The 57,671-nt window shown below is 34.7% G+C and carries 53 protein-coding genes (2 of these 53 running past the window's edge); 25 read left to right on the top strand and 28 right to left on the bottom strand.

All coding sequences use genetic code 11. The features are described from left to right. The 9 genes from DFQ05_RS03805 to DFQ05_RS03765 form a co-directional block, all read right to left on the bottom strand. On the bottom strand, nucleotides 1-2,544 hold the 5' portion of the coding sequence (locus tag DFQ05_RS03805; RefSeq protein ID WP_132703718.1) for a serine hydrolase domain-containing protein. The gene continues 414 nt to the left of window position 1, outside the view; 2,544 of the gene's 2,958 nt are visible here — the first part of the coding sequence; it begins with the start codon at nucleotides 2,542-2,544; the stop codon falls past the left edge of the window. A gap of 123 nt (nucleotides 2,545-2,667) precedes the next feature. Then, nucleotides 2,668-3,891, bottom strand: coding sequence for a phosphoserine phosphatase SerB (gene serB / locus DFQ05_RS03800; protein ID WP_132703716.1), 1,224 nt, complete (start codon nucleotides 3,889-3,891; stop codon nucleotides 2,668-2,670). Between the two features lie 118 nt (nucleotides 3,892-4,009). Continuing rightward, nucleotides 4,010-4,492 carry an ABC transporter ATPase gene (locus DFQ05_RS03795; RefSeq protein WP_132703714.1) on the bottom strand — a complete coding sequence of 161 codons (483 nt, stop codon included), beginning with the start codon at nucleotides 4,490-4,492 and terminating at the stop codon, nucleotides 4,010-4,012. 7 nt (nucleotides 4,493-4,499) lie between these two features. After that, nucleotides 4,500-4,691 (bottom strand): hypothetical protein, encoded by a 192-nt coding sequence (locus DFQ05_RS03790; RefSeq protein WP_132703712.1) that lies wholly within the window; start codon nucleotides 4,689-4,691, stop codon nucleotides 4,500-4,502. A gap of 48 nt (nucleotides 4,692-4,739) precedes the next feature. Continuing rightward, nucleotides 4,740-5,525 (bottom strand): (Fe-S)-binding protein, encoded by a 786-nt coding sequence (locus tag DFQ05_RS03785; RefSeq protein WP_132703710.1) that lies wholly within the window; start codon nucleotides 5,523-5,525, stop codon nucleotides 4,740-4,742. Nucleotides 5,526-5,528: 3 nt separating this feature from the next. Then, on the bottom strand, nucleotides 5,529-6,164 hold the full coding sequence (locus DFQ05_RS03780) for a hypothetical protein (RefSeq protein ID WP_132703708.1): 636 nt from the start codon (nucleotides 6,162-6,164) through the stop codon (nucleotides 5,529-5,531). A 3-nt stretch (nucleotides 6,165-6,167) separates the two neighbouring features. Then, nucleotides 6,168-7,472, bottom strand: a complete 1,305-nt coding sequence (locus tag DFQ05_RS03775) for a 4Fe-4S dicluster domain-containing protein (RefSeq protein WP_132704160.1) — start codon at nucleotides 7,470-7,472, stop codon at nucleotides 6,168-6,170. A gap of 9 nt (nucleotides 7,473-7,481) precedes the next feature. Further along, nucleotides 7,482-8,429: an MlaD family protein gene (locus DFQ05_RS03770; RefSeq protein WP_132703706.1), complete on the bottom strand. Its 948-nt coding sequence runs from the start codon at nucleotides 8,427-8,429 to the stop codon at nucleotides 7,482-7,484. Between the two features lie 59 nt (nucleotides 8,430-8,488). Next, nucleotides 8,489-9,595, bottom strand: a complete 1,107-nt coding sequence (locus DFQ05_RS03765) for an N-acetylmuramoyl-L-alanine amidase (RefSeq protein WP_132703704.1) — start codon at nucleotides 9,593-9,595, stop codon at nucleotides 8,489-8,491. Nucleotides 9,596-9,708: 113 nt separating this feature from the next. Between DFQ05_RS03765 and DFQ05_RS03760 the strand changes: the two genes are divergently transcribed. Together DFQ05_RS03760 and DFQ05_RS03755 are read left to right on the top strand one after the other, a co-directional pair. Continuing rightward, a complete protein-coding gene (locus DFQ05_RS03760) occupies nucleotides 9,709-12,498 on the top strand; it encodes a putative LPS assembly protein LptD (protein ID WP_132703702.1) in 2,790 nt (929 codons plus the stop codon). A 167-nt stretch (nucleotides 12,499-12,665) separates the two neighbouring features. After that, nucleotides 12,666-13,046: a RidA family protein gene (locus DFQ05_RS03755; protein ID WP_132703700.1), complete on the top strand. Its 381-nt coding sequence runs from the start codon at nucleotides 12,666-12,668 to the stop codon at nucleotides 13,044-13,046. 197 nt (nucleotides 13,047-13,243) lie between these two features. Here DFQ05_RS03755 and DFQ05_RS03750 read toward each other — a convergent pair whose 3' ends face one another. Together DFQ05_RS03750 and DFQ05_RS03745 are read right to left on the bottom strand one after the other, a co-directional pair. Further along, nucleotides 13,244-13,783 carry a hypothetical protein gene (locus tag DFQ05_RS03750; RefSeq protein ID WP_132703698.1) on the bottom strand — a complete coding sequence of 180 codons (540 nt, stop codon included), beginning with the start codon at nucleotides 13,781-13,783 and terminating at the stop codon, nucleotides 13,244-13,246. A 179-nt stretch (nucleotides 13,784-13,962) separates the two neighbouring features. Next, complete coding sequence (locus tag DFQ05_RS03745) at nucleotides 13,963-14,538, bottom strand: hypothetical protein (protein WP_132703696.1); 576 nt, start codon at nucleotides 14,536-14,538, stop codon at nucleotides 13,963-13,965. Between the two features lie 155 nt (nucleotides 14,539-14,693). Between DFQ05_RS03745 and DFQ05_RS03740 the strand changes: the two genes are divergently transcribed. Both DFQ05_RS03740 and DFQ05_RS03735 read left to right on the top strand, forming a co-directional pair. Next, nucleotides 14,694-15,464, top strand: a complete 771-nt coding sequence (locus DFQ05_RS03740) for a TIGR02757 family protein (protein WP_132703694.1) — start codon at nucleotides 14,694-14,696, stop codon at nucleotides 15,462-15,464. 32 nt (nucleotides 15,465-15,496) lie between these two features. Further along, nucleotides 15,497-16,984, top strand: a complete 1,488-nt coding sequence (locus DFQ05_RS03735; protein WP_132703692.1) for a S10 family peptidase — start codon at nucleotides 15,497-15,499, stop codon at nucleotides 16,982-16,984. A 161-nt stretch (nucleotides 16,985-17,145) separates the two neighbouring features. On the opposite strand, the gene DFQ05_RS03730 is transcribed toward DFQ05_RS03735, so the two are convergent. Continuing rightward, entirely contained in the window at nucleotides 17,146-19,035 is a 1,890-nt protein-coding gene (locus DFQ05_RS03730) for a M61 family metallopeptidase (RefSeq protein WP_132703690.1), read from the bottom strand. 95 nt (nucleotides 19,036-19,130) lie between these two features. On the opposite strand from DFQ05_RS03730, the gene DFQ05_RS03725 reads away from it, so the two are divergent. The 5 genes from DFQ05_RS03725 (at nucleotide 19,131) to DFQ05_RS03705 (ending at nucleotide 24,364) form a co-directional block, all read left to right on the top strand. Further along, nucleotides 19,131-20,138 (top strand): glycosyltransferase family 2 protein, encoded by a 1,008-nt coding sequence (locus DFQ05_RS03725; RefSeq protein WP_132703688.1) that lies wholly within the window; start codon nucleotides 19,131-19,133, stop codon nucleotides 20,136-20,138. 77 nt (nucleotides 20,139-20,215) lie between these two features. Continuing rightward, nucleotides 20,216-22,138, top strand: a complete 1,923-nt coding sequence (locus DFQ05_RS03720) for a BatA domain-containing protein (RefSeq protein WP_132703686.1) — start codon at nucleotides 20,216-20,218, stop codon at nucleotides 22,136-22,138. Continuing rightward, a complete protein-coding gene (locus DFQ05_RS03715) occupies nucleotides 22,135-23,388 on the top strand; it encodes a dihydroorotase (protein WP_132703684.1) in 1,254 nt (417 codons plus the stop codon). Before DFQ05_RS03720 ends, DFQ05_RS03715 begins: the two co-directional genes overlap by 4 nt. Beyond that, nucleotides 23,388-23,717: a magnetosome magnetite crystal formation protein family gene (locus tag DFQ05_RS03710; RefSeq protein WP_132703682.1), complete on the top strand. Its 330-nt coding sequence runs from the start codon at nucleotides 23,388-23,390 to the stop codon at nucleotides 23,715-23,717. The genes DFQ05_RS03715 and DFQ05_RS03710 overlap by 1 nt, the downstream gene beginning before the upstream one ends. Continuing rightward, nucleotides 23,717-24,364: an alpha/beta hydrolase gene (locus DFQ05_RS03705; RefSeq protein WP_132703680.1), complete on the top strand. Its 648-nt coding sequence runs from the start codon at nucleotides 23,717-23,719 to the stop codon at nucleotides 24,362-24,364. The genes DFQ05_RS03710 and DFQ05_RS03705 overlap by 1 nt, the downstream gene beginning before the upstream one ends. On the opposite strand, the gene DFQ05_RS03700 is transcribed toward DFQ05_RS03705, so the two are convergent. Both DFQ05_RS03700 and DFQ05_RS03695 read right to left on the bottom strand, forming a co-directional pair. Beyond that, nucleotides 24,361-24,864, bottom strand: a complete 504-nt coding sequence (locus tag DFQ05_RS03700) for a hydrolase (RefSeq protein WP_241974203.1) — start codon at nucleotides 24,862-24,864, stop codon at nucleotides 24,361-24,363. The genes DFQ05_RS03705 and DFQ05_RS03700 overlap by 4 nt on opposite strands. Before the next feature lie 2 nt (nucleotides 24,865-24,866). Then, the gene (locus DFQ05_RS03695) at nucleotides 24,867-25,628 is read right to left on the bottom strand and encodes an MBL fold metallo-hydrolase (RefSeq protein ID WP_132703678.1); all 762 of its coding nucleotides are present in this window, start codon (nucleotides 25,626-25,628) and stop codon (nucleotides 24,867-24,869) included. 89 nt (nucleotides 25,629-25,717) lie between these two features. On the opposite strand from DFQ05_RS03695, the gene DFQ05_RS03690 reads away from it, so the two are divergent. Further along, nucleotides 25,718-27,169, top strand: coding sequence for a TonB-dependent receptor (locus DFQ05_RS03690; protein ID WP_132703676.1), 1,452 nt, complete (start codon nucleotides 25,718-25,720; stop codon nucleotides 27,167-27,169). Nucleotides 27,170-27,235: 66 nt separating this feature from the next. Here DFQ05_RS03690 and bcp read toward each other — a convergent pair whose 3' ends face one another. Further along, nucleotides 27,236-27,691 carry a thioredoxin-dependent thiol peroxidase gene (bcp, locus tag DFQ05_RS03685; RefSeq protein WP_132703674.1) on the bottom strand — a complete coding sequence of 152 codons (456 nt, stop codon included), beginning with the start codon at nucleotides 27,689-27,691 and terminating at the stop codon, nucleotides 27,236-27,238. A 35-nt stretch (nucleotides 27,692-27,726) separates the two neighbouring features. Here bcp and DFQ05_RS03680 point away from each other — a divergent pair, with 35 nt between their 5' ends. Next, the gene (locus tag DFQ05_RS03680; RefSeq protein WP_132703672.1) at nucleotides 27,727-28,383 is read left to right on the top strand and encodes an endonuclease III domain-containing protein; all 657 of its coding nucleotides are present in this window, start codon (nucleotides 27,727-27,729) and stop codon (nucleotides 28,381-28,383) included. A gap of 76 nt (nucleotides 28,384-28,459) precedes the next feature. Here the strand turns inward: DFQ05_RS03680 and DFQ05_RS13640 are convergent, their stop codons facing one another. Further along, on the bottom strand, nucleotides 28,460-28,603 hold the full coding sequence (locus tag DFQ05_RS13640) for a hypothetical protein (RefSeq protein WP_199221954.1): 144 nt from the start codon (nucleotides 28,601-28,603) through the stop codon (nucleotides 28,460-28,462). Nucleotides 28,604-28,660: 57 nt separating this feature from the next. After that, nucleotides 28,661-29,245 (bottom strand): RNA polymerase sigma factor, encoded by a 585-nt coding sequence (locus DFQ05_RS03675; protein ID WP_132703670.1) that lies wholly within the window; start codon nucleotides 29,243-29,245, stop codon nucleotides 28,661-28,663. Nucleotides 29,246-29,475: 230 nt separating this feature from the next. Here DFQ05_RS03675 and uvrA point away from each other — a divergent pair, with 230 nt between their 5' ends. Further along, complete coding sequence (uvrA, locus tag DFQ05_RS03670) at nucleotides 29,476-32,265, top strand: excinuclease ABC subunit UvrA (protein ID WP_132703668.1); 2,790 nt, start codon at nucleotides 29,476-29,478, stop codon at nucleotides 32,263-32,265. Here the strand turns inward: uvrA and DFQ05_RS03665 are convergent. From DFQ05_RS03665 to DFQ05_RS03655, 3 genes are all read right to left on the bottom strand, one after another. After that, nucleotides 32,260-32,766, bottom strand: a complete 507-nt coding sequence (locus DFQ05_RS03665) for a DinB family protein (RefSeq protein ID WP_132703666.1) — start codon at nucleotides 32,764-32,766, stop codon at nucleotides 32,260-32,262. The genes uvrA and DFQ05_RS03665 overlap by 6 nt on opposite strands. Nucleotides 32,767-32,846: 80 nt before the next feature. Beyond that, on the bottom strand, nucleotides 32,847-33,326 hold the full coding sequence (locus DFQ05_RS03660; protein ID WP_132703664.1) for an Lrp/AsnC family transcriptional regulator: 480 nt from the start codon (nucleotides 33,324-33,326) through the stop codon (nucleotides 32,847-32,849). Nucleotides 33,327-33,399: 73 nt separating this feature from the next. Then, nucleotides 33,400-34,548, bottom strand: coding sequence for a M14 family metallopeptidase (locus tag DFQ05_RS03655; protein ID WP_132703662.1), 1,149 nt, complete (start codon nucleotides 34,546-34,548; stop codon nucleotides 33,400-33,402). A 302-nt stretch (nucleotides 34,549-34,850) separates the two neighbouring features. On the opposite strand from DFQ05_RS03655, the gene DFQ05_RS03650 reads away from it, so the two are divergent. From DFQ05_RS03650 to DFQ05_RS03640, 3 genes are read left to right on the top strand one after another with little or no spacing between them, the layout of a single operon-like run. Then, a complete protein-coding gene (locus DFQ05_RS03650) occupies nucleotides 34,851-35,228 on the top strand; it encodes a helix-turn-helix domain-containing protein (protein WP_132703660.1) in 378 nt (125 codons plus the stop codon). Nucleotides 35,229-35,271: 43 nt separating this feature from the next. Next, nucleotides 35,272-35,685 (top strand): hypothetical protein, encoded by a 414-nt coding sequence (locus tag DFQ05_RS03645; RefSeq protein WP_132703658.1) that lies wholly within the window; start codon nucleotides 35,272-35,274, stop codon nucleotides 35,683-35,685. Next, nucleotides 35,686-36,471: a TerC family protein gene (locus tag DFQ05_RS03640; RefSeq protein ID WP_132703656.1), complete on the top strand. Its 786-nt coding sequence runs from the start codon at nucleotides 35,686-35,688 to the stop codon at nucleotides 36,469-36,471. 14 nt (nucleotides 36,472-36,485) lie between these two features. On the opposite strand, the gene DFQ05_RS03635 is transcribed toward DFQ05_RS03640, so the two are convergent. From DFQ05_RS03635 to ychF, 5 genes are all read right to left on the bottom strand, one after another. Continuing rightward, complete coding sequence (locus DFQ05_RS03635; RefSeq protein ID WP_132703654.1) at nucleotides 36,486-37,367, bottom strand: pirin family protein; 882 nt, start codon at nucleotides 37,365-37,367, stop codon at nucleotides 36,486-36,488. A gap of 7 nt (nucleotides 37,368-37,374) precedes the next feature. Then, nucleotides 37,375-40,095, bottom strand: a complete 2,721-nt coding sequence (locus DFQ05_RS03630) for a DNA gyrase/topoisomerase IV subunit A (RefSeq protein ID WP_132703652.1) — start codon at nucleotides 40,093-40,095, stop codon at nucleotides 37,375-37,377. 132 nt (nucleotides 40,096-40,227) lie between these two features. After that, complete coding sequence (locus DFQ05_RS03625) at nucleotides 40,228-42,081, bottom strand: DNA topoisomerase IV subunit B (protein WP_132703650.1); 1,854 nt, start codon at nucleotides 42,079-42,081, stop codon at nucleotides 40,228-40,230. A 215-nt stretch (nucleotides 42,082-42,296) separates the two neighbouring features. Continuing rightward, complete coding sequence (locus tag DFQ05_RS03620; protein ID WP_132703648.1) at nucleotides 42,297-43,055, bottom strand: DUF481 domain-containing protein; 759 nt, start codon at nucleotides 43,053-43,055, stop codon at nucleotides 42,297-42,299. Nucleotides 43,056-43,092: 37 nt separating this feature from the next. Beyond that, complete coding sequence (gene ychF, locus DFQ05_RS03615) at nucleotides 43,093-44,187, bottom strand: redox-regulated ATPase YchF (protein ID WP_132703646.1); 1,095 nt, start codon at nucleotides 44,185-44,187, stop codon at nucleotides 43,093-43,095. A gap of 255 nt (nucleotides 44,188-44,442) precedes the next feature. On the opposite strand from ychF, the gene DFQ05_RS03610 reads away from it, so the two are divergent. Together DFQ05_RS03610 and DFQ05_RS03605 are read left to right on the top strand one after the other, a co-directional pair. After that, nucleotides 44,443-45,615, top strand: coding sequence for a vWA domain-containing protein (locus tag DFQ05_RS03610; RefSeq protein WP_132703644.1), 1,173 nt, complete (start codon nucleotides 44,443-44,445; stop codon nucleotides 45,613-45,615). A gap of 301 nt (nucleotides 45,616-45,916) precedes the next feature. Continuing rightward, a complete protein-coding gene (locus DFQ05_RS03605; RefSeq protein ID WP_132703642.1) occupies nucleotides 45,917-47,458 on the top strand; it encodes a hypothetical protein in 1,542 nt (513 codons plus the stop codon). Between the two features lie 46 nt (nucleotides 47,459-47,504). On the opposite strand, the gene DFQ05_RS03600 is transcribed toward DFQ05_RS03605, so the two are convergent. The 3 genes from DFQ05_RS03600 to DFQ05_RS03590 form a co-directional block, all read right to left on the bottom strand. Then, a complete protein-coding gene (locus DFQ05_RS03600; RefSeq protein ID WP_132703640.1) occupies nucleotides 47,505-48,572 on the bottom strand; it encodes a DUF262 domain-containing protein in 1,068 nt (355 codons plus the stop codon). Continuing rightward, on the bottom strand, nucleotides 48,559-49,149 hold the full coding sequence (locus DFQ05_RS03595; protein WP_132703638.1) for a hypothetical protein: 591 nt from the start codon (nucleotides 49,147-49,149) through the stop codon (nucleotides 48,559-48,561). Before DFQ05_RS03595 ends, DFQ05_RS03600 begins: the two co-directional genes overlap by 14 nt. 200 nt (nucleotides 49,150-49,349) lie before the next feature. Continuing rightward, nucleotides 49,350-49,703 carry a 4Fe-4S dicluster domain-containing protein gene (locus DFQ05_RS03590; protein WP_132703636.1) on the bottom strand — a complete coding sequence of 118 codons (354 nt, stop codon included), beginning with the start codon at nucleotides 49,701-49,703 and terminating at the stop codon, nucleotides 49,350-49,352. A gap of 72 nt (nucleotides 49,704-49,775) precedes the next feature. Between DFQ05_RS03590 and DFQ05_RS03585 the strand changes: the two genes are divergently transcribed. The 8 genes from DFQ05_RS03585 to DFQ05_RS03550 all read left to right on the top strand — a co-directional run. Beyond that, nucleotides 49,776-50,822: an acyl-CoA reductase gene (locus DFQ05_RS03585; protein WP_132703634.1), complete on the top strand. Its 1,047-nt coding sequence runs from the start codon at nucleotides 49,776-49,778 to the stop codon at nucleotides 50,820-50,822. 85 nt (nucleotides 50,823-50,907) lie between these two features. Next, nucleotides 50,908-51,969, top strand: coding sequence for a 3-phosphoserine/phosphohydroxythreonine transaminase (gene serC, locus DFQ05_RS03580; protein WP_132704156.1), 1,062 nt, complete (start codon nucleotides 50,908-50,910; stop codon nucleotides 51,967-51,969). Nucleotides 51,970-52,066: 97 nt separating this feature from the next. Then, nucleotides 52,067-53,017, top strand: coding sequence for a D-2-hydroxyacid dehydrogenase (locus DFQ05_RS03575; protein WP_132703632.1), 951 nt, complete (start codon nucleotides 52,067-52,069; stop codon nucleotides 53,015-53,017). Between the two features lie 93 nt (nucleotides 53,018-53,110). Further along, nucleotides 53,111-53,752: a DUF937 domain-containing protein gene (locus DFQ05_RS03570; RefSeq protein ID WP_132703630.1), complete on the top strand. Its 642-nt coding sequence runs from the start codon at nucleotides 53,111-53,113 to the stop codon at nucleotides 53,750-53,752. Between the two features lie 199 nt (nucleotides 53,753-53,951). Then, nucleotides 53,952-54,389 carry a DUF6146 family protein gene (locus tag DFQ05_RS03565; RefSeq protein WP_132703628.1) on the top strand — a complete coding sequence of 146 codons (438 nt, stop codon included), beginning with the start codon at nucleotides 53,952-53,954 and terminating at the stop codon, nucleotides 54,387-54,389. 28 nt (nucleotides 54,390-54,417) lie between these two features. Beyond that, a complete protein-coding gene (locus DFQ05_RS03560) occupies nucleotides 54,418-54,912 on the top strand; it encodes a DUF6787 family protein (RefSeq protein WP_132703626.1) in 495 nt (164 codons plus the stop codon). Further along, nucleotides 54,909-55,241 (top strand): hypothetical protein, encoded by a 333-nt coding sequence (locus DFQ05_RS03555; protein WP_241974202.1) that lies wholly within the window; start codon nucleotides 54,909-54,911, stop codon nucleotides 55,239-55,241. Before DFQ05_RS03560 ends, DFQ05_RS03555 begins: the two co-directional genes overlap by 4 nt. A gap of 72 nt (nucleotides 55,242-55,313) precedes the next feature. After that, nucleotides 55,314-57,671 carry the 5' portion of a TonB-dependent receptor gene (locus tag DFQ05_RS03550; protein ID WP_132703624.1) on the top strand. The gene runs 42 nt beyond the window's last position, so 2,358 of the gene's 2,400 nt are visible here — the first part of the coding sequence; its start codon is at nucleotides 55,314-55,316; its stop codon lies off the right edge, out of view.

The following is a 57,671-nucleotide window of genomic DNA, read 5'->3' as shown; positions in this document are numbered from 1 at the left end:
TGCTCCCATATCATGCACATAACCATGGACTTTTTGATATCTAAAGTACTCATCTATTTCTGTAGGGACAATGTCTTTTAGACTAAATTTCTCTCTAGGTCTATATGTTGTGTAGTTGGCTCCGATGGACTGATAGAAGTGGTCTTGTACTAATTCGTCTAAACCTTTGTTATAATATTTTTCTAAATACTGTTTAAGAATATAATATGGTAAATCGCTATATCTGTAACGTAATGTAGATAACAAATCTGTGTCTTTAATAATTTGATTTATGGAATCTTTGTAGTCATTTCGCATAAAGAGCTTATCTGTAACTTCTACATCATAAGACTTTCCTTTACTATTACGATACCACTTCTTTAAAGGTTTCCCTGTAACAGTATCTAATGTTTTTGCATAAAAGGGCACCCATGGTTTTAATCTAGCGTAGTGAGAGAGCATTTGTTTTATGGTAATATTCTCTTTGTTGGTGCCTTTATATTCTGGTAAAAGTTTTGATAGCTTAGTGTTTAGAGAAATGATATTCTTCTCTTTTAGCTCCATTATTAATGGCAGAGTAGCTAAAATCTTAGTTAAAGATGCAACATCATAGACATCATCAAAGTCAACTTTATTGGTTTTATTGTAAGTATGAAATCCAAAGTTTTTATTGTAAATCACCTTTCCTTTCCTTGCTACCAAAAGCTGTATACCTGGCGTCATCTGCTCATTAACTGCGTAATTTGCAATTGAATCTAGTTTTTTAAGTCTCTCCGAACTCATACCTACATCCTCTGGTAATCCATATGATAAGTTATTAAGTGCATTATAAGAAATACCCTGACCTACATTAAAATCAGGACCAGCCGAAACAGGCAATTTACCTTTAGCTCCAATTGCTCCAAAAATAAGTTGTGCTGATTTTTGTTGTGATATATCGCTATTCTGATAGCTCATTACAATAGACTCTATATTTTCTATAGTTTTAAAATCCATTAAGGCATATGGTCTAGCAAAAACATCTAAAACAACAGTATTAGTTCTTGCTATTTCGTAGAGCCATGTCAATTCTTTGCTAGAGAATTTGTATGATTTCCATGGATTTTCATTTGATTTATGAAAACCAACAACTACAGTATTATAATTTTTTAATTTCTCGATTAAATCTCCCAAATTATCAGCCGAAACTCTATGAATTTTTGTGTATTTCTTTAATTCAGAATAAAAAGTGGTTCCTACATCATCACCAAGACTTACATAAGCTATTTTTTTAGTTTCTAAATCTCGTAATGGTAATAAGTCGTTTTTGTTTTTTAATACTGTTATTGCTTCTTCTAGTAGCCTTCCGTATAAAACATCATCCTTAATTCTATTAATATCACTATGGACGCCACGCTCAATGAGGGGTTTGTAATTATGAAGACCAACCTTATATTTAGCCATTAAAATCTTCTTTACCGAGTGTGCCAATCGCTCTTCTGTAATTTCTCCTTTTTCAATAGCCCCAATAATCTTCTCAATGCCTTTTGGAACGTTTTCTGACATTAACATTACATCATTTCCTGCTTTAAAAGCCATGAGGTCTATTTCACCAGATGTATCAAACGATGCACTCGACGCGCCATCGACTGAAGCTTTAATGAAATCGGCAGCACCTTTCATGGTAAGCGCGTCTGTAAAAATTAAACCTTTAAATCCTAATTCATTTTTCAATATATCTGTTACCACATATTTAGATAATGACGTCGGTAATCCGTTTTGAATATTTAATCCAGGAATATTTAAATGCGCCACCATAACACTCGACAGACCGTCTTTTATAAGTTTCCTGTAAGGATATAATTCTATAGAATCTATGCGCTGTTTATTAAAGTTTACTGTTGGTAAGGTTATATGGGAGTCTGCATCTGTATCGCCATGTCCAGGGAAATGTTTTGCGTTGGCTAAAACACCAGCAGCCTGCATACCTTTCATAAATGCAGCTGCTTTTTCTGTAACATTAATCTTGTCTTCTCCGAACGAGCGATTACCGATAATTGGATTTTTTGGGTTTGTATTTATGTCTACAACTGGCGCAAAATTAAAATGAACGCCAACTCGTTTACAGTGCTCTCCTATTTGATAGCCTGTTTGTTCTATAAGTTGATTATTAGAAACTGCACCAAGCGTCATATTCCAAGGAAAAGCGTAGGTGGAATCTAGTCGCATATTTAATCCCCATTCGGCATCCATACCTATTAAAAGCGGTACTTTAGCAAGTGATTGTAAATTGTTATCCATCCGTATTTGTCGGCTAGGGCCACCTTTAGAATAAATAATACCGCCGATATGGTAATTGGTAATTAATGCCGAAATTTCGTTTTCGTGTTTATAGCCTTTATTAGAAAATGCTTGTACCATAAATAATTGTCCAACACGCTCTTGAATACTCATGGTATTATAAATGCTATCAACCCATTTAGCCTGAGCTTCAATATCTTCTGCTAATAAGGGGTTAGGAGTTTGGTTTTGGGCTTTACAAAAGGAAGTAAAAAGTAAAAATATAATAAAAGCAATACGCTGCATACACTTGTTTTTTTCTAAACTATTCTTATAACGAATACTATGCCAAATTAGCATAATTAAAAACAAGTAAAAAGACTTTAAGATAGATTTATAAAGGAATTAATTAACATCTATGACTTCAATTTAATCCACCAAATCAATATGTCTATCGTGATAACCTAGTAAATACAAAACGCCATCTAAGCCTATGCTAGAAATTGAACTTTGAGCATTATCTTTTACTTTAGGTTTTGCGTGAAAAGCGATACCTAAACCAGCTAAATTTAACATGGGTAAATCATTGGCACCATCGCCCACAGCTATAGTTTGACTTATATCAATGCCTTCCTTAATTGCTAATTCTTTTAGATACTCTGCTTTTTTGTTGCCATCTACTATTTCGCCAATATAACCACCGGTGAGAACGCCATCTTTAATCTCTAATTCGTTGGCATAAACATAATCTATGTCTAATTTTTCTTTCAGATAATTTCCAAAATATGTAAAGCCTCCAGAAAGTATTGCAGTTTTAAAACCATAACTATGCAGCGTATCTACAAGACGTCTGGCGCCTTTTGTAATTGGTAATCGCTCTGCAACAGATTGTAAAACGTCTTCGGATAAACCTTTTAGAAGCTTCATGCGTCTTTCAAAACTTTCATTAAAATCTATTTCGCCTTGCATGGCTGACTCCGTAATTGCTCTAACTTCGTCACCAACACCCGCTAACTCTGCCAACTCGTCTATAACTTCTGTTTGAATTAATGTCGAATCCATATCAAAACAAACCAAGCGCCTGTTCCTCCTAAAAATATTATCTTCCTGAAATGCAATATCAACATCTAAATCCTTAGAAATTTCAATGAATTTTTCAGTTAAGTCTGATTTATTTTCAATTTTTCCTCTGATTGATAATTGAATTGATGCGCGTGGATACTCTTCTTCTCTTATTAAGGATAATCGGCCTGTAAGCCGTTTTATATTATCGATATTCAAGCCTTTTTCAGAAATAACACTTGTCACCTTCGAAATTTGTTCCGCCGCCAATTTTTCCCCGAGAATAGTAACAATGTATCGGTCTTTTCCTTGAAGATTAACCCACTTCTCATAATCTTCTAAAGAGATGGGTGTAAACTTTGCTGTAATCCCCAACTCATACGCTTTAAACAATAAGTCTTTTTGAACGGCCGAGGATTGACTTCCAGATTCAATTTCGAATAGCATTCCCAAAGACAGCGTATCGTGGATGTTGGCTTGCCCTATATCTAAAATCTTTGCACCGTATTGTGCTAAAACACTAGTTAAACTCGACGTTAGCCCAGGCTTATCTTGGCCAGAAATGTTAAGTAGAAAAATATCGGTTTTCAAGTAAACTAAGGGTTTAGAATTTAGACGTTGTAAATATGCTTAATCTCTTTGAAATAGTAAAATAAAACCGACTGCTATATTGATAAAAATAAAGCCGAAATGATAAACATTTTCTAAACTAAAGAAAACGACTATGCCAACTCTCGCTGGCTGGAACCTCCCAGTTTTCTTTAAACTCAGCTATATTAGTTACTAAATTATTAAAAACTATAGTGTTTTTAGAGACTGCCTTGTCTTTAGCCATTTTTTTAAAATCAATTAGTGACTTGTGGGCAATATAATCGCCTTGCTTGTAGGACACATTCATTTTGTCCATTAAATCCACATTGTAGTCTTTTTCTAATTGTTGAATAAAATGAACAGAAGCGTCAATAGAACAACCTGTTGCTGCATTTAAATTTTGATTAAGCGCTATGACAATAAAACGCTTATAAACCACTTTAAAGCCTGCTTGCAAATCTTGTCCATGAGCTGTCCAAGCGGTAATAAAGGCTTGAAGCTTCTCCGCTATTTCTTGAATTTCTACTTCTGAGAATGAACGATTAGCTTGGTATATCCAAATGCGTGATTCTTCAGGAAGTGTATCAAAATCTACTAGCATAGGTTTCTTAATCTTTAGATTTTTTATTCATGTAATAATAACGAAGCGCACCAGTAGCTGCAAAAAATAAAAACCAAATAGGAATCCAATTGTAATAAATCATTCCGTTTTTAAAATAGCTAATAACCAAAAGGACTAACGTAAATAGTACACCATTGCGTAAAGCTATCTTAAGCATTTGCTTTTCAGAACGATTCATTTTTATTTGATACGAATTTCACTAATTAACACTAATCAAAAGAAAAATCTATAAAGAATTTGCAATCACTTCTGCCACATCTAGAACTACTATGCTATCTTCTTTTTCTTTTGCTTTAATACCATCCGTCATCATTGTATTACAATACGGACAGCCTGTTGCAATTATATCTGGCGTAGTTTCTAAAGCTTGTTCAGTCCTTAAGATATTAACATCTTTATCTCCTTTTTCTGGTTCCTTAAACATTTGTGCGCCACCAGCACCACAGCATAACGCAAAACGTTTACTTTTTTTCATCTCCACCAAATTGGCATTAGATTTAGAAAGGACATTTCGTGGCGCATCGAACTCACTATTTGCACGTCCCAAGTAACATGGGTCGTGAAACGTTATTCGTTTGCCTTTGTATGTATCTCCTTTTACAGATAATCGTCCTTTGTCTATTAACTCTTTAATGTATTGGGTATGATGGATAACATCGTAAGCGCCACCTAAACTCGGATATTCATTTTTAATACAATTAAAGGAATGTGGGTCGCAGGTTACAATTCGTTTTATTTCGTAAGCATTTAAAACCTCAATATTCATCATGGCTTGCATCTGAAAAAGAAATTCATTCCCAGCACGTTTTGCGACGTCGCCAGTATTACTTTCTTCTGCGCCTAGAACCGCAAAATCTACGCCTGCATTGTTTAGAAGCTTTACAAACGCCCTTGTGATTTTTTTTGCTCTATCATCGTAACTACCAGCAGAACCCACCCAAAATAAAATTTCTGGTTGTTTGCCTTCTGCCATATATTCTGCCATTGTTGGCACTTTTAATTGCTCACTCATAGCTTAATTCTTTTTTTTAGATTCTAACTGAAGTTTCTGATAATAGTCCATAGACTTCTCCAAAACATCTACTGGTAACAAATCTGCGAAAATTGGTGAATTTGGGTCATAGTTAAGCATTTTCCATTCATCCTTGGTATCCTCATTTTTAATGAAAATTACTAGACGGTTAGGTGCTTTTACGTTGACCTTACTATTGTTTTCGAAAGAGGCTTCCATGCCTTGGAGCTTCATCATTTTAATCATCATGTCTTTGCCTTCGTCGTCAAACTCTTGCTTTTTAAATGTCATAGACATAAACATGTCATAACTCAAAAAAGCAAAATCGGTGCTATCATTTTCGGTCTTATAAATATCTGATAAAACATATTCTGGATTTTGCTTCGGGAGATCTACAGACATCTCTTCGGTTCCTTGAAACATAGAAACAAAAACCGTTTTCATTGTCTCTTTTGGGACAAGCTCAAAAATTTTAGGATAGGTCATATCCAACAAAGCATCGAAATCACGGTCGTTAGTGTACTGAAACATTTTGTCCGACAATTCTTTAAGCTCCGAGTTATTTGTCTGAGCAAATGAGTTTGCTACTACTGAAGAAAATGCCAGTAAAAGCAATAAAATCTTAAAATTCTTTTTCATAATTTATTCGTTAACCCAATTTAAGCGGTCTTGTTGATTGTAAGGCCAAGGTGCGCCGTTGTTTTCGATATTGGTCATCATATTATTTAATTCCATTGGCGCAGCACTTTCTTCCATAACCAAATAGCGACGCATGTCCATAATAATAGATAATGGGTCTATACTAACAGGGCAAGCTTCTACACAAGCATTACAGGTTGTGCACGCCCATAATTCTTCGTGTGTGATATAATCACCTAAAAGTTGTTTTCCATCATCCTTAAACTCGCCACCATTAGCGTCGATATTTTTACCAACTTCCACCAATCGGTCGCGGGTATCCATCATAATCTTACGTGGCGATAGTTTTTTTCCTGTTTGATTTGCCGGACACTCACTTGTACAACGTCCGCACTCCGTACAGGTATACGCATTAAGTAACTGAATACGATTTAAATCCATAACATCACTAGCACCAAACTTTGCTGGCTCTTCTGCATTATCATCTTCGGCAGGTGCTGCAAAAGGGTCAGCATTTGGGTCCATCATTAGTTTAACTTCTTTTGTTACAGCTTCAAGATTATTAAACTGTCCTTTTGGTGTTAACTTACCGTAAAAAGTGTTTGGAAAAGCTAAGAGAATATGTAAATGCTTAGAGAAATATAAATAATTTAAGAAGATTAAAATTCCAATGATATGCAGCCACCAAGCCGTTCTCTCTATTATGTGCAGTGTTTCAGCATTATCACCAAACCAAGGTGCGATAAATTGCGATACAACGTTGCCTGCTCCCATTTCTTGAAACGAGACATCCGTTGCATTCATCGTCAAAAACAGACACATTAAAACGACTTCGAAATACAGGATAATGTTACCATCATTTTTTGGCCAACCTTTTAAACTTTTAAAACGTTTAAGGTTTATCACATTTCGTCTTAACCAGAAGACGACGACAGCGACTAATACCAAAACAGCCAGTATTTCAAAACTTCCTATTAAAAATCCATAAACTGATTCTGGCAATACGCTTAGTCCTACACGATGTGTTCCGAAGAGTCCATCGATAATAATTTCTAAGACTTCGATATTAATAATTATAAAACCAACATAAACTATAATATGTAATATACCGGCTATTGGTCTAACCACCATTTTACTCTGTCCAAGCGCAATTCTAGCCATATTCTTCCAGCGTTCTGGCTTATTGTCACTAGCATCGACATCTCGTCCAAGCTTTATATTACGAATTAGTTTTTTTATGTTTCTTGCAAAATAGCCTACACCAGCTGCTAGGATTATTGCAAAAGCGATATTTGGTAAATATTGCATCATATAACGTTAGTTCTTTTGTAATTGGTCTTCTGTTGGGGCTTCGTAAGGAATTTCTTTTTTAGATAAAATACGTCTATATCGTGCAGGATGTAATTTTATGTCTAAAAGGAGTAATTCCATTTCTTTGCTCGCTGCTTCTAAATTATTATATAGCTTATCGTCTTTAAGAAGTTTTCCTAAAGAGCCTTCACCTTTTTCAAAACTATCTAATAACCCATTAATACTTAACAAGGTTTTATCGAAATCGCCAATAGTCTTTGACAATTCTGCTTTCTTTAAATCCTCTGATAATATTGAAAGATTAGCACTAGCCGTTTTAAAACTCTCCAAAGTTTCGGAAATTTTTTCGTCATTCGCCTTCACAACGTTTTGAATAGAAAAAGACAAATTTTTAAACGCCTTTAATGTTGCATTTAACTCTGCTATAGTAGCTTTTAAACCAGCATCTGTTTCATCTGAAACAAAATCGTTAAGACTTACCATCAGCGTATCCGCAGAGCGTAAAGTTTTATCTAGATTAGTGCTTAATCCTGAAAAATTATCTTTTAAAGAGCTTATTAGGCCAGGTTGAATTTCGGATTTTATAAAATCTCCCTTTTTTGCTTTTTCGCCTTCATAGGAGTCGATTACAGCCAAGGCATTGCCACCCATGATTCCTGTTTCGTAAAGTCTAATTTTTGATGATTTAGAAAACGATAACCTTGGGTCTACCGAAAACTCGACACGTGTCATTCCAGATTTAAAATCGTATTTAATATCCTCTACTTTGCCTACCACATTTCCTTTTATAGTTACAGGAGAAGACATGGTTAAGGCATTGTATTCGAATTCCGTATAAAATTGAACTTCGTCAGAGAATAAATCTTGTCCTTTTAGGTAGTTAAATAAGTATATAAAAAGTAGTACGCCTGATATAACAAGTACTGCTGTTTTAATTTCTCTAGAAATCTTCAATGGTCTTTTGTTTGGTTATTAGCAAAATTAGGAATAAAAAAATTAAGAAGCCTTTTAATTTATCTCCTTTTAAGCGCCTCCGTTACTGAGATTTTCTTTCCGTTTTTATAAGCCACAATAAAGCAAGAACCGTATCCCTTAGATTTAGCTTTCTCTTGAAGTATTTGGGCTTCTGTGTAATCTGAAGTTGACCCGAAATAATACTTATACATGTTACCGTTACTTTCCCGGCTTATGTCTGTTAAGCCATTAAAATTATAAGACTTTGGTTCTAGTTTACGTGAGCTTGCGGCAATTTGCACTTTAAATGTAACGTCTTTAATTATCTGTGATGATGCGTTGTTTGTTTCTGAAGATGAATTATCTAAATCAACTGAAAGATTTTCACCAATATTAGCTTCTAATTCTTTTTTATAATCGATAACGGCATCTTTAATGGCTTTTGCCATTTTAGATTGTCCTGTTTTGGTATTCAAAAATGCGCCTTCTTTTTTATTGGTTAAAAACCCTAATTCTACTAAAACACTTGGCATGTACGTATTACGTATAACTAACAAGCTTTTTTGCTTAAGACCTCTACTCTTTCGTTTTACTTTATTTTTAAACGCATCTTCAATTTTTTGGGCTAAAAGTATACTTTGCTCTACATAAACCTCTTGCTCTATTCCTATAGCAATTGTAGACTCAGGAGAGCTTGGATCAAAACCTGCATAATTCTTTTCGTAATCCTCTTCTAGAAAAATTACCTCATTTTCACGTTTTGCAAACTCGAAATTACGTTCTGTATTTTTTTCACCTAAAACCCAGGTTTCTGTACCGTATGGTTTTGGATTTGCCACAGAATTGCAATGGATAGACACAAACAAGTCTGCATCTGCCTTATTGGCAATATCGGCTCTTTTGTATAGAGGAATAAAAACATCTTTTTTTCTTGTATAAATTACTTTTACACCATCTAGTTTTTCTAATTCCTTTCCTAATTCTAAGACAACCTTTAATGCAATTTCTTTTTCCTTATGTCCGTTACCCAAATTACCATGGTCTTTACCGCCATGACCGGCATCTAATACCACAACAAATTGATTTTCTCGTGGCTGGGCAAACGTTAAAGATGTTATAAATACTACAAGAAGTAATACTAATATGTTAGGTGTGTTCGTTTTCATTTCAGTTTTACAACGGCAATGTTATGGTGTTTATTACTCTAATTTATTTGGCGCTATGTTATTAAAAACTTTAATTGCAATATTAAATCAATCACAAAAAAATTAATGTAATTTTGAGGTTTCAAAAACCGAGCCATAATTTTACAAAAATACTATTTAAAGGTTTGCGTACAAATAGCCTAAAATTACTTTTTGCCCTTAGTTTTACAGTGTTTATTAACACTTTTGGCTATTCACAGGATATTCCGCCTAAACAAGAGCCTATTCGTCCAAAAGAAACACCAAAACCAATAATTAAGGATACAACAAAAGCTTCTATTGATTCAATAATTAAACCGCCTTTAAATATTAAAGAAGTCGATTCTGTAAAAAACGATTCTATAAAAAAGCCGAAGGAGTTTCTCGAAGATGTAGTGACTTACAGTGCCGATGGCTATGTGTCCCTAAATAACAAAGAGAAAAAAATCTATTTATACGATAATGCTGTTGTTAAATACCAAGATATGGAGATAACAGCTGGTGTCATTGTAATTGATAATAATACTGGATTAATTTATGCTGGTCGTGTTAAAGATTCTACTGGTTATTCGCAACGACCCGTATTTACCCAAGCACAAAATAAGGTAGAACCAGATTCTATAATATTTAATAAGGATAACAAAAAGGCAATTATTTACAATTCTAGGACTGAAGATTCTGGTATGAATATTTTTGCGCCAGTAACAAAGCGTGAAAATGACTCGACCTTATTTATGAAAGATGCTAGGTTTACTACGGCAGAAAATTTAGATGACCCAGAATACCAGTTTATATCAGATAAAATAAAACTTGTTCCAGGAAAAAAAATTGTTGTAGGCCCAACATATATGGAAATCTATGGTGTACCAACACCTATTGCCCTTCCTTTTGCATATTTTCCGCTTAATAAAGACCAAAAATCAGGAATCATTTTTCCAACATTTGGAGAAGATACAGGAAGCGACCGTGGTTATTTTATCCAAAATGGTGGGTATTATTTTGCCATTAGCGACTATTTAGATTTGGCTGTTTTAGGTGATTATTACACCAACGGAAGTTATGGTGTTAGAGTTGAAAGCAATTATGCAAAGCGCTACAGATATAGTGGTAATGTGGCGATACGCTACGAAAATCTATTAACCAGCGAACGCGCCTTTCCAGATTTTACGCAAAACACCATTTACAATATAAGATGGTCTCATACACAAGATGCCAAAGCCAATCCAAATTCGAGATTTTCTGCTTCTGTAAATTTAGGTAGTAGTCAGTTTTTTAGACAGTCCATCAACCAAAATAACATCGTTAACTCTCAGAATAACACCTTGGCATCTTCCGTTTCATATTCTAAAACGTTTCCAGGAGAACCTCAGGTAAACTTAAATTTAACAGCGACCCACTCGCAAAATACCCAAACCGAAACAATTAACTTAACCTTGCCAACACTACAAGCTTCAGTTGGCCGTATTTTTCCTTTCGCGCCAAAGTCTGGCGCTAAGAAAGGTATTTTTCAGAATATCAACTTTCAATACAACTCGAGGGCAGAATATAGAATTACAACCACGGATAGTTTATTTGGAAAATCCGAGATGTTTGATGATGCTTTAGCAGGCATGCAACATTCCATTCCGATTTCTACAAATTTTAAAGTCTTCGATTATTTTAGTGTAAGTGCTAGTACAAATTTTCAAGAAAATTGGACGCTTAATACCATTAATAGACGTTTTGATGAAAATACGCAATCCGTTGTAACTACAGACATAAATGGTTTTGATAGTTTTAGAACCTATAATTTTAGTGCTAATATAGGTACAACATTATACGGTATGTTTAATTTTAAAAACGACAAAAACAATCCAAAGATTCAAGCCATTCGTCATGTCATGCGGCCATCTATAAGTTATACCATTCAGCCTGCTTTTGACCAGTTTTATGAAACCTATGACGTAATTGATGCTAACGGAAATACAACAGACACCGTAGAATATACTCGTTTTGAGCGTTCTATTTTTGGTGCACCAGGAAATCGCTATTCAAGCTCTATTGGTATTGATATTGGAAATAATTTTGAAGCCAAAGTACGCTCTAAAGATTCTACAGATGCAGAACCTAAAAAAATCACCTTAATTAATAACTTAAGCGTTAGCACACGTTACGATTTAGCTGCAGACTCTCTGGCCTTAGCTCCTGTACGTTTAAACGGTGGTTTAAAATTATTTAAAGATAAAATGAGCGTTAACTTCGGAGCTACATTAGACCCATATGCTTTAGACAATAACAATAATAAAATTAACACCTTTAATATTGATAACGGTGGAAGCCTCTTTAGATTAACCTCCGCAAATGTAAATATGAGTTATGCTTTAAGTAACGAAACATTTAGCAAAAAAGGTGAACCAGAAAATGACCAAAGGCGCCAAGACGAGGCGATCAGAGCCAATGGTCGTACAGACGATTTATTTGGTCGTACAGAAGATTTTTCTACCCGAATCTACACCGACGAAGACAGAGAACGCCAAAAAGAAAAAGAAGCCAACCTAAGTAATTACAACTACAAAATTCCTTGGAATTTACGATTGGCTTACGCGGTTAATTATAATAATACAAGGCGCGAAGACAGAATAGCATCGCACTCTTTAATGTTCTCTGGAGACATAGAAATATCTCCAAAATGGACAGTTGGCGCATCATCTGGTTATGACTTTTTAAACAAAGGATTTTCGTTTACACAATTACGTTTTGAGCGCGATTTATTAAGTTGGCGAATGAATTTCTCTTGGGTGCCGTTTAGTAACTTATCCTCTTGGAATTTCTTTATTGGTATTAAATCTAACTTCTTACAAGACCTTAAGTACGAGCAGCGTCGTCAACCAGACCAACGTTTATAAAACTTGTTTTGAAGACTATTTGTCTGTCAATATTAGCTCGTCACACCAAGTGTAAGCTAAGATAAACTAACTAATATTTAATTCTTAATTTTGAATAAACTTAGCTTGTCAGGTCGAGCGCAGTCGAGACCTCTCAACGGACAAATAATTAAATAAGTTCAGTATAAATGAAAAAAATCATCAATACCACTCATGCTCCAGCACCAATAGGACCTTACAACCAAGCTGTTTTATCTGGAAATACACTCTATACATCTGGACAAATTGCCTTACATCCTGAAACTATGGAATTGGTTTTAGACGATATTAAAACCGAAACCAAACAAGTGATGGAAAACATGAAAGCCGTTTTAAAAGCAGCGGATATGACTTTTGAAAACGTTATTAAAACCTCTATATTTATTAGCGATATGAATAATTTCTCACAAATTAATGAAGTGTATGGTAGTTATTTTGACGAAGCCACTGCTCCTGCTCGAGAAACCGTAGAAGTCGCAAACCTCCCAAAGTTTGTAAATGTAGAGATTAGTATGATTGCGGTGAAGTGATTTTGGGGTTACGCTCATCGTTAAGGTATGGTTCGCTAACAATACTTCGGCTAGTTCAACAACATAACTTTATCATATAATACTGAAATCTGTCTAGTCGACAAGACTGACAGGTTCAGCGCAGGTATACGAAGTTAGCTCTTTATTTACAAAACTTCAAGAGTAGGAAATTCCTGGGGAATTTCCAGTAGTTCTCTTTATTCATTATTTAGCTTTTCAAGCTTTTCTTTTTGTTGTGCCAATGTGTCAACTCCATATTTTAACCTTTCCTTATCAGAGACTTTTGTTGTGTCGTAATTTTTCATAACCCAAGGTTTGAATTTGGTTTTGGTATATTGAGTCCCATAAATTTGTGGTTTGTCAAGACTTAAGAGGTATCTATCTGTGGCAGCAGCATACAATCTTTTATCAATTGTTGAGTCTAATTCAATTGCTTTTTTCATAAGACTTATAGCTTTGGCATAATCACTAGAATCATTACCATGCTGAAAAATATATGCTATCATTTGATGTTCTTTCGCAGAGACTACCATGCCCGAATCTATTAATTGGTTTGCTCGGTTTCTCCTTAGTTCATCTCTTTTAGAAAGTCTAGTCCATCTTAAATCAGATTTCCTGTCATTTTGGTCAGTTTCAAATAATTCTATTATATCTGCAGTCATGATTTCTTGGTCATCATTGTGGTTTTTTGAGCAACCAACTACCGCAAGTAGAATTAGTAAGTAAATTTTTTTCATATTTCTTTATTTATTACACACAATGTTAAGATAAGCTCAATCTTAGTTGGTATATCTTCTGATACTGAAATCTGTCTAGTCGACAAGACTGACAAGTTCAACACATGTAAGAGAAGTTAGTTTTTTTTCAAATAATTTCAAGAAAGGAAAACCGCACTAATCAATTGTATGTAGATGTTTTATTCTGAGCTAATTTCCAAAACATTTTTGTTTTTGTACTTTTTTTTCAGTTCCTCGCGTTCTGTTTTCAGTCTATTTTCAATTTCATCTACATCTAATTTTCCTTTTTGGAATTGTATTTCCAAATCCATTAAGACAATTAATTCCGACAAGGCTTGCTCGTATGTTTCAGCCGTTTGATAATCCGCTAGTTTTTTTAGATTTAACAATCCAGTATAAATTTGACTATGAGAATAGGTAGATATATTTTTAGAGACAATTTCGTTTGTTATCACAGTTTCTAACAAATAGGGAAAAGGAATTGGGTTATCCTTTTTCATTTGGGTAATCATCTCTATACTGCTCGTAGAATCTTTTTCGAGGTTCTTAACCGTTCTTTTTAGCCCTTGACTATATGATTTTGTATTGATTAATATTAATCTTGACGTATTAAGTAGTTTAATAGTATCTTCTTTCTCTTTCTTTCGCATCTCCGAATTAGTCAATGATATAGCGATAAAGACACCGACCAGAGTTGCAATCAGTGTTAAAATAAAAGACCTTAATTCCGTTTTTGGTATACTAAAATTTTTCAAATTTAACTTCATTTTTATTCAACTACGCATTGTTATTAAATTCAAAATAACAATCGATAAACAAAGTTAGTTTTTTTATTTACACAACTTCAAGAGCAGATAATTACATTTATTCATAAACGGATGTTAACTTCGTTTTTTAAAATGAACACAAATTGAAACTCAAAAAAGCAGAACTCAAAGACTTCTTAGACAGCAAAGTTGTAGAATACAACAACCCACAGTTTATTGAGAGTGACCCTATACAAATTCCGCATTTATTCTCTAAAAAAGAAGATATTGAGATTATTGGGTTTCTAACAGCGACCATTGCTTGGGGAAATCGAAAAAGTATTATCATCAACGCAAAGCGTATGGTTACGCTTTTAGATAATTCGCCTTACGAATTCATCATGCAACATCAGGAGCAAGATTTAAAGAAGCTTTTGCCTTTTGTGCATCGCACGTTTAATGGCTCTGATTTTATTCAGTTTGTGACTAGCTTAAAGCATATATATAATTATCACGATGGATTAGAAGCTGTTTTTGCTAAATATGCCGAAGCTAATTCGCTTCAGAATTCAATTCATCAGTTCAAAAAACACTTTTTTGAGATTACGCATTTAGAGCGTAGTAAAAAACATGTGAGTGACCCGCTTAAAAATTCAGCAGCAAAGCGTATTAATATGTTTTTACGTTGGATGGTCCGAAATGACAATACTGGTGTAGATTTCGGTATCTGGAAAAGCCTCTCTCCTGCTCAGTTAAGTTGTCCTCTCGATGTTCACTCTGGTAATGTGGCTCGTAAATTGGGGTTGCTAAAGCGTAAACAAAACGATGGGAAGGCATTAGCCGAATTAGATAAAAACCTACGAAAGCTCGATGCTACCGACCCAGTTAAATACGATTTTGCTCTTTTTGGTCTCGGTGTTTTTGAAGGGTTTTGAGTATATTTAGACTTCAAAAAAACAAACGAAACATGTCTTATAGATTTACAATCCTTTTTGCTTTAATTTCAATTTTTAGTTTTTCACAAAACCTAGAAACACCTATAGATACAGTAGTCACAACGACGCATACCACCAAAATAAAAGGGCAAACAGTCAACTACAAAGCTATGACTGGTTTTCAACCCGTTTGGAACAACGACGGTGAAGTCATGGCGTCTTTGTATTACACGTACTACAAACGCACCAATGACACCAAAGGCAATAAACGTCCTTTAATTATATCTTTTAATGGTGGACCAGGCTCTGCATCGGTTTGGATGCATATTGCCTATACTGGACCAAAAGTTTTGAATGTAGATGACGAAGGTTATCCTGTACAACCTTATGGCGTAAAGACGAATCCAAATTCCATTTTAGATGTTGCAGATATCGTATTTGTAAATCCTGTAAATACAGGTTACTCGCGCAAGGTAATGCTGAAAAATGGCAAATACGAAGACGATAAAACCTTCTTTGGTATAAACGCAGATGTAAAATATTTAGCCAGTTGGATAAATACGTTTGTTACCAGATACAATCGTTGGGAATCGCCTAAATATATTATTGGCGAAAGTTATGGCGGAACACGAGTTATGGGCTTAGCATTAGAGTTGCAAAATAGCCAATGGATGTATCTCAATGGTGTAATCATGGTATCTCCTGCAGATTACAAAGTGTTGCGCGTTGGTGGACCTGTGTCTTCAAGTTTGAATTTACCATATTACACAGCAGCAGCATGGTATCATAAGATGTTACCAACTGAGCTTCAAAATAAAGACTTATTAGACATTCTTCCTAAAGCCGAAGATTTCGCAGTTAATGAACTAATGCCTGCTATTGCCAAAGGAGGCTTTATATCTGATGATGAGCGAAATGCTATCGCAAAAAAAATGAGCTACTACTCTGGCCTATCTGAAGACGTTATTCTTAAACAAAACCTCGATGTCCCAAATCGCTTTTTCTGGAAAGAATTATTACGTGATAAAACAGGGCAGACTATCGGAAGATTAGACAGTCGTTATTTAGGTATTGATAAAGTTGAAACTGGAGATGCACCAGATTATAGTGCCGAATTAACCTCGTGGCTGCATTCGTTTACACCAGCTATAAATTACTATATCCAAAATGAATTAGGTTTTAAAACCGACCTTAAATACAACGTCTTTGGAAATGTTGGCAATTGGGACAGAAGTAATGATAACGTACGTGATAATTTACGCCAAGCTATGGCGCAAAACCCTTACTTAAAAATCTTAACACAATCAGGTTATTACGACGGTGCAACAACTTATTTTCAAGCCAAGTATAGCCAATGGCAAATTGACCCAAGTGGAAAGCTAAAAGACCGTATGTATTTTAAAGGCTATAGAAGTGGGCACATGATGTACTTACGTAATGAAGATTTAATCAAAGCTAATGATGATTTAAGGGAGTTTATTAAAAACTCATCGGCTAATGGCAAAGCGGCTAAATATTAAAAATTATTGTAAGATGAGATGCTGAAATAAATTCAGCATGACAAATTATAGTAATTATTTTTTATAAAAACGAGCGTCATTCTGAACTTGTTTCAGAATCGATTAAAGACAAAAAAGGCTTCCTAAACTAGGAAGCCTTTCTTAAACCTAAAACATTATAATTATCCTTTTAACCAAGCCTTACGCAATGCAATTTGCGCTTCAGAAGCATTAGGGTTTTCTATTAAGCCGTTAGTCACAGCCATAGGCTTTGTCAACGTTGTTTTAATATCTATCTTTTCGCCATTACGCTCAATAAGCATTTCAATCTCTTGACCTTCTTGCCAAGAGAACATACCAGTAATAACTTGTTGTGCATTTTGTAAGGTTAATTCTTCACCATTGACAGACTTAATAACATCATTAGCTTGAATGCCTTGAGATTTCCAGAACGAATTTTTTAATGCCACTTCAGTAAAGAAAATACCAACATCTGGTGCACCACTGAAAATGATATTTTGTCCACCTGCAAATATGAAATTGGTTTCTACTTCGGTTTCACCTTCTATTAATCCAACCATTTCAAAAAATTCGTTATAATTAATGGGTAAATCACCTTCTACATGTGTTTTTAGAAAATCTGCAACACTCGGATAGGTCATTTCAGATAATTCGGCAATTAAGTTATCGTCTTCAAATGGTTTATTTTTACCGTATTTGGCCGAAAGTTCCTTCATTAAAGACAACATGCTGCGCGTACCTTTACTTTCCTTTCGCATTAAAATATCAATACACATACCTATTAGCGCTCCCTTTTGGTACACATTGACATAGTTTTCTTTATAAGGCGACTTTAAAATATTCTCACTCATTACGGTAAAACTCATATCATCGGCATAACGCTTAGAAAATGCTATTTTACCTTGTATAACATTATAAAAATCCTCTGGTGTTACTAAGCCTTCATACACTTGAAAATGCTGAGCAAAGTACTCTGTTACGCCTTCGTACATCCACAGATGTTTTGAGAATGACGGCTCGTAATAATCGAAATAATGCACATCTTCGGAATGTACAGACAATGGTGTTACGATATGAAAAAACTCATGAGCAACCACATCTATCATTGATTTTGCCAATCCTTCTTTAGAAGATGCTTCTGGTAAAACAACCACTGTAGATGTATGATGCTCTAACGCACCAAATCCTTTAGGAGCATCGGCATCGCCATCAGATAAATACAAATACACATCGTAACGTGGTGTACTGTTAACATCGCCCAAATAGGTTTTTTGGGCCTTCATCATGTCGTATATGGTTTGTTTTAAACTTGCGGCACTATGAACTTTGTTTGGCGAATAAACGCTTAATACAATTTTTATATCGCCGACCATAAACTCTTCGACATCTAATTTTCCGTACATCATTGGGTTATCTGTGATGTCAAAATAACGTTGAGCAACGTATTTACTAGTAATTATCTTTCCGTCTTCAGAAGTTTCGGAACCATTATCTTGTAAAGCAGAAGTTCTTACAAAATCGGCTGGAGCCGTAACATCCAAAGTGTATTGATTGTTCTTTAAACTATCAAAATACCCAATGAATCCATGAAGATTTAAAACATAATTTTCTGGTTCTATATTAGTTCCCGCAGGCGAGAAAATATCTTCGCCTCCTATGCCGCCTTGTTTTTCGGTATCGAAGGTATCATTTACCAGATAAACGATTTTATCGAGTTGTACAGCGTTTGTTATGGTCCAAGTATTTTCGTCTACTTTGTTTACCTCTAATTCATTTCCGTCGTAATCCAAAGCTTTTAAATCATCTACGTAGCGCCCGTAGTCTGCAACAGAATATGTGCCTTGCACTACTTTTGGAAGACGATAGGTCACTGTTTCTACTGTAAATCGACCTGGGTTTATTGTAACAGGAACTCTATCATTATCGATATTTGTTAAATCTAATGCTGTAACAATTGGGTTGTTTACTGCCAAGTCATCGACTTTTGGTTTAGCAGCACCACAACCTAATAAAAGTCCTGAAAGGACCATGATTGCAATGTAATTCTTCATGTTTATATTGAAATTTTGTTAATGGACAAATCTAAACTACTTATTGATTTATTAAACCAAAGGATATGTTAAAATGAAGTTGCTATATTCGTGCTGTGGCAAATGACCTAGTTAGCATATTAACCCCATTTAAAAATGTTTCTGCTTATATCGAAGCCTGCTTGGATTCTATTCTAAATCAAACCTATGAGCATTGGGAGTTAATAATTGTTGATGACAACTCCACGGACGATTCTTATAAAAAAGTTGAAGCTTATGCTAAGAAAGACCAGCGAATTAAGCTCTTAACAAACGATGGAAATGGTATTATCGAAGCTCTAAGACTGGCCTTTAATGCAAGTTCTGGTACATTTATTACCAGAATGGACAGTGACGACATCATGGTATCAACTAAACTCGAGGTAATGGTTGACCAACTAAAACACTTTGGAAAACAGCATATTGCTACTGGATTAGTAAAATATTTTAGCAGCGATGGTATTAGTGACGGTTATGCAAAATATGAAGCTTGGTTGAATAGACTGACGTTAAAAGGTGCTAACTACTCCGAAATTTATAAAGAATGTGTTATTGCTTCGCCATGTTGGATGGTTTATAAAAGTGATTTAATTAACTGTAATGCTTTTAATCCCAACCGTTATCCAGAAGATTATGACTTAACATTTCGGTTTTACGAGCAGGGTTATCGATGCATTCCTAATAATCAAATCCTTCATTATTGGCGTGATTATAGGACGCGGACATCTAGAACGCACGAACATTACGCCCAGAATTATTTTCTAGATATAAAGCTTCATTATTTTCTTAAACTCGATTATGACGCATCTAGACCACTTACCATTTGGGGTGCAGGTTTTAAAGGTAAAACTATCGCCAAGACTTTGGTAGAAAAGGATATTCCGTTTTATTGGATATGCGATAACGAAAAAAAAATTGGTAAATCTATCTATGGTGTTAAGCTTCAACCTTTCGAGGATTTAAAAAACATAGACCACCCGCAAACCATCGTTACTGTTGCAAATTCAAAAGAACAAAACGATATTATTTCTTATTTTAAAAAGCTGAACATGTTGGCCATGACAGACTATTTCTTTTTCTGTTAAATTTCTCAAAATCGGAAGGCCTTAATCATTATCCAATTGCTATATTTGAAATCAATAAATAACAGACAAAAAAGCGAATGCAGTTTAAACATCCAGAATTACTTTGGGCTCTACTCCTACTGCTTATACCAATTATCGTTCATTTATTTCAATTACGTCGCTTCCAAAAAGTCGCCTTTACCAACGTTAAATTTCTAAAGAATGTAGAACTACAAACACGTAAAAGTTCTCAAATAAAAAAATGGTTCACCTTAATAACACGATTATTACTCCTAGCCTGTATTATACTTGCCTTTGCACAACCATTCACAACTAATTCTGATACATTTAATACTAAAAATGAAACCGTTATTTATCTGGATAATTCCTTTAGCATGGAAGCAAAAGGTAACAACGGAAGTTTGCTTAATGAAGCAATTCAAGATATTATAAAAAGTTATTCCGATGCCGAAGAATTAACCATTTTCACTAATACGGAAACCTTTAGAAACACGTCTGTCAAGGCAATTACAAACGACTTAATAAAACTAAAACATTCTACACAACAGTTATCCTATAACTCGGCATATTTAAAAGGAAAACAATACTTTTCTAAAGACAAATCTTCGACAAAAAATCTCATTTTAGTTTCCGATTTTCAGCAAAAAGAAGAGCCTTTAGAATTTGAAGGTGATAGTACGATATCATTAAAACTGGTTCAGCCAAAAGCGATTTACACCAATAACATAAGCATAGACAGTATCTATGTGCTAAAACTCAACCCTGAAACCATAGATATCGGCGTAGATTTATTAAATTCTGGAACCTCGTTAAGTAATGTCTCTGTTGCCTTAAACAATGATGATGTTTTGGTGGCTAAAACAGCTGTAGATTTAAATCAAGAGGCCTCTACAACATTTTCTATACCTAATAATACTGTATTTAATGGCTCCGTTGTTGTGGAAGACACCAGCTTACAATACGATAATGTCTTTTATTTTAATATTAATGCAAACAATAAGATAAAGGTATTAAGCATAAACGAAGCATCTGATGCTTTTCTAAAAAAACTATATACACCAGACGAATTTGTTTATGCTTCTGTAAATTATAACGCCATAGATTACAGTCAAATAGAATCACAAAATCTTATAATTTTAAACGAACTTAAGACCATTCCGAATGCACTAGTTTTAGCACTTAAAGCTTTTAAGAATGACGGCGGAAGCATTGCAATAATTCCTTCCAATGATGCTAATTTAAATGCTTATAATCAGCTTTTTACATCTATCTCTATTCCTGAATTTAATGAGAAGATAACTACTGAAAAAAGACTGACAACCATAAATTATGACCATCCTTTAATCAATGATGCTTTTTATAACCGAGTGGCTAATTTTCAATACCCAATAGTTAACACATCATTTGGTTTCAGTAGTATTTCAAATGCCGTATATCGTTTTAGTGATGGCTCACCATTTTTACTCAATTCTGGGAAGACCTACACATTTACGGCTGCTCTAAACGAAGACAATGGAAATTTTAAGAAATCTCCTTTAATTGTGCCTGTGCTATACAACATGGCTAAAAAAAGCCTGGAAATTCCTAAACTTTATTACCAAACCGAGACTGACAATATCATAGATATTAATATACAGTTGCCACCTAACGACATATTAACACTAACAAATGGCAATAGCGACATAATACCTTTACAGCAAACCTTTAGTAAAAAAGTGAGTCTGTTTACCAACGAATTTCCAAAAACAGCAGGCATTTTGGATGTCACGAATAAAAATGAAATACTAAAAAAGCTAAGCTTCAATTACCCTCGTGAGGAAAGTCAACTAGTGTATTATAACTTAAAAAATAATAGAACTTACGCCGTAGAAACATCTTTAGTTTCTGCAATAGAAACCATAAAAAGTAATGCGAGTATTAATGCGCTATGGAAATGGTTTGTTATTTTTGCACTATGCTTTCTAATTATAGAAATGCTAATTCTAAAATATCTTAAATGAATGCACTCCTAAAATCTGCAACCATAGTCGATTCTAAAAGTGATTTCCATAATCAAGTTGTAGATATTTTAATTGAAAGAGGTGTTATAACCAAGATTTCAAAACGTATTTCTAATCCTAATAATTATCAAGAAATAAAATTAGACAACCTGCATGTATCGCAAGGATGGTTTGATAGTTCTGTGTCTTTTGGAGAACCAGGATATGAAGAAAGAGAGACACTTGCAAATGGACTTAAAGTTGCTGCGATTTCAGGATTTACAAGCCTTGCGCTTAACCCAAATACAAATCCAGTACTAGACAGTAATGCTGATATTTCGTATGTGTTATCCAAGGCAAATGCAAATGCCGTAACATTAAAGCCAATCGGTGCGTTAACTAAAAGCTCAGAAGGTACAGATTTAGCAGAATTGTACGATATGTCTAGTGCTGGTGCTGTAGCGTTTTACGATTATAAAAAACCAATAGACAACCCCAATCTTTTAAAAATTGCCTTGTTATACGCTAGTAATTTTAATGGTTTGGTACTATCCTTTCCTCAAGAAAATAAAATTGCTGGTAAAGGTGTAATGAACGAAGACATAAATAGTACAAATTTAGGCTTAAAGGGTATCCCAAGTTTAGCCGAAGAATTACAAGTTGCTAGAGACCTTTTTTTACTAGAATATACTGGCGGAAAGCTTCATATACCAACAATAAGCAGTGCAAAATCGGTTGAACTTATTAGAGCTGCAAAAGCCAAAAAACTTGATATCACCTGTTCTGTTGCAATTCATAATATTTGTTTTACAGACGATAAGCTATTAGATTTTAATAGCAATTTTAAAGTGATGCCACCTCTAAGAACAGAGAACGACAGAGTTGCACTTATCGAAGGCCTAAAAGATGGTACTATAGACATGGTAACCTCTGACCATAACCCTATTGATATAGAGCATAAAAAAGTAGAATTCGACCATGCAGCATATGGTACTATTGGCTTAGAATCTGCGCTTGGAGCCTTGCAGCAATTATTTTCAACAAAAAAAGCTGTTGGATTTTTAACCAAAGGAAAAGAACGATTTGGAGTTAAATCTTATATAATTTCCGAAGGCGAAATAGCAAATCTTACGCTGTTTAATCCAGATACTAAATACAATTTCTCTATTCCTGAAATTAGGTCAACATCGAAAAACAGTTGTTTTTTAGATTCGGAATTAAAAGGAAAAGCTTACGGTATTATTGCAAACAACAAAATTGAAATTCGCTAATGACTGAAAATACTATAAAAGAAGGTAAGACTTATGCTATAGTAGCCTACATTACCATTATAGGCACCTTAGTTGCATTTTATATGACTCAAGACAAAAAAAATGCGTTTACCGCCTTTCATGTTAGACAAGGTCTAGGTTTATGGCTGCTCTATTTTATTATAGGCTATATGGTCAGTGGGTTTGACAATATTATGCTCAGCACCTCTTTTTGGGTTTTCTTTTTAGTGTTGTTTACCTACGGAATCATAGGTGCTGCAACCGGAAAACTTCATAAATTACCCTTGGTTGGCGATTTTTTTCAAAACATATTTAAAGCCTTAAACTAATGCCTTCTCCATTAGAATACATCAAAAGGCCATCGTCCTTAAAAAGCAATGCACCACTATTACTTATGTGCCATGGTTATGGTAGTGACGAAAACGATTTGTTTTCGTTCTCACAAGAGTTACCAGAAGAATTATATATCATTTCTTTAAAAGCACCATACCGTTTACAACCATACGGAAATGCATGGTATGCCATTAACTTTGATGCAGAACAAGGTAAATGGAGCGATAACGAACAGGCCAAATTATCTAGAGATTTAATTGCGGGCTTTGTAGATTACGCTATTAGTACGTATCCAGTGAATAAAGATAACGTGAGCTTGTTGGGATTCAGCCAAGGCACTATCTTAAGCTATTCTGTTGCACTTACCTACCCAAATAAGATTAAAAATGTAATTGCCCTAAGTGGCTATATTAACAAAGATATTTTACCAGAACACATAAATAAGGAAGACCTATATCATCTAGATTTTTATTGTTCTCACGGAAGTGTGGACCAAGTTATTCCTGTAGATTGGGCCAGACAATCTAAACCGTTTTTAGATAGTCTAGGTATAAAAAACACATATAGCGAATTCCCAGTTGGTCATGGTGTGGCTCCTCAAAATTTTTATGAATTTAAAGACTGGTTACGTCAACGGATTTAATTAATTGGGTACAAGAAATAGTCACTTAACTTATAAGTTATTTCGCCTTCATCAGAAACGTCATAATTTATAAAAAGCTCACCCCAATGCTTACCATCTGTAAAATTAGCCAAAATCCATTTGTGGTTTAAAATCTTAATCTGATCAATCATTATTTTAGAGTCCGTCATAGACGCATAAGAAATGATTGGATGGTCAACACCGTCGTAAACATTCATTTCTAGCAGACCATCTTTAAGCTTGGGTAGTAACTCTTCTGTATCTAAACCTTTGTCTTCAAAATAAGTTAAGGCTTCTTCATTGCCATCAACAGTGAAATATGATAAATCATAAATTTTATCATTTAATGCTTTTTTATCGTCTTCAAGTTTAGAAATTTTCTCTTTAAATGTATTGATATCCTTCTCGTACTTATCAATTATATTTTTTGAATTCGAATACTGAAAAATTATAGCCAATACAGCAAAAATAAATAAGTACATAAAGAGTCTACTTCTCATAATTATATGGTGATTTGAAGGTTATCGTAAGCTAAATAAACGTTCTGCGGAAGTTTTTGTTGTACCTCGTCATGGAATCCCATGTGGTGACTTATATGGGTTAAAAACGCTTTCTTTGGTTTTACTTTATCTATAAAATTAAGTGCTTCTTCTAAATTGAAATGCGAAATATGCGGTTCTTCTCTCAAAGCGTTAACCACCAACACATCAAGATGTTGAAGTTTTTTAATTTCTGAATCTTCGACCGTCTTCATATCTGTGAGATAGGCAAATCTATCGAAACGAAATCCATAAACCTGAAGCTGATTATGTAAACCATTGATTGGAATTACCTCCAAACCTCCAATTTTAAATGGGGAACCATCTATGTATTGCTCGTTAACACTAGGTGCGCCAGGGTATTTGTTTTCAGTTTCAAAAATATAAGAGAATGTTCGTTCAAGTGCTTGGATAACTCGCTTATGTCCATAAATATCTATATTACCCTGTCTAAAGAAAAATGGTCGGATGTCATCTAGGCCCATCACATGATCAGCATGCTCGTGAGTAAATAAAATACCATCAATCTTAGTACATTTTGCCCTAAGCATTTGTTGTCTAAAATCAGGACCACAATCAATAACATAACTGTAATTTTCCCACTCAACAAGGACGGAAACTCTTAAACGTTTATCCTTAGGATTAGAGCTTAAACAAACTGGATGTCTACTTCCTATAACAGGAATTCCTTGCGATGTTCCGGTACCAAGAAATGTTACTTTCAAAATGTGTTAAGTTTAAAACAAAAATAAGGTTATTTTTTTGTTTGCTCATACAAAACAGTACCTTTGTATTGCTTGAAAATTCAACTATAATGAACGAAATCACGTATAAGGCAGATAAGGAATTCGATAACATTCCATCACTTAGAGATAAGTGCTTGCGTATTAACTTAAACGCGGATATTTATGGGTCGTTTGCCGAAATTGGTGCAGGACAAGAAACTGTTAGACAGTTTTTTAGAGCTGGTGGCGCCTCTGGAACAATTGCAAAAACAATGTCTGCATACGACAAAGATTTTAGTGATGCCATTTACGGTATAGAAAGCGATAAACGCTATGTAACTGAGGCGCGTTTACGTAAAATGTTAGATCACGAAATGAATCTAATTGAACAAAGAATTACGCGTGATAAGCATCCCGACAAATTATTCTTTTCGTATGCAAATACAGTTGCAACAATTGACTTTGCAAAAAAATATAAAGGTCATGGATGGGTTGGCATTAAATATCAGGTAAAACCAGATGAAGATTACAACGAAATTGTACTACATATACGCTTTAAAGAAAATGACGCCCGATTACAGCAAGAAACACTTGGTGTTTTAGGAACAAATTTAATTTATGGCGCGTTTTATAAGTATAACGAACCAAAAAAGTTATTACGTTATTTATACGACCATCTAGACAAAGACCAATTAGAAATTGACACCATTAATTTTTCTGGACCTGTTTTTAGTAATATCGACAATCGATTAATGAGTTTACAACTTGTAAAAAACGGAATGACAGATGCCGTAATGTTTGCACCCGATGGTAATAACGTACTACCTGCTCGTGTTCTTTACAAGAAAAATATCTTAGCTTTAAGAGGAAGTTTTAGACCTGTTACTAAGGTAAATATGGACATGTTCGAGAAATCCTACGAAATGTTCATAAAAGAGAATAAAGTAGAAAAAGAGAAAACTCAGGTTATTTTCGAAATTACGCTATCTAACCTTAGAGCAGAAGGTGAAATAGATGAGCAAGATTTTATGGACAGAGCAAGGCTACTTTGCTCTCTTGGTCAAACTGTATTAATTTCCAATTTTAAAGAGTATTATCGTCTTGTTGAATACTTCTCGCAATATTCTAAGAACAGAATGGGACTTGCAATGGGCGTTAACAACTTGGTTGATATTTTTGATGAAAAATACTATCGCCATTTAAGCGGAGGAATTCTTGAAGCCTTTGGTAAACTATTCTACAAGGACTTACGCGTATATTTATATCCAATGGAAAATGAAGATGGAAGTATAACGACTAGCGAAAACCTAAAGGTTCACCCACGAATGAAAGAACTTTACAAGTTCTTTAAATACAATGGTAAAGTTGTAGATATTAACGATTACGACCCATCTATCCTATCGATTTTCTCTAGAAAAGTATTAGCAAAAATTGCAGCAGGAGAATCTGGCTGGGAAGAGATGCTTCCGGAAGGTGTTGCAAAACTCATTAAAGAAAAGAGTCTATTTGGTTGCGAATCTGAAGAGGTAATGCATAAATAAATGCAACTAGAATAAAAAAAGCTTCAGTTATTCTGAAGCTTTTTAATTTTATATAAAAAGAGAAAACTAAGCATCTAGTATCTGCTCTGCGTGTGCTTTAGTTTTAACCTTCGTAATAACGTTTTCTATTATTCCGTTTTCGTCAATTACAAAAGTGGTTCTGTGAATTCCGTCGTATTCTTTTCCCATAAACTTTTTTAGTCCCCAAACGCCAAACGCTTCTATTACGGTCTTGTCCTCATCTGCTAATAAAGGATAAGGAAATCCGTATTTATCTTTAAAATTAGATTGACGCTTTTGGCTATCTGCGCTTACACCTAATATAGCGTAACCTTCAGCTTCAAAACGTTTATAGTTGTCGCTAAGATTGCAAGCCTCTGCAGTACAACCTGGCGTACTTGCTTTTGGGTAAAAGAATAAAACAAGCTTCTTACCTTTATAATCAGATAATTTAATAGTATTTCCATCTTGGTCTAAGGCTTCAAAATTTGGAGCCTTATCTCCTACTTTTAAGTGCGTCATAATGATTAAATTTGTTTTTTGTAAAAATACAATGAATGACTAAGCAAGAAAAGGTTGATTTTGTTATAACTACGTTAAAACAGCTTTATCCAGAAATACCGGTTCCTCTAGACCATAAAGACCCTTACACGCTATTAATTGCGGTTTTAATGTCTGCACAAAGCACAGATGTGCGTGTTAACCAAATTACTCCGCTGTTATTCGAAAGAGCTGAGAATCCGTACGATATGATTAAACTCTCAGTTGAGGAAATTAGAGAGATTATAAAACCTGTGGGGCTATCGCCGATGAAAAGTAAAGGGATTTATGGGCTATCTCATATTTTAATAGAAAAACATAACGGAAAAGTACCCCAAACTTACGAAGAACTCGAGGCTTTGCCTGCTGTTGGTCACAAAACTGCGGCCGTTGTCTTATCCCAAGCGTTTGGTATTCCTGCCTTTCCTGTAGATACACACATCCATCGTTTAATGTATCGCTGGAATTTAACCAATGGTAAAAACGTAGTCCAGACCGAAAAAGATGCCAAACGACTGTTTCCGAAAGAATTATGGAATGATTTACATCTTCAAATTATTTGGTATGGACGTGAATACTCTCCTGCGCGTGGTTGGGATTTAGATAAAGATATTATTACCAAAACCATTGGACGCAAATCTGTTTTAGACGATTATTACAAGAAGAAAAAATAAATCTCTGGAATAAAATTCATTATCATATGTACCTTACAATAAAAAACCCTGATTTACTCAATCAGGGTTTTTTCAACTAATTCAGAAGCGCTTCAAACTTCATTTTTTTATAACAATTAACACGTAAAGCCTTTGAATAATTCAGCAGAAAATCTACTGTTTCTTTTTTTGGGTTAAGTTTAATGTGTTTTGAGGTGTCTTGAGAGTAAATTTTTGCCATTTGCGTAATTTTGTGTTCATATTACACAGAAAACGCAAAAAATATTACTTTATTATATCAATTTGTTAAAATTATATTATGCTGGTCTATAACCTTGCGTAAATTAATTAGAGCATAACGCATTCTTCCTAAGGCTGTATTAATACTTACACCTGTCCTTTCCGAAATTTCTTTAAAGCTCATATCTTGATACATACGCATTAATAACACTTGCTTTTGGTCTTCTGGTAACTCTTCAATAATACGTCTTACATCAGACTCTACTTGGTCTTTAATGATAGATTTTTCAGCATTTAAAGAAGAATCGCTTAATACAGAAAAAATACTAAACTCGCCAGAATTATCAAACTTTGGCATTCTACTATTTCGTCTAAAATGGTCTATAACTAAGTTATGAGCAATCCGCATTACCCAAGGTAAAAACTTTCCCTCTTCGTTATACTTACCTCTTTTAAGCGTTTTTATTACTTTAATAAAAGTATCTTGGAATACGTCTTCTGTGATATCTCTATCAAAGACTTTAGAATATATAAAACTATATATTTTTTGCTGATGCCTATTAATTAAAATAGATAATGCATTTTCATCACCGTTAATATAATTTTTGACAAGGACTGCGTCGTCGATAAGTTTTCTTTTCATAATAAGTACTTTAAGCAACAAAGACTGGCTTTGTTCGGGGTTTTAGCTTTTTCTTAAAGTAATATTATGCTATACGCAGTTGTTTTTGATGAATTAATGCTTCAAATAACAAGAATCATTCCGAAAAAACAAAATTTCAACCCAAATTTTAACATTTAATCTAACATATCATCACTTTTAGCTGTAAAATAGTTATGGTATCTTTGCAAAACTTTTAGCAAAATATCTGTATGAGCAACACGGTTTTAGACGTCAATCCAAAAGAAAATATCATTATTAAAGGTGCAAAACTTCATAATCTTAAGAATATTGACGTTGTTATACCAAGAAATAAACTGGTTGTTATTACAGGTCTTTCTGGCTCAGGTAAATCGAGTTTAGCATTCGACACCTTATACGCAGAAGGACAGCGCCGGTATGTCGAGAGTTTAAGTAGTTATGCGCGCCAATTTTTAGGTCGACTGAACAAACCTATGGTCGATTACATAAAAGGTATTGCTCCTGCTATTGCCATAGAACAGAAAGTAAATTCTACTAATCCACGCTCTACAGTTGGCACAACTACAGAGATTTACGATTATCTAAAACTATTATTCGCTAGAATTGGCAAAACTTACTCGCCTATATCTGGAGATTTAGTAAAAAAACATCGCACAAGAGATGTTATAGATTACATAAAAACCGTTGAAGAAGGTTCAAAATTATTGCTTCTATCTCCGATAATACTAGAAGAAGGCCGTACCATAGAAAATAAACTGCAAACGCTATTGCAACAAGGCTATGCACGAATTAAAGTAAAAGACGAAGTTCTGAGAATAGATGATGCATTAAAAACTGAGATTAATCCTAAAACAAACCTTTTTTTAGTTGTTGACCGTATTGTTTACAAAGACGATGAAGATTTCTTAAATCGGTTGGCAGATGCTGTAGAAACCGCTTTTTTTGAAGGTGTTGGTGCCTGTATTATCGAATCTTTATCCAATAACAAGCAAAAACTGTTTAATAATAAGTTTGAGCTAGATGGGATGACATTTTTAGAACCAAATGCCCATTTATTCAGTTTTAATAATCCTTATGGTGCCTGCCCAAAATGTGAAGGTTATGGTGATGTCATTGGCATCGATGAAGATTTAGTAATCCCAAATACCTCTTTATCCATTTACGAAAATGCAATTTTTCCTTGGCGAGGTGAAAGTATGAGTTGGTATCGCGACCAATTGGTTAATAATTCGCATAAGTTCGATTTTCCTATACACAAGCCTTATTTCGAACTTTCTGAAGAGCAAAAAGCATTAATCTGGTCTGGAAACACGTATTTTGAAGGTTTAGACAGCTTCTTTTCGGAATTAGAATCCAAGGCTTACAAAATTCAGAACCGCGTTATGTTATCGCGCTATCGCGGAAAAACCAAGTGTAACGTTTGTAAAGGAAAACGGTTACGCGAAGAAGCCAACTTTGTAAAGATTGCTGGAAAAACAATTACCGACTTGGTGGATTTACCATTAGAGGAACTCACTCTTTTCTTTAAAAATTTGGAGCTTAACGACCATGATGCTAAAATTGCAAAACGTCTACTAAAAGAAATTAACACAAGACTTGAGTTTTTATCTAATGTCGGACTTAATTATTTAACACTAAACCGAAAATCTAATACCTTATCTGGTGGAGAAAGCCAACGAATTAATTTAGCAACATCACTTGGTAGTAGTTTGGTAGGCTCTATGTATATATTAGATGAGCCAAGTATAGGTCTTCACCCTAAAGATACCGAGCGCTTAATTAACGTTCTAAAATCATTACGTGATTTAGGAAATACCGTCATTGTTGTAGAGCATGACGAGGATATTATGAAAGCCGCTGACGAAATCATTGATATTGGGCCAGAAGCTGGTACGTTTGGCGGAGAAATAGTTGCTACCGGAACATTTAAAGATATTTTAGTTTCCGACACCTTAACTGCCAATTATCTAAATGGAAAATTAGAGATTGAAATTCCCAAAAAGCGCCGAGCAGTTAAATATTATATCGATGTGATTGGTGCTCGGGAGAACAATTTAAAAAACATAGATGTATCCTTTCCTTTAAACATGCTTACTGTAATAACGGGCGTGTCTGGTAGCGGAAAAAGTACGCTAGTAAAAAAACTGCTCTATCCTGCATTACAGAAGAAACTTACTGGCTTTGGAGACAAAGCAGGGCAATTTACCGAGTTAAAAGGAAACTTCTCCAATATCGAAAATGTAGAGTTTGTAGACCAAAATCCTATTGGGCGTTCCTCACGCTCTAATCCGGTAACCTACATTAAAGCCTACGACGATATTAGAGCGCTTTTTGCTTCACAAAAACTAAGTAAAATTAGAAATTATCAGGCTAAGCATTTTAGCTTTAATGTCGATGGTGGTCGATGCGAAACCTGCAAAGGCGAAGGCGAAGTTACTATAGAAATGCAGTTTATGGCGGATGTACATTTAACTTGTGAAACCTGTGGCGGAAAGCGTTTTAAAAAGGAGGTTTTAGAAGTGACATTTGAAGGAAAATCCATTGACGATGTACTAAACATGACCATAGATGATGCCGTTGCGTTTTTTGAAAAGTATGGAGAGTCAAAAATTGAGCGTAAACTACAACCGCTTAAAGATGTTGGTTTGGGTTATGTAACATTAGGACAATCCTCTTCTACCCTTTCTGGTGGCGAAGCACAGCGTATTAAGTTAGCTTCATTTTTAGGTAAAGGCTCTAAGGGAGATACAACCCTTTTTATATTTGATGAGCCTTCTACTGGACTTCATTTTCATGATATTAAAAAATTACTGAAATCATTTCAAGCTTTAATAGACATCGGACATTCAATAATAGTTATAGAACATAATATCGATGTTATTAAATGTGCGGACTATATCATAGATTTAGGTCCTGAAGGCGGTAAAAATGGTGGTCAACTTGTGGCGTATGGAACTCCAGAAGAAATTATTGCTAATCCTAATTCTGTTACTGGTAAATATTTAAAGGAAAAATTATAAATACCGCTCTTGTATCACTTTGTTATGGTGGTTCTCATGACCAGTAATAATGTAGCCTATAGCCCTAACAGAAATATTAGAACCACTCGCCTTACCTAAAGCCTTTAACGCTTCATCATTAAAGGAATTAAATAAAGTTATAGTGGAATTACGCACAGCTATATACTCTTTGATTAAACTTTTTAAATCTCTTTTATTAGCTTCTCCAGACAAAACGTAGTCGTCTTGCTCAAAACCTGCCATCTCCGTTTTATCGCCTCTAGCAATGCGCAAAGCACGGTAACTAAAGATGCGCTCTGTATCAATAATATGAAGCAAAATATCTTTTGGCGTCCATTTACCTTCGGCATAAGCGTACTCCTCTTTTGCTTTTGGTAAGCTCTTGTAAAACCGAACCACAGCATCTAAATTATCTTTTAAACCTGTGATTACATCTTTATTTGTAGTCAAATTAATATAAGGTTGATAATAAGCATTGTATTCCTCTTTAAGTAAATCCATAAGCACTTGTTTTATTAAATCTTGAAGATAAAAAAAGCCCTAGCAATATGGCTAAGGCTTCAGATTGTTTTGCATTTTATTTATAATTCATTAAAAATAGTGTGCATTAAACGCTTTTTGTCGTTAATACTTTCTTCTAACGAAATCATAGTCTCTGTTCTGTAAACACCTTCGATATCATCTAACATAAAGATAATATCCTTAGCGTGCATCGTGTCTTTAGCTCTTATTTTACAGAAGATATTAAACTTACCAGTTGTAATATGAGCCACGGTGACATAAGGAATTTGATTTATACGTTCTAAAACAAATTTAGTTTGTGATGTGTTTTGCAAAAATACACCAACGTATGCAATAAAAGAATAACCTAACTTTTTGTAGTCTAAAGTCAACGAAGAACCTTTAATAATTCCCGCCTCTTCCATTTTCTTAACACGCACATGTACAGTACCCGCTGAAATCAATAATTTTTTTGCAATATCTGTAAAAGGAATACGCGTATTATCGATAAGCATATCCAAAATTTGGTGGTCGATTTCGTCTAATTTAAACTTTGCCATGGTATAATTTTGTTGAATTATATGCAAAAATAAGACATTTTCTTTGATAAAAAGAAGCTAAATCGAGTAATATTTAAGATTTTATCAAGATTTTTCGATTATTTAACATTACGAAAACGATTTCGTTAGTAATTTCTAACGGCTGATTTTTCTCATTTAATACGAGTTCTCCGTTTCCAAAAATTTCTTTATGCGCATAATAGTTATTTAGGCGTCCAATTTTCTCAACTATAGGCACAAAATTAATGCTTTTGTTTTCTAAAACTTCTTTAAACTGAATAGCAATATCTACCGGAATTTCATCGTTCTTAGAAACACGGACATCTCTGATTATTATATCGTAAAAGTTCTTTTCATTTTCTGGGATGGAGAAGTAATCTTTATGTGCCGCTGGATTAATGCCATCAGAAATCGCTTTTATTCCAAAATAGAGAGCCTTAAATGCGTAAAGTCGTGTTACTTCCCTATCGTAATCATTTTTATAATGGCCTGCCTCATAAAGCACAGTTGGCGCACCTAAGGATTGAAATGTATCACCAACACAGTTTAGATTAAAACCATCGTCATACCGTCCTATCGACATCGGAAGCTCTGCTTGAAGGGCTTTATATATAAACGAAATTATAGCCATAGCCTTCTTCCTGGTAAAAGTCACCGTTCTTTCGATATTCTGCGCAGGTGATAAAAAAGAAAGTGTAGCCGAATTCCCCGTATTTCCAGCTCCAAATATGGTACGCTGCCCATGAAGATTAAAACAATAATCTGGCATGAATGTGTCGAAACATTTTCGTAAAACTATACTTTCTGGCTGCGTTAGGTTTTGTGCATCCCTATTTAAATCTACAATATTTGCATTTACCCGAGTGTAGTTTTCTGCTCCATCAGGATTTAGCATTGGTAGAATTAGTAATGTACATTGCTCTAACAATGCTTTGACCTCAGAATCGACTGTTAAAAACCAATTTAATAAATCAAATAGTGCTTTTGTTGTTGTAGATTCATTTCCATGCATTTGGGACCAGAGTAGAATTTTACTCTTTCCATGTCCAACCTTAATAGTATAAATTGGCTTGTCATTCACAGATAATCCGATCGTAGTAACTTCGAAAACAGAACCCATTTTTTTTACTAATGGTTCAATTTTTTCAAGCGTAATATATCGTCCTAAAAGAGAATTTTCTTTATGGATTTTATGTAATTCTGTTAACCGACTAGGTTCCATAAAAGTCATTTAGTTTGCAAAGGTATACAATTGTAAATTTACATTTGTAAACATGATTTTAATCAAAATTTGTTACTAATGTATACAGAACTATTACAATTATAACTCGAGATACACCATGAGAATGAAAATAATTCAATAAAATCATATTTAAAAAACTAAATTATTTATTTTCAGTATTTTAAAACATTTTATATGAAGTTTTAATTTATATATTAAATTTATAATATCGTTTTTATTTAGTTAATCAAAGCAACTATTGTTACATTTGTAACGTATATTATAAGAAAGTTAAGTTTACAATGATAAACATGACAGAATTTACCGAACGCTTGCAAAAAATCATAAATTTTTACGATGAAACGGCATCTAGTTTTGCAGAAAAAATTGGCGTGCAACGTTCTAGTATTTCGCATATTCTTTCTGGTAGAAATAAACCAAGTTTAGATTTTGTAATGAAGGTTTTACATGCCTACTCTGAGGTCGATTTATATTGGCTAATGAATGGTAAAGGTGAATTTCCTATGTCTGCAAAAAATGAAATAAAATCGTCGGAGCTTAAATTTTCTGATTCGCATCCCGAGGCTTCTACGCAAATTTCAAAACCTTCAAATTCTTCAGAAATAGATAAGATTATTATTATTTATAAAGACGGAAGTTTTAAGAGCTATCAGAATTAAGCCATACATAATTCTTATTTTTGTAAAAATTTTTATTATACCTATGAGGCGTTGCTTTATTTTTCTGATTTGCATAACTTTTTTTAGCTGTTATAACGTAGAACGTAATTGCTTAGACTACAAAACGGGAACGTTTAAATTCTCCTACACTGTTAATGGTGAAGAAAAAACTGGGCATTTTATTAGGGATGAAAACTATAGTATTGACTATTTTGATGGTAAAATAGATTCGTCTTCTGTGCGATGGATAAATGATTGCGAGTTTATCTTAAAAAAAATAAATCCGCAAAACACATCTGAAGATGACGCTATACACATGAAAATTTTATCGACTACAGATTCTTCATACACCTTTGAGTATAAATTAGCCATAAAAAAATCAAATAGACCTTTACGTGTAGAACGAGGCGTTGCCTTTAGAGACAGTAGTTTTAAAATTTACAATACAAAAAATTAAATGATAGAATTTTTACTTTCTGGCGACGCTATTATCGCCCTATTAACGCTTACTTTCCTAGAAATTATTTTAGGTATAGATAACATTGTTTTTATTTCTATTGCTGCCAATAAGCTCCCAGAACATCAAAGAGGCAAGGCTACTAATATTGGTCTAATACTCGCAATGGTTCAGCGTATTGTATTATTATTCTTTGTTTCGTTTTTAGTTGGGTTAAAAGAGCCGTTTTACGAATTTGAGAATTCATGGTTAGAACTTCATCTTAGTTGGCAAGCTATTATTCTTTTTGCTGGTGGGTTATTCTTAATATACAAAAGTACATCGGAAATTAGAGAGAAAGTCGAAACGCCCACACACGATGAAGATAATATTAAAGGTAAAATTATTAGCTCTCTATCTCAGGCTATTGTACAAATATTAATTATTGATTTTATATTTTCTGTGGACTCTATTCTAACGGCAATTGGTATGACTAATGGCTTGCATCCAAATGCAAGTTACAGCCTTATATTAATGATTATAGCCGTGGTAATTTCTATTATTATAATGATTGGGTTTGCAAACCCGATAAGAAAATTTATAGACAAACATCCAAGTATGCAAGTGCTAGGATTAGCATTTTTAATTTTGATTGGTTTTATGCTAATTACGGAAGCCGCACACCTTTCTGATACCAAATTCTTTGGCAATGAAGTTGGCGCCATACCAAAAGGCTACTTGTACTTTGCTATAGCATTCTCTTTGTTTGTAGAGTTTTTGAATCAAAAAACAGCACGAAAGAAGTAGAGATTACTGAAAATCTAAGGCTTCAATTCAGGAATTGGGATATAGGTGTTGTCGCCAGGGACTTTAGGAAATTGTTTGTTTTTCCATCTTTCTTTTGCTTCTTGAAGTTTCTCTTTACTACTTGAAACAAAATTCCACAGCAAGAAATGCTCTTCCTGTAGCGGTTCTCCTCCGAACAATAAAAGGCGTGTTCCTTTATCAAGGCAGATACTGCACTGCTCATCTGTTTTACTTATTAACATTTGTCCAGCTTCAACCTTATGGTCTTTTTCGGTAATTTCGCCCTTAACGATAACAAAAGCAACTTCACCTTTAAGCTGGTTAGCTAGATTAAGTGTCGTCTCTTCTTCTGCCAGTATATCCACCATAAACATAGACGAATAGCCTTGAAGTGGCGAAGTTTTTCCAAAAGCATTACCAGCGACCAATCTAAGCTTTAGGCCATCATTTTCCCATGAAGGAATCTCTGAACTCGAATAAAATTTAAAGTTAGGATCTATATCCTCTTTATCTTTTGGAAGCGCCACCCAAATTTGGTAACCGTGCATTGTAAAATTTTCAGGAGTTCTTCGAAATTCTGGTGTACGCTCTGTATGTGTAACACCGTGACCAGAGGTCATAAAACCCACATCACCAGGTGAGATAATTTTGTGGCTCCCCAAGCTATCTTTATGTTCTATTTCACCTTCAAATAAATAGGTAAGTGTACTTAAACCAATATGTGGATGCTGGTCAACATCTACATATTTGCCATTACCCAAAGTTGCTGGTCCCATGTGGTCTATGAATGTAAAAGGCCCAACTTGCCGCTTTTTACGAAATGGCAATAAGCGACCAACCAAAAATTGTCCTAAATCAGCCTGTCTTTCGTTTACTAAAAGTTTATTATTAGCCATGTTTTGTTTAAAACAATGTTACTTGTCCAGAGTCATCTACATCCAAGTCATTATCGTTTTTACTATCATTTGGTTTTGATTTTTCAGTCTTTGATTCAACATCTAGATTTACCTTAACTTCGTTATCTGTGACTTTATAAGACTCGGCGGTAACTTGCTCTTCATCAACAACCTCTAAATCCTCTGCATGTACTTCTTCTGGTGCATCAAACGGAAGTGATTCTATTAAATCTATTTGATTCACTTTATCCTTAGTCAACTGATTTCCCATTGCGGTAATGCCCTTAACATCGATAAACTCTTCAAAGTTGACTTCCATATTTGGCTTTCGGTCTTTACCACGTTCTTTGGTAAACTCAACCTCAGCAACGGGTCGCCAATCTGTAGAAACGACTTCTAATTGAGAGTTTGGATGGTCCGAAATAAACGACTCTTCTTTTCCTTCATTTTCAATTAGAAAACGTTTAACGTAATACAGCTCTTTTTCGCCATTATAATAAATTGCTGAAATTGGTTTTTTAGGAATCCATTTTTCTAGAACAATCATATCACTATCGAAATGCGTTGTCAATTCTGGAATAATGGTTTTTACTACTCCAGACTGATTGATAATTAACAAGCGGTCTTCGCCTCTAAACTCACCAATCAATTCACCTCTACCATCGACATTAAGGCGTTGCACAGTATCATCAAACCAAATTTTACGTGGTTTTAAAGTTGAAACACCTTTTTCCTTAAGTTCTACACGTTTAATCGCGTATTTAGTAACAAGATTACCTTTCGATGCTCTTCCTTTTATTAATACATCCGAAAAGTCTAAATCCCATTTAAGCTTTTTAATACTTCCTACTTGACGAAGTAAGACTGAAACTACTTCTGCTTCACCATTTGGATTGGCAGAAAAATACCAAACCACGGAACCTTTATTTCCATTAGTTAAATCGTACTCACGGTCACGCGTTATAGAGGTAACAGCAAAACGTTTAACGTAAGATGGTCCACCTTTACCATCACGATAAATCATGTTATAAATCGTACGCTTATCTTTCTTTTTAAAGACCGCAACATGAATAATATCCTTACCTATAAAGGTTTTAGAATCCACCTTGGTGACCATCATTTTACCATCTTTGGTAAAAGCAATAATATCGTCAATGTCACTACAATCGCAAACATATTCGTCTTTTCGCAGTGATGTACCTATAAACCCTTCTTCTCTATTGACATACAATTTGGTATTACGTATAACCACCTTAGTTGCATCTACATCATCAAATATGCGGATTTCCGTTTTGCGCTCTTTTCCTTCGCCGTATTCTTTCTTTAATCTTTCGAAATAAGAGATAGCATAGTCGATAAGATTAGCTAAGTGATGCTTAACTTCAGCAATTTGCTCCTCTAAAGCATCAATTTTTTGCTGTGCTTTATCAATATCAAATTTTGAAATACGCTTGATTCGGATTTCAGTCAAGCGCGTAATGTCTTCAACTGTGATTTCACGTTTAAGATGCTTGATATGTGGTTTTAAACCTTTATCGATAGCATTAATAACGCCATCCCAAGTTTCTTCCTCTTCGATGTCTCGGTATATTCGGTTTTCTATAAAAATACGTTCTAAGGATGCAAAGTGCCACTGTTCTTCGAGCTCGCCTAGTTTTATTTCTAGTTCACTTTTTAAGAGTTGTACCGTGTTGTCTGTAGAACGACGTAATATCTCGGAAACACCAATAAACAAAGGCTTATTATCTTCGATTACACAACCTAATGGCGAAATTGACACTTCACAACTCGTAAATGCGTAAAGTGCATCAATGGTTTTATCTGGTGAAATACCAGAAGGTAAATGTACTAAGATTTCTACCTCAGCTGCTGTGTTGTCCTCAATCTTCTTAATCTTAATTTTGCCTTTATCATTAGCTTTAAGAATAGAATCTATAAGCGACTGAGTGGTTGTACTAAACGGAATCTCTGTAATTACAAGCGTATTCTTACTATGCTGAGAGATTTTTGCACGCACACGGACTTTTCCTCCTCGATTTCCGTCATTGTAATTGGTGAAATCAGCAATTCCAGCTGTTGGAAAATCTGGAACTATCGTAAAGCGTTTTCCTTTTAAATGCTTAACAGAAGCATCGATAAGTTCTATAAAATTATGGGGTAATATTTTTGTGGAAAGCCCTACAGCAATACCTTCTCCTCCTTGCGCTAACAACAGCGGAAACATGACAGGCAAATTGATTGGCTCTTTACGGCGACCGTCGTAAGAGGCTTGCCATTCTGTAATCTTTGGGTTATAAACAACGTCTAGAGCAAACTTGGATAAACGCGCTTCTATATATCTTGAAGCCGCTGCTCTATCACCGGTAAGAATATTTCCCCAATTTCCTTGGGTATCGATTAACAAATCCTTTTGCCCTATCTGTACCATAGCATCTGCAATACTCGCATCGCCATGCGGATGGTATTGCATGGTGTGTCCTACAATGTTTGCTACTTTATTGTAACGTCCATCATCCAAATCTTTCATGGAATGCATAATACGACGCTGAACAGGCTTAAAACCATCTTCGATAGCGGGTACGGCGCGCTCTAAGATTACGTAAGAGGCGTAATCCAAAAACCAATCCTTGTACATGCCCGTAACCTTAGTTATGGTTTCTTGGGGTTCAGTAGTGTCTTTAGACTGTAACTCTTCTTCGTTTTCGTGTTCGTTAATTTCTTCGCTCATAAGCCTCCTAAATCCTCCAAAGGAGGACTTTCAGTTTATCACTTAATTAATTATTAAATTTTATAATTCATTTTAAAACTTATCACTTCATGTTTAGAATTCCTTTCCTTAGTGAAGGTTAGGATGAGCCTTTTACTCTTCAACAACATCCAATTCCACTTTCAGGTTATCGATAATGAATTCTTGTCGTGATGGTGTGTTTTTGCCCATATAGAATGACAACAACTCTTCAATAGACATATCCTTGTCTAGCATCACTGGATCTAAGCGCATATCTCTACCTATAAAATGCTTAAACTCATCTGGTGATATTTCACCCAAACCTTTAAATCGTGTAATCTCAGGTTTCGGTTTTAGTTTTTCTATGGCATCTCTTCGTTCTTCTTCAGAATAACAATAGATAGTTTCTTTCTTGTTTCGGACTCTAAATAATGGTGTTTGTAAAATATACAAGTGCCCTTCTTTTATCACTTCTGGAAAAAACTGCAAGAAGAATGTAATGAGTAACAAACGAATGTGCATACCATCAACATCGGCATCCGTTGCAATAACAATGTTGTTGTAGCGTAAATCTTCGAGTGATTCTTCAATGTTTAGAGCCGCTTGTAATAGATTAAATTCTTCGTTTTCGTAAACAATCTTTTTTGATAAACCATAAGAATTTAAAGGCTTACCTTTTAAACTAAAAACGGCTTGTGTATTGACATCTCTAGATTTTGTAATACTACCTGATGCTGAATCTCCTTCTGTAATAAACAACGTCGATTCTAAATTGCGTTCGTGCTTGGTATCTCCAAAATGCACACGACAATCCCGTAATTTTTTGTTATGTAGACTGGCTTTTTTAGCACGGTCTTTGGCCAGTTTTCTAATTCCGGACAATTCCTTACGCTCGCGCTCTGCTTGAAGAATCTTTCGTTGTAGTTTTTCTGCCGTTTCTGGATTTTTGTGTAAGTAGTTATCGAGATAGGTTTTTACAAAATCGTTAATATACGTTCTCACCGTTGGCAGGTCACCACCCATATCGGTAGACCCTAACTTAGTTTTGGTCTGACTCTCGAATACAGGCTCCATAACCTTAATCGCGATAGCTGAAACTACGGACTTTCTAACATCGGAGGCATCGTAATTCTTTCCGTAGAATTCTCTCACGGTTTTGACTAAAGCTTCACGAAACGCAGCCAAATGCGTACCACCTTGAGTTGTATTTTGCCCATTGACAAAGGAGTGGTACTCCTCGCTATACTGCGTTTTGCTATGCGTTAATGCGATTTCGATGTCATCACCACGTAAGTGAATAACAGGATATAGTAAATCACTGTCGTTTATATTTTCGGCCAATAAATCCTTCAGACCATTCTCACTAAAGTATTTTTCGCCATTGAAGACTATTGTCAACCCAGGATTTAGGTACACATAGTTCTTCAACATTTTAACGACATATTCACTACGGAATTTGTAATTCTTAAAGATGGATTCATCTGGAATAAAAGAGACCTTAGTTCCTTTACGACGCGAGGTATCATCTAACAATTCTTGATTGGTCAAATTTCCTTGCTCAAATTCGGCTGAAGCAGATTTTCCATCTCTTGTAGATTCCACTCGGAAATAGGTTGATAGTGCGTTTACAGCTTTTGTACCTACACCATTCAATCCAACAGACTTTTTAAAAGCTTTAGAGTCATACTTACCTCCGGTATTCATTTTAGAGACCACATCTACTACTTTGCCTAAGGGAATACCACGACCATAATCGCGCACTATAACTTTGTCGCCATTAATCGAAATCTCAATAGTCTTTCCTGCACCCATTACAAATTCGTCAATAGAATTGTCGAGGACTTCTTTTAAAAGGATATAAATACCGTCATCTGGAGAAGACCCATCGCCTAACTTACCGATATACATACCAGGACGCATACGGATGTGTTCTTTCCAATCAAGCGAGCGTATATTATCTTCGGTATATTTTGTTTGTTCGGACATAGAAATGAGGAAACTTGGATGAAAGGCTAAATATAATATTATACCTCAAAAAAAGAAATACGGATGAAGTAAAGTAATTAACAATAAAAAGCCAAAGTTGTTGAGAACATTGGCTTTTATGGATTGGTCAAATAATTGATTGATGATATTCAAATATACACCACTAGATTGCTCGTTTGCGTTAATAAGCGTTAACTTCTGTTAAGCTTCTTATTTTAAAAATTCTTTAAAGTAAACCCAAAGGTTAGGAACTGGTCTTCTTCTTCTTGATTTTCAATAACTATACTTTCAAAAGTTCTAAGGTAATTGATTTTAAAACTCAAAAACTTCCAGATAGGAAATTCTGCCGAAAGGTCCGCACTCCAGCGGTAATTGTCTTCATTTTCTAATGAAGGTTGAAAATAACTTTCGTGCTTCAACACTACTTTCTTTTTAAATAGCTCGTACTTGCCACTAACCCAAATTGTACCGCGAAGCGTATTTATAGATTTATCGCCATTAAACTCCATTTTGTTAAACAAGGCTCTTCTAAAGTCCGTTTCTTCATATTCCAACGTAAGTGAAGCCTTAAGCCAATTTTTATCGCCTTGAATAATTTGATATGTGCCGCCAGCACCAACCAAATAACGTTGCGCAATTTCACGTCTAAAATTAGTACTTATAAAGCCTAAAACTTGAGGATAAAATCGTTTTTCGGGATTAAAATACAGAAAGTTAAGACTCAGAAAATCGGAATCTGCCTTGGTTTTGTCAAAAGCCTGATAAACATAAGAGTTAGTTGATTTATAGACCCATTTTTTCCATGGGCGAATACTAAAATCTGTGCGTCCTCTTAGAATTAGCGTTTCAACATTTCCAGATTGCCATAAGCCCGTAAACGATAAACTGGCTTTAAGCTTCAGCGTATCGCTCTCATTAATTTGAGAAAAACCAAAAATTGGAAAAACTAAAAAATAGAGAATATAGTTTTTCATTGTATTCCTACTTAAAAGTTTAAAATGTGACTAATATCTACACATTAAACAAGAAATGCATCACATCACCATCTTTGACGATGTAATTCTTTCCTTCGACACGCATTTTACCAGCTTCTTTCACTTTTGCTTCACTGCCGTAAGACACATAATCATCGTAAGCAATAACTTCTGCTCGGATAAAGCCTTTTTCAAAATCGGTATGAATAACACCAGCAGCCTGTGGTGCCGTAGAGCCCACTGTGACAGTCCACGCACGCACCTCTTTAACTCCAGCAGTAAAATAAGTTTGCTGATTTAATAGTTTGTAAGCCGCACGAATTAACTTTGCAGAACCAGGTTCATCTAAGCCTATATCGGCTAAAAACATTTGGCGCTCTTCATAATCGTCCAATTCATTGATATCGGCTTCTGTACCAACAGCTAATACCAAAACTTCGGCATTTTCGTCTTTTACAGCTTCTCTAACCTGCTCTACATAAGCATTTCCAGTAGTAGCAGCACCTTCATCTACATTACAAACGTACATCACTGGCTTGTCCGTAATAAACTGTGATGGCTTTACATAATCTGCATAGTCTTCATCAGAAAATTCTAAGGCACGAACAGACTTTCCAGACTCTAAACCTTCTTTTATCTTTAGTAAAACAGCTTCTTCAGCTTGTGCTTCTTTATTACCGGTTTTGGCAGCACGCTTTACTTTATCAAGTTTCTTCTCTACAGTTTCAAGGTCTTTTAACTGTAATTCCATATCAATGGTTTCTTTGTCACGAATAGGGTCAACAGAACCATCGACATGTACAATATTATCGTTATCAAAACAACGCAATACATGTAAAATCGCATCGGTTTCGCGAATGTTAGCTAAAAACTGATTTCCTAAACCTTCGCCTTTACTTGCGCCTTTTACCAAACCAGCAATATCTACAATCTCTACAGTTGCAGGGATTACTTTTTCTGGATTAACCAATTCTTCCAACTTTGCCAATCTTGGGTCTGGTACGTTAACCACACCAATATTGGGCTCTATTGTACAAAACGGAAAGTTTGCACTTTGCGCCTTGGCATTAGATAAACAGTTAAACAAAGTCGATTTTCCTACGTTTGGTAATCCTACTATTCCGGCTTTCATATTCATTTCCCGAACAGACGGGAATATTATTAGTTAAACATTATATTTTTTGATGAATTCGATAACCTCAATCACCAAAAAAGCGAGTGCAAATGTAACTAATTCGAATAAAATTTAGTCCAGAATGTTATGAATAATAGCATCACTCAATGAAATGTTGGTTTTACTCATTAAAAATAGGTTTTGACGTGTTTTAGATTGTAAAGATGCTACCACAGATTTAGTTTAGCCTATTATTCATCAAATCAAAATATTATGAAACTGAAAACACAAATTTCCATTATCGTACTAACCATTCTACTTTTTAATTGTAGAAACACCAACGAAGTTCAAGCACTAAACCACAATCCGAACAAACCTTTAGTGAAATCTGCAGATAGGCATCCTACAAAAAATGCTGAAATTGTATTTTGCTTAGACGCCACAGGCAGTATGGGCGGACTTATAGGTACAGCAAAAGAAAAAATCTGGGATATTGTTAGCGAACTCGCACAAGATGGTGATATCGATACGCTACGAATGGGTATGGTGTTTTATCGCGATAAAGGCGATGCGTTTATTACTAAGCGTATTGACTTAACTACGGATTTAGATGAGGCCTATACCGAACTTTTAGATATTAATGCGGCTGGTGGTGGTGATTCTCCTGAGAGTGTTAACCAAGCCTTGCACGAATCTATTACACGTATGCAATGGTCATCCGATAAAAAAACCTACAGAACCATATTTGTAGTTGGCGATTGTCCGCCACATATGGATTATCAAGATGATGTAAAATATACCGAAAGCTGCAAACTCGCTGCTAAAAAAGGCATTACAATTAATACTATAAAGCTAGGCAACGCTTGCCGTGAAGCCATTCCGCATTTTAAAAGCATGGCCGCTTGTACTAATGGTGAATTTTTAATGCTAGACCAAAACGCACAAGATTACGTGGTAGCAACACCTTACGACGATGATATTAATCGCTTATCCCGCAATATAGATGATACCAGAATGTACTATGGCGATAAAAAACTACGCGAAGCTAACTACTCTAAAAAAGCCATGTCTATGGCGGTTTACGATAGTGGTTCTACAACAGCAAATAGTGCTCGTGCCGAATACAAACAAAGCAAAGCGGGACAAAAAGTTGCTTACGGAAGCCAGGAAATTATTAGCGATTACGACAACGGAAAACTAAAACTTAACGAGATTGAAAACGACAAACTCCCTGAAAATCTAAAAGGAAAATCTCTTGAAGAAAAAGAACGTCTGGTTAAAGCTATGAGCAACAAGCGAAAGGCAGATAACCAGAAACTAAAGGAACTTCTGAAGAAAAAACGCGACTACTTAAAGCAAAAGGCATCCGAAGGGTCAAGCCAACCGTCTTTTAGTAAAGAAGTTTTAGAGGTGATGAAGAAACAAGCCCGTAAAACGGATAGTTAATTGATAAAGCTGTCAAAAAAAACACTGTCTTATCGAGCTTGTCGAGAAATTCAACATAATATAATGAATATCAGTTTCGACAAGCTCAACTTGAAAAATCAAGTAAAAGAAACCTTTTCTGTCATTTCGAGCGACAGTCGAGAAAACTAAGGCGTTTAGTTTCATAACATTTCGACTGCGCTCTTCCGAGGGTTCGGAAGTGACAGATTTCGGTTTACAGAAATTTTTACACAGTTTCTTTTTTTTCATTTTAAATTGATAGGTAAAACCATTATAATTGTGACATAATAAAACACTTATAATGAAATACGTTTTTTCACTTTTTGCTATATGCCTTTGTTTCCTCTCCACAACGGCTCAAGACACGCCAAAACTTACAGTAGAATACGGAAGCCTTTTTAAAAACGATAAAAGAGAAATACCCATAGATATTATCGGTAAAGACGAGTTTGGCTATTACATGTTGTATTCCGAAGGGCGCTTTGGACAGGGCGATGAGCTTAATATCCGAAAATTTCATCTCGATTTAACGCCATCTGGCATGGAAATTAACTTAAAAAGTAAGCAATATGCTGGTAAATTTAATTCTCTAGGTCTACGAAAAATTAAAAATCGGATTATCCATATCTTTTATGTCCTAACCAAAACAGGAAAAACCTACTATTACCAAACCGTAGATTTAGACCAATTTGTACTCTCTGAAGAAAAGGAAATTTTAAACATAGAACATGGCGATAAAGACGCTTCAGAATCTGTGAGCCGATTTATAATTAGCGAAGACGAGTCCACGATTAAACTTATCTACACGCTGCCAAATGACGATGAGGATAACACCACCTTTCAGTTAAAAACCTTTGATGTCTTTTTTAACGAGCAATCCTCTACAACCTATGAGTTTCCTTATGCTAATGAGGTATTTGTACTAAGGAATATTTTTACAAGCGAATCGGACGATATCTTTTTTATCAGTAAAAAATTTGATAGTGATAAAATTGGCAGAGAAGCCATGGACTTTGGTTACGAATATCTGTTTCATAAGATTGAAGGTGATAGTTTAAAGCTTATCACCACCATTAGACCTCGCGATGTGCATTTACGCTACTTATACCCAACCATTGCAGATAATAATTTGCTACTTACAGGTATTTATTCCGAAACCGATTTATACGCCATGTCGGGTATTTTTACTGCTAAAATTAACCTTGAAACCTCAGAAGTTGCCTATACCAACTACAACAAACTATCTGCAGCATTCTTTGCGCAGTTGCTAGAAGATGGCAAAAAGAAAGACCGCTTGGTAAAGAAGTTTAACGAAGGGAAAAGAGACAACCAAAACTACATTTTAAAGAGCGTTAAGGTAATGGACAATAACGAGCTTTTGGTGTTAGCAGAACAAACCAGAACCTACTCGTATAACTACTCTATTACCTATTATCACGAGAATGTTGCAGCCATGCGCATTGGTAACGACGGAAAACTTATTTGGGCCAACAAAATTGCCAAAAACCAAACTCGTGGTAACGTACCAATTTACAGCTCATTCTATTCTACAAAACGCGATGATAAGGTGCTACTATTTTACAATGGCAATGCAGATAATGTAGGTCTAAGAAAAGGAAAACCAGCAAATGCTTTTAATACTCAGAATATGGCGTTTATGTGCACAATGATTGGCTCTGACGGCAGCTACCAACGGCAAAAGCTATTTACCAAAGATGGTTTAGGCGGTGTTACGATACGCCCAGGCTTATACAATTGGGAAGACGAGAACACACTAGTTTTATTTGGGCAAGATGTAGATAACCTAAAGAACCAACGATTTATTAAAGTTAAGTTTGATTAATAGAATTAAGCGAGAACCAAATGTTACTGATTCATTATTTTAATCGTCATTTGTTAATTATCCTTTTCAGGTGGCGATGCCTCTCAAATCTATTGCTTTTTTGTCTTGTACCTTCTTTTACAAGTGATTTATAACTATAAATACTTGAAAGCTGATCCGCATAATATTTTTCTAATAGTGCATCATTGTCGTAGTTGTCAATGAAATTTCTATAGTTTGAAATTTGATTTTCAGTCAATGTCTTTTGATTATTTAGAATATCAAAGATTACTGTGAAAAGTGTATAAAAATGAACTTGCCTTTTGAGAATTTTAATTCTCTCTTTATTATTTTCGATTACCTTGTTTATTTCGCTTAAAATCTCTTTGAATTTATTTTCATCTTTATCCTTGTCTGGATAGTCGTCGTTATACAAATCATATATTTGATTTAAATTGGTATTTCCTATATCTTCTTCAATTCCTTTCTTTAAAAACACTAATAAAGTACTTACAAAAGATATATCTCTCATTCTTCTTCTATCAGCTACACCAAAAATATTATTGTCTTCCCAAAAATCGAGTTCAGCTAGCTTCGAAGACAGAAGCATGAATTCACCCTCAAATTCTGCATTGCGTAATTCTTGAGGATTTAATGTCATATTATTGCTATTCAGCCTTAAAAACATATTGACAATAGACACTCGTTCTACCTGATTTCGTACTAACCTAATTGAAAAAAGATAACTCCAAATGGACTTTTTATCATCGGCTTCTAAATCCTTGAATAATCTGTCTTGAATTCTTCCTTTAATAGGATTATTAGCATCTAAACTTGAAGCTTTTAATTTGAAATTGTTTGCTATATACTGAAAGACAGCGCCACATCTTTGCTGACCATCAATAATAGAATATTTTGTGTCGCCAGTATCTCCATCAGTGCCTGTATTCCAGAGATAAATCTCTGGAATTGGGTATCCAATTAGTATTGATTCGATAAGTTGAATTTGATTTTTCTCAGTCCACACATAATTTCTTTGAAATGAATTATCAACTTCCAATAAACCTTTTTGACTTAAATCATAAAGCCATTTGGCTGTTTGAGGTTGTATGTCTATTTGTTCAATTAATTTCATTTATAATATTTTTTAGTTTTGTAATTCCTTTTAGATGATATTCCTGAACAGACTCCCAATCAGAATAAATCCTATAATTAATATCATGTTGAATATTAAAAGTTAATTGAAGTTCTGCTTTAAATGAAAGTACCTTTTTTTGCCAATTTTCTAAAGTCTGATTTCCATAAGTTTTATCATTATCACGAATACTAATGAATCCTCCAAAAATATTTCCGCATTTTTTAATGTAGTTTTCTAGGTATTGTGTTTGAGCAATTGCTCTATATGCAGTCCATATATCATAAAAAAGCCGTCTTGAAACTATAATTAAATCAAAATCAGAGTTTTCGTGAAACTCTTTCAATTCTTTACTTGGTGAAAAACTATATCTAGTTTTCGCACTTCCTACAATTGAAATATTGTTAAAAGGTATGTTTATTTTTTTTGAAATAAACTTTTTAAAAGCATCATAATCTGAACTAAAGTCATCTCCATTGTTCTGAAAGTACCAAACATCTTGCCCCAGCAGATATTCATAATAAATATCTAATTCAGTTTGAGTATTTAGTTTTTGGATTAAACTTTCTTTGCTCATTTTCTAATCATGCTAGAAATTAAAACCTTTTATGTTATTGACACATTATAATGTCGTATACTAAAATTAGTTTAGCATCAGGAAGCTAAATTAAAATATTAAATTCACATGGATCTACGTAAAACTACGTAGTAGGGCAAAAAAAAATCCCAAGTAAAAACTTGGGACTAATCGTATATCTAAAAATAGTAAATCTAATATCAATCGTCTGGGTGCATAAACTTTTGCTTGGCTAAAAGTTCCTCTTCGGTTTCTACATGGTTTTCGTCCGGCACACAACAATCCACAGGGCAAACCGCAGCGCATTGTGGCTCTTCGTGGAAGCCCATACACTCCGTACACTTATCTGGTGCAATGTAATAGACCTCGTCGCTAATAGGCTCTTGCGTCTCATCGGCATCAACTTCTCTACCATCGGGTAATACAATTTTACCTTGTAAACTTGTACCGTCTTTGTAGCGCCAATCGTCTGCGCCTTCATATATCGCTGTATTTGGGCACTCTGGCTCGCAAGCACCACAGTTAATACATTCGTCTGTTATTATAATTGCCATTTTTTTCTTTTCCTTTTTCGTAATTTTGCAGTTGCAAAAATAAAGCCAAAACCTATTATTACCAAACCTTATATGGAATTACAACAAAGAGTTAACGCTTTTGTAAAATTAGGGCACTTTCTAAGTCTGTTTACAGCGTCACCAAAGGCCAATGATATCGACAAAGCCTTTATCGATGGTTTTAAACTTCAGTTAAAGCTTGCTCAAGAACATAATGGGTGGTTTACAAAAAATAATCTAGATTTTGCCTTACAGTCTTGGACAGATGCTTTATCGGAAGATAATCTTAACAAGTGGACGGCTAATTATAATTTCGATACCGTAAATCCACAAACCATTGCTATAATTATGGCTGGGAACATTCCACTGGTGGGATTTCACGATTTTTTAAGCGTTCTTATTTGTGGTCATAGTGTTTTGGTAAAACAATCCTCTAACGACAAGCATCTACTACCCTATTTAGCCAAGTATCTAGAGCTATTAGAGCCTAATTTTAAAGGGAAAATCACCTTTACCGAGGACAAATTAGAAAATTTTGATGCGGTGATTGCCACAGGCAGCAATAATACAGCCCGCTATTTTGAATACTATTTTAAAGACAAACCGTCGATAATTCGTAAAAACCGAAACTCAGTCGCCATACTTACAGGTAACGAAACCCACGAACAACTTGAGGCGTTATCGGATGATATTTTTAGATACTACGGATTAGGTTGCCGCAATGTGTCTAAAATTTACATTCCGAACGACTATAATTTTGATGCGTTCTTTAGAGGTGTCTTTAAATGGAAAGACATTATTAACGAAAGTAAGTATGCCAATAATTACGACTATAATAAGGCCGTTTACATCATGAGCGAATTTGATATGCTAGAAAACGGCTTTTTAATGGTAAAAGAAGACCAAAGTTTTGGTTCGCCAATAGCTACCGTGTTTTACGAGAAATATTCGGATACTGAAAGCTTAAAACAGCATTTAGAGTCGCAAAAAGATAATATTCAGTGTGTTGTGGCAGATGGGTTTACGGATTCTGAAATCCCATTCGGAAAAACGCAACAACCCCAATTATGGGATTATGCAGATAGTGTAGATACTGTTGATTTCTTGTTGAAATTATAGTCCAAAAATTATCGATTTCTTAATAGAATTTTCTCAATTAATCGCCACCTTTGTAACGTTTAAAAATTGAAAATCAGAACAAATGATTAAGAAACATAACTTTAGTGCTGGTCCTTGCGTATTGCCAAAATCAGTTATACAAAAAGCCTCCGAAGCTTTAATAGATTTTGATAACGGCTTATCGCTTATCGAAATATCGCACCGTAGCAAACCATTTGTAGATGTTATGGAGCAAGCACGCGCTTTGGCTTTAGAGCTTCTTGGTTTAGAAGGCAAAGGCTATAAAGCCTTATTTCTTCAAGGTGGAGCAAGCACGCAGTTTTTAATGGTGGCGCTAAATCTACTCGAAAAAAGAGCAGGTTACCTAAATACAGGAACTTGGTCGGATAAAGCGATAAAAGAAGCCAAAATCTATGACGATATTTACGAAGTAGGGTCTTCTAAATCAGCTGGTTTCAATTATATCCCAAAAGGTTACGATATCCCAGAAGATTACGATTATTTCCACTGCACATCTAACAATACCATTTTTGGTACGCAGATGAAACAATTTCCAGACTCACCAATCCCAATGGTTTGTGATATGAGTAGTGATATTTTTTCGCGTCAGTTAGATTTTTCAAAATTCGATTTAATTTACGCAGGCGCTCAAAAAAATATGGGACCTGCTGGAACAACATTAGTCGTAGTTAAGGAAGATATTTTAGGCAAAGTATCGCGTAAAATTCCATCGATGATGGATTATAAAGTCCACATCAGTAAAGGCAGTATGTTTAATACGCCTCCTGTTTTTGCAGTTTATGTGTCTATGCTAACAATGCAATGGTTAAAAGACTTAGGCGGTATTAAAGCGATTGAAGAAGAAAACGAAAAGAAAGCACGTTTAATCTATTCTGAAATAGATTTAAACCCATTATTTAAAGGTTATGCCGTTAAGGAAGACCGTTCTAATATGAATGCAACCTTTACACTAGAAAACGAAAACCTTAAAGAAACCTTTGATGCCATGTGGAAAGAAGCCGGTATTAATGGTCTTAACGGTCATAGAAGTGTCGGTGGTTACAGAGCTTCGATGTACAATGCCTTATCGCTAGATAGCGTTAAAGTTTTAGTTGAAGTAATGAGCGAATTAGAAAGTAAAGCGTAAATACCAGTGGTAGCTGAGGCTCTCGAAGCTACTATTTATGTATAATAAAATGGATTGTGGTTTCGAGAGTCTCAACCACCAAAACTTTAAACTTAAAATGAAAGTATTAGCAAACGATGGTGTTTCACAAAGCGGAATAGATGCGCTTGAAGCTGCAGGATTTGAAGTCTTAACAACGACCGTTGCCCAAGAACAATTAGAAAATTATATTAACGATAAAGGGATTACGGTATTACTAGTGCGCAGTGCCACTAAGGTTCGTAAAAATATTATAGACAACTGCCCTAGCCTTAAAATTATTGGTCGCGGTGGTGTTGGTATGGATAACATTGATGTAGATTATGCACGAGAAAAAGGCTTACATGTTATTAATACGCCGGCAGCATCGTCGCATTCAGTTGCAGAATTAGTTTTCGGACATTTTTATGGTTTAGCACGCTTTTTACACAATTCTAACCGTGATATGCCGCTAGAAGGCGACACTAACTTTAAAAAGCTAAAAAAAGCTTATGCCAAAGGTATTGAACTTAAAGGCAAAACTCTTGGCGTTTTAGGTTTTGGCCGTATCGGTCAAGCTACAGCTAAAGTTGCTATTGGTTCTGGTATGAAGGTTGTTGCTTTTGACCCATATATGGATGAAGCTAATTTAGAATTAGAGTTTTTCGATGGGCAAAAAGTTAATTTCAATATCAAAACTGTTTCAAAAGAAGATGTATTAAAACAAGCAGATTTCTTAACGCTTCATGTACCAGCTCAAAAAGAGTATGTCATTGACGAAAAGGAATTCAGCCAAATGAAAGATGGTGTAATTATTGCCAATGCTGCTCGTGGTGGTGTGGTTAACGAGGTAGCGCTGGTAAAAGCTATTGAAACTGGCAAAGTTGCTGGTGCGGCCTTAGATGTATTCGAAAAAGAACCAGAGCCAGAAATGGGTCTTTTAATGAATCCTGCATTATCCTTAACACCACATACTGGTGCTGCAACGAATGAAGCACAAGATAGAATTGGCGAAGAATTAGCATCACAAATTATAAGTATTTTAAAATAATAGCACTTAAAAAATTCCCTGTAAAAAAGTCTCAATGAAAATTGAGACTTTTTTCGTACATTGAAAAACTTTACTAACAAAAACTTTACAACTATGGAAGGCATTTTAGACTTGCTAAATAGCGATTTAGGAAAAACAATCATTAGTGGTGTATCTGGCACTACAAATACAGAACAGAGTAAAACAAGCAGTGTGCTAACAATGGCACTACCTGTTTTAATGAAAGCTATGGAGCGCAATGCTTCTACTCCAGAAGGTGCTCAAGGCTTAATGGGCGCTCTCAGTAATAAACACGACGGAAGCATCTTAGATAATTTAAGTGGTCTTTTTGGAGGCGGCGTTGATGAAGAGGTTAAGACCGATGGTTCTAAAATTTTAGGACATATTCTTGGACAAAAACAACAAGGCGTACAACAAGTCATTGGGCAAAAAGCAGGATTAGATTCTGGTTCGGTGGGCGAAATACTTAAAGTTGCTGCTCCAATTCTTATGGGTGTCCTTGGTAAGCAAAAACGACAAAATAACGTAAGCTCAGAAAACGAGCTTAGTGGCTTATTAGGCGGATTACTTGGCGGTAGCAAAGCGAAAAACGAGCAAAGCTTTTTAGAGCAAATATTAGATGCAGACGGTGATGGTAGTGTTGTAGATGATGTGGCAGGTATGGTCCTTGGTGGCTCCAAAAAAAGAGGAGGTCTAGGCGGATTACTGGGCGGACTTTTTGGTAGAGGTCGATAGGTCTTTCTTAAATATAAATATGATAAAGCAGCTTTCTTTAGCTGCTTTTTTTTATGGCTCATTTAAAGTTATGTTTCACTCAATGTAATACATCGCTAACGCATTTATGCTTTGTTATTGGGTACTCTATTCGGTTATTTGAAGTGTTAAATAGAACATATAACACCAAAACAAATTCAATATTTAATAACTTTATAATATGAAAACACTTATCCCATTTCTCATTCTTTTAGTACTAATTTCTAGCTGCAAAACTGTAGACGCTCCAAAACCTCCTAGTAATGAACGTGAGGAAAGTCTTGTAGAAAACGATACGGTAGTCATAGACAGCGATGAGAACGAATACGAAATTATAATCATAGAACCAGGTTTTAACGCATGGTTACAAAGTACTGCTAGACCTAGACATTATTATTCTCAAAACTTTTTAGAGACGCGTAATCAAATCTATGTGACGAATTGGAATTTAAGAGTCAATCAACCACAACAGTTCGACCCCAATCTATATCAGCTACAAATTGACTACAATCCTCGCGAAGATTATGGTTATGAAATAAATTACAAACTTTATAATTACTTCATTTACTTTCAGTTAAAATACAATCAGAAATTAGGGCCTTTCGTCGTAAGAATTTAATGTAAATTTGTAGCGTTTTTAAAACGCTATGGAAAAATTTAAAAAACGCTGGGAAATCACCGAAAATTGGCAACTTCTTTTTCCAATCGCAGGGATTGTAGCTTTAGGGTATTCGTCCTATAAAATTTCAAATACTATCGTTGGCGACTTTGGTTTATTTGCCTTAGTAATTTCAACGATGGTATTATTTTTTGTTTTATTAAAATTTACCTTATTTCTTTTCAAAAAACTTGAAAACAAATGGATTCTCGATGCCAAATGGGAAATGATTCGTGTTTTTATTGTATTTGCCATCACTGGTAGTTCTTCTATGTTTATTGGCAGACCAATAATTAAACTCTTAGGAATTACTAAAGAAAACTTAAACCCTATACTCTATTGGGTTTTATTTATTATCATTGGGCTAATTTTTTACCAAATTCTTTTAGTTACCTTTGGATGGCTATTTGGGCAGTTTCAATTTTTTTGGAATTTTGAAAAGAAAATGCTCAGACGATTTGGTTTAGGAAGATTTATAGATTGAAAGACTTTAAACGACATATCATAGCGCGCCTGTCGGCAGTGTTACTAGTTATGGCTATACTTGCGCCATCTATGGTGAAGTTTGCCCATGGATTTCAAAATCATGAGCACGAAGTCTGTTATGGTAAATCTAAGTCACATCTGCACGAAATAGACATAGATTGTGATTTTTATAAGTTTAAACTCAATAATCAATATGTTCATAAACTAAAACAAATAGATGTTTTAGAGTTAGAGCATCATCTTGAAGACATCACTTCACAATATCACTTTGTCAGTGATTATCAAAGACTACAGTTATCTCTTAGGGGACCACCACTAAGCATATAATCTCAGAATTGTTTGGATAGGCTTTATTATTTAACTAAGTCTCTTAAAATTGGTTGTCACTTAAACTTAAGTATGAAATATCTTTCGCTGCTCTTAGCAGTAGTATCTTTTTATAACAGTTTTTCTCAGAATTGTAATTCAGTTTTTTTAGGAGAGCTCACGGATTATCATGATAAAACACCTATAGTCGGTGCTACAGTGTATATTAAAACTTTAGACAAATACACCACTTCCGACTTAGATGGTAAATTTAAAATTGAAAATCTTTGCAATGGACCATTGACCTTAGTCATAACTCATGTTGCCTGCGAAACTAAAACACTAAATTATAATGTAACTGGAGATTTATTTCGGGAAATTGCCTTAGAACATCATATCGAAGAACTCAATGAGGTTTCTGTAAAAACTAGTGCAACAAAGAAAGCGACGGTAACAGCACAAGAAACGCTTATTAAATCTGATGCTTTAAAAAAGTATAGTAGCTTAAGTTTAGGAGATGCACTAAAAGAGGTTCCAGGGATATCATCTATAAACACAGGGAATACTATTGTAAAACCAATGGTAAACGGTATGCACAGCAGTAGATTACTTATTATAAATAATAATGTAAGATTACAAGACCAAGAATGGGGTATTGAACATGCACCAAATATTGACATTAACTCTGCTAAGCAAATATCTGTTATTAAAGGCTCTGGTGCGTTAAGATATGGTGGCGATGCTATTGGAGGCGTTGTTGTATTAAATCCTGCTAGAGTAATATTAAGAGATACGCTTTACGGTTCTACTACAATAAATGGACAAACTAATGGTAGAGGATATAATATAACCTCTTCATTAAATAAAACATTTAAAAGTGGTTGGTTTGCCAATATCCAAGGAACAGCAAAACAGAACGGTGATTTTGAAGCTCCTGATTATACCCTTACTAACACGGGTTTAAAATCCCAAGGATTTAGCGTTAATGGCGGTAAAAAGAAGTTTGAGTCAGGATTTGAGGTGTTTTATAGTTTCTTGAATAATGAGATTGGCATACTAAGGTCATCACATATCGGAAATGTTGAAGATTTGGTAGATGCCATTAACTCTCAACAACCTTTTATTGTAGAAGACTTTAGCTATGATATTAATTCACCAAAACAAGAAGTAACACATCACCTTCTTAAAGGTTTATATTATAGACGCTTCAAAAATTTTGGAAAAGTAAGTTTGCAGTACGATTACCAAAACAATCAACGTTTTGAATTTGATGTAAGAGTTGGTGACGACAGAAATAAGCCAGCCTTAGATTTAAACCTACAGACACATTCTGTATTAGCAGATGTTGTTTTAGATAATAATTTAAGGCGAAAAATAAGTTTTGGGGTTCTAGGTCGCTATCAAAATAACTTTGCCAATCCGGATACTGGTGTAAGACGATTAATTCCTGATTATGATAAATACGATTTTGGAACTTATGTCACTACCGAATGGGTCTTAAATGATGTATTAACATTAGATGCTGGACTACGGTACGATTTTAATCGTATTGATGCAAAAAAATTCTATCGGACATCACGTTGGAATGAACGAGGCTATGATAGTGACTTTTCTGATATCGTCATTGAAGATTTCGGCACTCAGCTATTAACGAATCCTGTATTTAATTATCATAATATATCTGCTTCTACTGGAGTTAGGTATAATTTAAATGACGTTAGTTATCTACTTGGAAATTACGGCTTGTCTAGTCGACCACCAAATCCTTCAGAGTTGTTTAGTGATGGCTTACATCATTCCGCAGCGCGTATAGAGCTTGGAGATTTAAGGCTAAATAAGGAAATTTCAAATCGTGTATCGGTATCCTATAATTTGCAAAAATCAAAGTATAGTTTAAATGTTGATGCATTCCTTAATAGAATTAACGATTTTATGTACCTAAGGCCAGACAGCGTTGAGCAAACGATTAGAGGTGCTTTTCCTGTTTGGGAATTCACACAAACTAATGCATCATTTTTTGGAATTGATTTGGCATCGACGTATAATTTTTCAGAGAATTGGACTTGGTCAAATATTTCTGCTTATGTAAAAGCAGATGATTTGTCCCAAGACAGACCTTTAATTGATATTCCTGCCTTTAATACGAGGAACGCTATAATATTTAATAAGCCAGAATGGAAGAATTTTACGGCGTCGTTAACCTCGGAATGGGTGTTTGAGCAACAAGAATTTCCAGATTTCAATTTTGAAACACTTATTGCTTCAACTAACGAAACTGTGTTAGTAGATATTAGCACACCTCCACCAGGATATCATCTGTTACATCTTTATAGTGAAGCGACTTTTAATATATCAGACAAAACCAAATTAAATGTAGCGCTTAGCGTTAATAATTTATTAGACACTAACTACAGAGCCTATCTAAACAGATTACGATATTTCGCCGATGAT

It is taken from the genome of Winogradskyella wandonensis, assembly GCF_004346845.1.
Classification (GTDB): domain Bacteria; phylum Bacteroidota; class Bacteroidia; order Flavobacteriales; family Flavobacteriaceae; genus Winogradskyella; species Winogradskyella wandonensis.
The sequence above is the reverse complement of the archived record's forward strand: the minus strand, read 5'-3'. Positions and strand labels throughout refer to the sequence as shown.

Excerpts from the sequence above, each read along its gene's own strand:
- DFQ05_RS13640 (WP_199221954.1), bottom strand. The coding sequence starts at position 28,603 with ATGGCAAAAATTTACTCTCAAGACACCTCAAAACACATTAAACTTAAC.
- DFQ05_RS03660 (WP_132703664.1), bottom strand. The coding sequence starts at position 33,326 with ATGGCAAAGTTTAAATTAGACGAAATCGACCACCAAATTTTGGATATG.
- DFQ05_RS03640 (WP_132703656.1), top strand. The coding sequence starts at position 35,686 with ATGATAGAATTTTTACTTTCTGGCGACGCTATTATCGCCCTATTAACG.
- DFQ05_RS03705 (WP_132703680.1), top strand. The coding sequence starts at position 23,717 with ATGCCTTCTCCATTAGAATACATCAAAAGGCCATCGTCCTTAAAAAGC.
- DFQ05_RS03620 (WP_132703648.1), bottom strand. The coding sequence starts at position 43,055 with ATGAAAAACTATATTCTCTATTTTTTAGTTTTTCCAATTTTTGGTTTT.
- DFQ05_RS03650 (WP_132703660.1), top strand. The coding sequence starts at position 34,851 with ATGATAAACATGACAGAATTTACCGAACGCTTGCAAAAAATCATAAAT.
- DFQ05_RS03575 (WP_132703632.1), top strand. The coding sequence starts at position 52,067 with ATGAAAGTATTAGCAAACGATGGTGTTTCACAAAGCGGAATAGATGCG.
- DFQ05_RS03750 (WP_132703698.1), bottom strand. The coding sequence starts at position 13,783 with ATGAAAAAAATTTACTTACTAATTCTACTTGCGGTAGTTGGTTGCTCA.
- DFQ05_RS03690 (WP_132703676.1), top strand. The coding sequence starts at position 25,718 with ATGAACGAAATCACGTATAAGGCAGATAAGGAATTCGATAACATTCCA.
- DFQ05_RS03590 (WP_132703636.1), bottom strand. The coding sequence starts at position 49,703 with ATGGCAATTATAATAACAGACGAATGTATTAACTGTGGTGCTTGCGAG.
- DFQ05_RS03665 (WP_132703666.1), bottom strand. The coding sequence starts at position 32,766 with ATGGATTTACTTAAAGAGGAATACAATGCTTATTATCAACCTTATATT.
- DFQ05_RS03655 (WP_132703662.1), bottom strand. The coding sequence starts at position 34,548 with ATGGAACCTAGTCGGTTAACAGAATTACATAAAATCCATAAAGAAAAT.
- ychF (WP_132703646.1), bottom strand. The coding sequence starts at position 44,187 with ATGAAAGCCGGAATAGTAGGATTACCAAACGTAGGAAAATCGACTTTG.
- DFQ05_RS03735 (WP_132703692.1), top strand. The coding sequence starts at position 15,497 with ATGTCTTATAGATTTACAATCCTTTTTGCTTTAATTTCAATTTTTAGT.
- DFQ05_RS03765 (WP_132703704.1), bottom strand. The coding sequence starts at position 9,595 with ATGAAAACGAACACACCTAACATATTAGTATTACTTCTTGTAGTATTT.
- DFQ05_RS03720 (WP_132703686.1), top strand. The coding sequence starts at position 20,216 with ATGCAGTTTAAACATCCAGAATTACTTTGGGCTCTACTCCTACTGCTT.
- DFQ05_RS03710 (WP_132703682.1), top strand. The coding sequence starts at position 23,388 with ATGACTGAAAATACTATAAAAGAAGGTAAGACTTATGCTATAGTAGCC.
- DFQ05_RS03715 (WP_132703684.1), top strand. The coding sequence starts at position 22,135 with ATGAATGCACTCCTAAAATCTGCAACCATAGTCGATTCTAAAAGTGAT.
- DFQ05_RS03775 (WP_132704160.1), bottom strand. The coding sequence starts at position 7,472 with ATGCAATATTTACCAAATATCGCTTTTGCAATAATCCTAGCAGCTGGT.
- DFQ05_RS03605 (WP_132703642.1), top strand. The coding sequence starts at position 45,917 with ATGAAATACGTTTTTTCACTTTTTGCTATATGCCTTTGTTTCCTCTCC.
- DFQ05_RS03675 (WP_132703670.1), bottom strand. The coding sequence starts at position 29,245 with ATGAAAAGAAAACTTATCGACGACGCAGTCCTTGTCAAAAATTATATT.
- DFQ05_RS03565 (WP_132703628.1), top strand. The coding sequence starts at position 53,952 with ATGAAAACACTTATCCCATTTCTCATTCTTTTAGTACTAATTTCTAGC.
- DFQ05_RS03730 (WP_132703690.1), bottom strand. The coding sequence starts at position 19,035 with ATGAAGAATTACATTGCAATCATGGTCCTTTCAGGACTTTTATTAGGT.
- DFQ05_RS03780 (WP_132703708.1), bottom strand. The coding sequence starts at position 6,164 with ATGAAAAAGAATTTTAAGATTTTATTGCTTTTACTGGCATTTTCTTCA.
- DFQ05_RS03560 (WP_132703626.1), top strand. The coding sequence starts at position 54,418 with ATGGAAAAATTTAAAAAACGCTGGGAAATCACCGAAAATTGGCAACTT.
- DFQ05_RS03630 (WP_132703652.1), bottom strand. The coding sequence starts at position 40,095 with ATGAGCGAAGAAATTAACGAACACGAAAACGAAGAAGAGTTACAGTCT.
- DFQ05_RS03680 (WP_132703672.1), top strand. The coding sequence starts at position 27,727 with ATGACTAAGCAAGAAAAGGTTGATTTTGTTATAACTACGTTAAAACAG.
- DFQ05_RS03645 (WP_132703658.1), top strand. The coding sequence starts at position 35,272 with ATGAGGCGTTGCTTTATTTTTCTGATTTGCATAACTTTTTTTAGCTGT.
- DFQ05_RS03600 (WP_132703640.1), bottom strand. The coding sequence starts at position 48,572 with ATGAAATTAATTGAACAAATAGACATACAACCTCAAACAGCCAAATGG.
- DFQ05_RS03570 (WP_132703630.1), top strand. The coding sequence starts at position 53,111 with ATGGAAGGCATTTTAGACTTGCTAAATAGCGATTTAGGAAAAACAATC.
- DFQ05_RS03595 (WP_132703638.1), bottom strand. The coding sequence starts at position 49,149 with ATGAGCAAAGAAAGTTTAATCCAAAAACTAAATACTCAAACTGAATTA.
- DFQ05_RS03585 (WP_132703634.1), top strand. The coding sequence starts at position 49,776 with ATGGAATTACAACAAAGAGTTAACGCTTTTGTAAAATTAGGGCACTTT.
- DFQ05_RS03700 (WP_241974203.1), bottom strand. The coding sequence starts at position 24,864 with ATGAGAAGTAGACTCTTTATGTACTTATTTATTTTTGCTGTATTGGCT.
- DFQ05_RS03610 (WP_132703644.1), top strand. The coding sequence starts at position 44,443 with ATGAAACTGAAAACACAAATTTCCATTATCGTACTAACCATTCTACTT.
- DFQ05_RS03785 (WP_132703710.1), bottom strand. The coding sequence starts at position 5,525 with ATGAGTGAGCAATTAAAAGTGCCAACAATGGCAGAATATATGGCAGAA.
- DFQ05_RS03755 (WP_132703700.1), top strand. The coding sequence starts at position 12,666 with ATGAAAAAAATCATCAATACCACTCATGCTCCAGCACCAATAGGACCT.
- DFQ05_RS03625 (WP_132703650.1), bottom strand. The coding sequence starts at position 42,081 with ATGTCCGAACAAACAAAATATACCGAAGATAATATACGCTCGCTTGAT.
- DFQ05_RS03790 (WP_132703712.1), bottom strand. The coding sequence starts at position 4,691 with ATGAATCGTTCTGAAAAGCAAATGCTTAAGATAGCTTTACGCAATGGT.
- DFQ05_RS03795 (WP_132703714.1), bottom strand. The coding sequence starts at position 4,492 with ATGCTAGTAGATTTTGATACACTTCCTGAAGAATCACGCATTTGGATA.
- DFQ05_RS03635 (WP_132703654.1), bottom strand. The coding sequence starts at position 37,367 with ATGGCTAATAATAAACTTTTAGTAAACGAAAGACAGGCTGATTTAGGA.
- uvrA (WP_132703668.1), top strand. The coding sequence starts at position 29,476 with ATGAGCAACACGGTTTTAGACGTCAATCCAAAAGAAAATATCATTATT.
- bcp (WP_132703674.1), bottom strand. The coding sequence starts at position 27,691 with ATGACGCACTTAAAAGTAGGAGATAAGGCTCCAAATTTTGAAGCCTTA.